The 57,671-nt window shown below is 44.8% G+C and carries 52 protein-coding genes and 1 pseudogene (2 of these 53 only partly in view); 15 read left to right on the top strand and 38 right to left on the bottom strand.

All coding sequences use genetic code 11. From position 1 onward, the window contains the following. A protein-coding gene (locus R7M72_RS06550) for an ABC transporter ATP-binding protein (protein WP_053303860.1) crosses the window boundary here: on the top strand, window positions 1-1,032 show its 3' portion. Its footprint begins 708 nt before the window's first position; 1,032 of the gene's 1,740 nt are visible here — the last part of the coding sequence; its start codon lies off the left edge, out of view; the stop codon is at window positions 1,030-1,032. After that, the gene (locus R7M72_RS06545) at window positions 1,029-1,868 is read left to right on the top strand and encodes an energy-coupling factor transporter transmembrane component T family protein (RefSeq protein ID WP_005383942.1); all 840 of its coding nucleotides are present in this window, start codon (window positions 1,029-1,031) and stop codon (window positions 1,866-1,868) included. The genes R7M72_RS06550 and R7M72_RS06545 overlap by 4 nt, the downstream gene beginning before the upstream one ends. A gap of 122 nt (window positions 1,869-1,990) precedes the next feature. Here the strand turns inward: R7M72_RS06545 and R7M72_RS06540 are convergent, their stop codons facing one another. The 4 genes from R7M72_RS06540 to napG form a co-directional block, all read right to left on the bottom strand. After that, entirely contained in the window at window positions 1,991-2,272 is a 282-nt protein-coding gene (locus tag R7M72_RS06540) for a YrhK family protein (RefSeq protein WP_025768568.1), read from the bottom strand. A gap of 206 nt (window positions 2,273-2,478) precedes the next feature. Further along, on the bottom strand, window positions 2,479-3,660 hold the full coding sequence (locus R7M72_RS06535; RefSeq protein ID WP_005375129.1) for an MFS transporter: 1,182 nt from the start codon (window positions 3,658-3,660) through the stop codon (window positions 2,479-2,481). 199 nt (window positions 3,661-3,859) lie between these two features. Then, on the bottom strand, window positions 3,860-4,714 hold the full coding sequence (gene napH, locus R7M72_RS06530; protein ID WP_047104522.1) for a quinol dehydrogenase ferredoxin subunit NapH: 855 nt from the start codon (window positions 4,712-4,714) through the stop codon (window positions 3,860-3,862). Next, complete coding sequence (gene napG / locus R7M72_RS06525) at window positions 4,714-5,484, bottom strand: ferredoxin-type protein NapG (RefSeq protein WP_042521643.1); 771 nt, start codon at window positions 5,482-5,484, stop codon at window positions 4,714-4,716. The genes napH and napG overlap by 1 nt, the downstream gene beginning before the upstream one ends. A 396-nt stretch (window positions 5,485-5,880) precedes the next feature. Here napG and R7M72_RS06520 point away from each other — a divergent pair, with 396 nt between their 5' ends. After that, window positions 5,881-6,381 (top strand): GNAT family N-acetyltransferase, encoded by a 501-nt coding sequence (locus tag R7M72_RS06520; RefSeq protein WP_017820512.1) that lies wholly within the window; start codon window positions 5,881-5,883, stop codon window positions 6,379-6,381. A gap of 46 nt (window positions 6,382-6,427) precedes the next feature. Here R7M72_RS06520 and R7M72_RS06515 read toward each other — a convergent pair whose 3' ends face one another. Both R7M72_RS06515 and R7M72_RS06510 read right to left on the bottom strand, forming a co-directional pair. After that, window positions 6,428-7,405 (bottom strand): ecdysteroid 22-kinase family protein, encoded by a 978-nt coding sequence (locus R7M72_RS06515; protein ID WP_258475744.1) that lies wholly within the window; start codon window positions 7,403-7,405, stop codon window positions 6,428-6,430. Next, a complete protein-coding gene (locus tag R7M72_RS06510) occupies window positions 7,402-7,677 on the bottom strand; it encodes a GNAT family N-acetyltransferase (protein WP_104980147.1) in 276 nt (91 codons plus the stop codon). Before R7M72_RS06510 ends, R7M72_RS06515 begins: the two co-directional genes overlap by 4 nt. A 127-nt stretch (window positions 7,678-7,804) precedes the next feature. Here R7M72_RS06510 and R7M72_RS06505 point away from each other — a divergent pair, with 127 nt between their 5' ends. Next, complete coding sequence (locus R7M72_RS06505) at window positions 7,805-8,551, top strand: flagellar brake protein (RefSeq protein ID WP_042521645.1); 747 nt, start codon at window positions 7,805-7,807, stop codon at window positions 8,549-8,551. 124 nt (window positions 8,552-8,675) lie between these two features. On the opposite strand, the gene R7M72_RS06500 is transcribed toward R7M72_RS06505, so the two are convergent. The 3 genes from R7M72_RS06500 to R7M72_RS06490 all read right to left on the bottom strand — a co-directional run bounded on the left by R7M72_RS06500 (window position 8,676) and on the right by R7M72_RS06490 (window position 14,337). After that, a complete protein-coding gene (locus tag R7M72_RS06500) occupies window positions 8,676-9,656 on the bottom strand; it encodes a porin (RefSeq protein ID WP_025768571.1) in 981 nt (326 codons plus the stop codon). Between the two features lie 398 nt (window positions 9,657-10,054). Continuing rightward, the gene (locus R7M72_RS06495; RefSeq protein WP_005375120.1) at window positions 10,055-11,683 is read right to left on the bottom strand and encodes a methyl-accepting chemotaxis protein; all 1,629 of its coding nucleotides are present in this window, start codon (window positions 11,681-11,683) and stop codon (window positions 10,055-10,057) included. A 293-nt stretch (window positions 11,684-11,976) separates the two neighbouring features. Then, on the bottom strand, window positions 11,977-14,337 hold the full coding sequence (locus R7M72_RS06490; protein ID WP_005375118.1) for a Lon protease family protein: 2,361 nt from the start codon (window positions 14,335-14,337) through the stop codon (window positions 11,977-11,979). Between the two features lie 187 nt (window positions 14,338-14,524). On the opposite strand from R7M72_RS06490, the gene R7M72_RS06485 reads away from it, so the two are divergent. Together R7M72_RS06485 and R7M72_RS06480 are read left to right on the top strand one after the other, a co-directional pair. Continuing rightward, on the top strand, window positions 14,525-15,022 hold the full coding sequence (locus R7M72_RS06485; RefSeq protein WP_017635485.1) for a hypothetical protein: 498 nt from the start codon (window positions 14,525-14,527) through the stop codon (window positions 15,020-15,022). Window positions 15,023-15,107: 85 nt separating this feature from the next. Then, window positions 15,108-16,739 carry an ABC transporter ATP-binding protein gene (locus R7M72_RS06480; RefSeq protein ID WP_318056110.1) on the top strand — a complete coding sequence of 544 codons (1,632 nt, stop codon included), beginning with the start codon at window positions 15,108-15,110 and terminating at the stop codon, window positions 16,737-16,739. A gap of 242 nt (window positions 16,740-16,981) precedes the next feature. On the opposite strand, the gene R7M72_RS06475 is transcribed toward R7M72_RS06480, so the two are convergent. After that, window positions 16,982-19,015, bottom strand: a complete 2,034-nt coding sequence (locus R7M72_RS06475) for a prolyl oligopeptidase family serine peptidase (protein WP_315957272.1) — start codon at window positions 19,013-19,015, stop codon at window positions 16,982-16,984. Between the two features lie 120 nt (window positions 19,016-19,135). Next, window positions 19,136-20,035 carry a LysR family transcriptional regulator gene (locus R7M72_RS06470; protein WP_005375112.1) on the bottom strand — a complete coding sequence of 300 codons (900 nt, stop codon included), beginning with the start codon at window positions 20,033-20,035 and terminating at the stop codon, window positions 19,136-19,138. A gap of 162 nt (window positions 20,036-20,197) precedes the next feature. On the opposite strand from R7M72_RS06470, the gene R7M72_RS06465 reads away from it, so the two are divergent. Continuing rightward, window positions 20,198-21,889, top strand: coding sequence for an L-lactate permease (locus R7M72_RS06465; protein ID WP_005375111.1), 1,692 nt, complete (start codon window positions 20,198-20,200; stop codon window positions 21,887-21,889). 315 nt (window positions 21,890-22,204) lie between these two features. Continuing rightward, window positions 22,205-23,344: an FMN-dependent L-lactate dehydrogenase LldD gene (gene lldD, locus R7M72_RS06460; protein ID WP_005383962.1), complete on the top strand. Its 1,140-nt coding sequence runs from the start codon at window positions 22,205-22,207 to the stop codon at window positions 23,342-23,344. Window positions 23,345-23,434: 90 nt separating this feature from the next. Here lldD and R7M72_RS06455 read toward each other — a convergent pair. Beyond that, window positions 23,435-23,782 (bottom strand): annotated as a pseudogene (locus R7M72_RS06455) (helix-turn-helix domain-containing protein). A 301-nt stretch (window positions 23,783-24,083) separates the two neighbouring features. Here R7M72_RS06455 and R7M72_RS06450 point away from each other — a divergent pair. Continuing rightward, window positions 24,084-25,187 carry a mechanosensitive ion channel family protein gene (locus R7M72_RS06450; protein ID WP_005375107.1) on the top strand — a complete coding sequence of 368 codons (1,104 nt, stop codon included), beginning with the start codon at window positions 24,084-24,086 and terminating at the stop codon, window positions 25,185-25,187. A gap of 72 nt (window positions 25,188-25,259) precedes the next feature. On the opposite strand, the gene R7M72_RS06445 is transcribed toward R7M72_RS06450, so the two are convergent. The 11 genes from R7M72_RS06445 to R7M72_RS06395 all read right to left on the bottom strand — a co-directional run bounded on the left by R7M72_RS06445 (window position 25,260) and on the right by R7M72_RS06395 (window position 38,973). Then, the gene (locus R7M72_RS06445; protein ID WP_017635489.1) at window positions 25,260-25,979 is read right to left on the bottom strand and encodes a carbonic anhydrase; all 720 of its coding nucleotides are present in this window, start codon (window positions 25,977-25,979) and stop codon (window positions 25,260-25,262) included. A 141-nt stretch (window positions 25,980-26,120) separates the two neighbouring features. Beyond that, entirely contained in the window at window positions 26,121-27,089 is a 969-nt protein-coding gene (locus tag R7M72_RS06440; RefSeq protein WP_017635490.1) for a spore coat U domain-containing protein, read from the bottom strand. Beyond that, complete coding sequence (locus R7M72_RS06435; protein WP_017635491.1) at window positions 27,086-29,494, bottom strand: fimbria/pilus outer membrane usher protein; 2,409 nt, start codon at window positions 29,492-29,494, stop codon at window positions 27,086-27,088. The genes R7M72_RS06440 and R7M72_RS06435 overlap by 4 nt, the downstream gene beginning before the upstream one ends. Window positions 29,495-29,511: 17 nt before the next feature. Beyond that, window positions 29,512-30,267, bottom strand: a complete 756-nt coding sequence (locus tag R7M72_RS06430; protein ID WP_318056108.1) for a molecular chaperone — start codon at window positions 30,265-30,267, stop codon at window positions 29,512-29,514. Between the two features lie 20 nt (window positions 30,268-30,287). After that, window positions 30,288-30,785: a spore coat U domain-containing protein gene (locus tag R7M72_RS06425; protein WP_017635493.1), complete on the bottom strand. Its 498-nt coding sequence runs from the start codon at window positions 30,783-30,785 to the stop codon at window positions 30,288-30,290. A 39-nt stretch (window positions 30,786-30,824) separates the two neighbouring features. Continuing rightward, window positions 30,825-31,370: a spore coat U domain-containing protein gene (locus tag R7M72_RS06420; protein ID WP_021035866.1), complete on the bottom strand. Its 546-nt coding sequence runs from the start codon at window positions 31,368-31,370 to the stop codon at window positions 30,825-30,827. A gap of 389 nt (window positions 31,371-31,759) precedes the next feature. Then, entirely contained in the window at window positions 31,760-32,791 is a 1,032-nt protein-coding gene (gene tdh, locus R7M72_RS06415; protein WP_005383983.1) for an L-threonine 3-dehydrogenase, read from the bottom strand. Between the two features lie 44 nt (window positions 32,792-32,835). After that, entirely contained in the window at window positions 32,836-34,029 is a 1,194-nt protein-coding gene (locus R7M72_RS06410; RefSeq protein ID WP_005375095.1) for a glycine C-acetyltransferase, read from the bottom strand. Between the two features lie 212 nt (window positions 34,030-34,241). After that, window positions 34,242-36,572, bottom strand: coding sequence for a putative bifunctional diguanylate cyclase/phosphodiesterase (locus tag R7M72_RS06405; protein WP_258649500.1), 2,331 nt, complete (start codon window positions 36,570-36,572; stop codon window positions 34,242-34,244). Continuing rightward, on the bottom strand, window positions 36,569-37,501 hold the full coding sequence (locus R7M72_RS06400) for a transporter substrate-binding domain-containing protein (protein WP_042521667.1): 933 nt from the start codon (window positions 37,499-37,501) through the stop codon (window positions 36,569-36,571). The genes R7M72_RS06405 and R7M72_RS06400 overlap by 4 nt, the downstream gene beginning before the upstream one ends. A gap of 62 nt (window positions 37,502-37,563) precedes the next feature. Continuing rightward, window positions 37,564-38,973 (bottom strand): aminotransferase class V-fold PLP-dependent enzyme, encoded by a 1,410-nt coding sequence (locus tag R7M72_RS06395; RefSeq protein WP_258649501.1) that lies wholly within the window; start codon window positions 38,971-38,973, stop codon window positions 37,564-37,566. Window positions 38,974-39,514: 541 nt separating this feature from the next. Here R7M72_RS06395 and R7M72_RS06390 point away from each other — a divergent pair. Next, window positions 39,515-40,030, top strand: a complete 516-nt coding sequence (locus R7M72_RS06390; RefSeq protein ID WP_206970609.1) for a superoxide dismutase family protein — start codon at window positions 39,515-39,517, stop codon at window positions 40,028-40,030. 27 nt (window positions 40,031-40,057) lie between these two features. Here the strand turns inward: R7M72_RS06390 and R7M72_RS06385 are convergent, their stop codons facing one another. The 4 genes from R7M72_RS06385 to R7M72_RS06370 form a co-directional block, all read right to left on the bottom strand. Beyond that, entirely contained in the window at window positions 40,058-41,431 is a 1,374-nt protein-coding gene (locus R7M72_RS06385) for a sensor histidine kinase (RefSeq protein ID WP_193837772.1), read from the bottom strand. Between the two features lie 116 nt (window positions 41,432-41,547). Continuing rightward, window positions 41,548-42,279: a response regulator transcription factor gene (locus R7M72_RS06380; protein WP_017635499.1), complete on the bottom strand. Its 732-nt coding sequence runs from the start codon at window positions 42,277-42,279 to the stop codon at window positions 41,548-41,550. 146 nt (window positions 42,280-42,425) lie between these two features. Then, window positions 42,426-43,121, bottom strand: a complete 696-nt coding sequence (locus tag R7M72_RS06375; protein WP_005443001.1) for a spondin domain-containing protein — start codon at window positions 43,119-43,121, stop codon at window positions 42,426-42,428. Between the two features lie 9 nt (window positions 43,122-43,130). Next, on the bottom strand, window positions 43,131-43,814 hold the full coding sequence (locus tag R7M72_RS06370) for a spondin domain-containing protein (protein WP_005384002.1): 684 nt from the start codon (window positions 43,812-43,814) through the stop codon (window positions 43,131-43,133). 288 nt (window positions 43,815-44,102) lie between these two features. Between R7M72_RS06370 and R7M72_RS06365 the strand changes: the two genes are divergently transcribed. From R7M72_RS06365 to R7M72_RS06355, 3 genes are all read left to right on the top strand, one after another. Further along, window positions 44,103-44,576 (top strand): hypothetical protein, encoded by a 474-nt coding sequence (locus R7M72_RS06365; RefSeq protein WP_258649509.1) that lies wholly within the window; start codon window positions 44,103-44,105, stop codon window positions 44,574-44,576. Between the two features lie 77 nt (window positions 44,577-44,653). Continuing rightward, window positions 44,654-45,583, top strand: coding sequence for a LysR family transcriptional regulator (locus R7M72_RS06360; protein WP_122069565.1), 930 nt, complete (start codon window positions 44,654-44,656; stop codon window positions 45,581-45,583). A gap of 11 nt (window positions 45,584-45,594) precedes the next feature. Then, window positions 45,595-45,978 carry a VOC family protein gene (locus R7M72_RS06355; RefSeq protein ID WP_053303870.1) on the top strand — a complete coding sequence of 128 codons (384 nt, stop codon included), beginning with the start codon at window positions 45,595-45,597 and terminating at the stop codon, window positions 45,976-45,978. Between the two features lie 51 nt (window positions 45,979-46,029). On the opposite strand, the gene R7M72_RS06350 is transcribed toward R7M72_RS06355, so the two are convergent. The 6 genes from R7M72_RS06350 to R7M72_RS06325 all read right to left on the bottom strand — a co-directional run bounded on the left by R7M72_RS06350 (window position 46,030) and on the right by R7M72_RS06325 (window position 51,315). Beyond that, entirely contained in the window at window positions 46,030-47,469 is a 1,440-nt protein-coding gene (locus tag R7M72_RS06350) for a PepSY domain-containing protein (RefSeq protein WP_315957284.1), read from the bottom strand. Window positions 47,470-47,884: 415 nt separating this feature from the next. Continuing rightward, a complete protein-coding gene (locus R7M72_RS06345) occupies window positions 47,885-48,244 on the bottom strand; it encodes a hypothetical protein (protein ID WP_262634433.1) in 360 nt (119 codons plus the stop codon). A 219-nt stretch (window positions 48,245-48,463) separates the two neighbouring features. Next, window positions 48,464-48,853: a cytochrome b562 gene (locus R7M72_RS06340; protein ID WP_021035869.1), complete on the bottom strand. Its 390-nt coding sequence runs from the start codon at window positions 48,851-48,853 to the stop codon at window positions 48,464-48,466. Between the two features lie 156 nt (window positions 48,854-49,009). Further along, entirely contained in the window at window positions 49,010-49,762 is a 753-nt protein-coding gene (locus R7M72_RS06335) for a phosphatase (RefSeq protein WP_033906857.1), read from the bottom strand. Between the two features lie 83 nt (window positions 49,763-49,845). Continuing rightward, window positions 49,846-50,292 (bottom strand): SRPBCC family protein, encoded by a 447-nt coding sequence (locus R7M72_RS06330; protein WP_005375065.1) that lies wholly within the window; start codon window positions 50,290-50,292, stop codon window positions 49,846-49,848. A gap of 99 nt (window positions 50,293-50,391) precedes the next feature. Next, complete coding sequence (locus R7M72_RS06325; RefSeq protein WP_025768592.1) at window positions 50,392-51,315, bottom strand: DMT family transporter; 924 nt, start codon at window positions 51,313-51,315, stop codon at window positions 50,392-50,394. A gap of 128 nt (window positions 51,316-51,443) precedes the next feature. Between R7M72_RS06325 and R7M72_RS06320 the strand changes: the two genes are divergently transcribed. Next, a complete protein-coding gene (locus R7M72_RS06320) occupies window positions 51,444-52,337 on the top strand; it encodes a LysR substrate-binding domain-containing protein (protein ID WP_053307935.1) in 894 nt (297 codons plus the stop codon). 73 nt (window positions 52,338-52,410) lie between these two features. Next, window positions 52,411-53,469: a serine protease gene (locus R7M72_RS06315; protein WP_315957291.1), complete on the top strand. Its 1,059-nt coding sequence runs from the start codon at window positions 52,411-52,413 to the stop codon at window positions 53,467-53,469. Window positions 53,470-53,485: 16 nt separating this feature from the next. Here R7M72_RS06315 and fliJ read toward each other — a convergent pair whose 3' ends face one another. The 5 genes in view from fliJ to fliF are tightly spaced (at most 24 nt apart) and all read right to left on the bottom strand, a layout consistent with a single transcriptional unit that may run on beyond the window. After that, complete coding sequence (gene fliJ / locus R7M72_RS06310; protein ID WP_005384016.1) at window positions 53,486-53,926, bottom strand: flagellar export protein FliJ; 441 nt, start codon at window positions 53,924-53,926, stop codon at window positions 53,486-53,488. Between the two features lie 24 nt (window positions 53,927-53,950). Next, window positions 53,951-55,297, bottom strand: a complete 1,347-nt coding sequence (gene fliI / locus R7M72_RS06305; protein WP_005375057.1) for a flagellar protein export ATPase FliI — start codon at window positions 55,295-55,297, stop codon at window positions 53,951-53,953. Continuing rightward, on the bottom strand, window positions 55,290-56,045 hold the full coding sequence (gene fliH / locus R7M72_RS06300; RefSeq protein ID WP_005375050.1) for a flagellar assembly protein FliH: 756 nt from the start codon (window positions 56,043-56,045) through the stop codon (window positions 55,290-55,292). The genes fliI and fliH overlap by 8 nt, the downstream gene beginning before the upstream one ends. Before the next feature lie 4 nt (window positions 56,046-56,049). Further along, window positions 56,050-57,063, bottom strand: coding sequence for a flagellar motor switch protein FliG (locus R7M72_RS06295; protein WP_005375048.1), 1,014 nt, complete (start codon window positions 57,061-57,063; stop codon window positions 56,050-56,052). Then, window positions 57,032-57,671: the end of a flagellar basal-body MS-ring/collar protein FliF gene (gene fliF / locus R7M72_RS06290; RefSeq protein ID WP_005384024.1), read on the bottom strand. The gene runs 1,112 nt beyond the window's last position; the window shows 640 of its 1,752 coding nt (coding positions 1,113-1,752); its start codon lies off the right edge, out of view; its stop codon occupies window positions 57,032-57,034. Before fliF ends, R7M72_RS06295 begins: the two co-directional genes overlap by 32 nt.

Genomic DNA, 57,671 nt, shown 5'->3' with positions numbered 1-57,671 from the left:
CTAGAAGATTACGGCATCCGCGAACCGCTTTATATTTCGGCTCTGAAAGAAGCAGGCTGCGCGATTGAGGGCGATGCAAAACCTTCTAGCTTAACTACCTTACCGTTGGAGCAATATAAACCAGCAGTACAAGCATGGTTTGATGGTTCAACAGCACAACCACCTAAAACGCCAGCCGAGACTTTGCTTGAAGTCCGTGGCCTCACCTATTCTTACGACGGTGAGAAAAATGCGCTAGAAGACGTGAGTTTTGACATCAAGCGTGGCGAGTTTGTCTCTGTACTTGGCAAAAATGGCTCGGGTAAATCGACCATCACCAAACTGATTATGGGCGTTATTGAAGCGGATAGCGGCTCAATGGGCATGAATGGTCAAGATCTAAACGAACTGACCATCTTCGAGCGCAGCCAGAAAGTGGGCGTGGTGATGCAAAACCCGAACCACATGATTTCCCATCACATGATTTTCGACGAAGTGGCCTTCGGCCTCCGTAATCGTGGCGTTGAAGAGAAACAAATCGAAGCTAAAGTACTTGAAGTCCTAGAGCTGTGCGGTTTGAGCAAATACCGTCACTGGCCAATCGAAGCATTGAGTTATGGCCAGAAAAAGCGCGTAACCATTGCGTCAATTTTGGTCTTGGAACCAGAGCTTCTGATCCTTGATGAACCGACGGCAGGTCAGGACTATCGAAACTACACGTCTATGCTGAGTTTCATCGAAAAGCTCAATCGCGAGTTGGGCGTAACCGTAATGATCATCTCTCATGACATGCATTTAGTGCTGGAATACACTACGCGCTCTATCGTGATTGCAGACAGTAAATTAGTCGCGGATGCACCAATGACGCAGGTATTCAGCAGTCCAGAGCTACTAAACCAAGCAAACCTCACTACCACAAGTTTGTTTGAGTTGGCTACGAAAGTTGGTATCGAGGACACCAATGGCTTTATGCAGCACTTTATCAATGTAGAAAAAGCGCACCGCCAACAAAAAAGCGACGACGTAAACCAACCAGAGAAAGCTGTGGCATGAAAGACAACAAAATGAAGTTTGGTATCAACTACATCGATACCCAATCACCACTTCATAAGTTGAATGGCATTACTAAGTTCTTGCTTTTCATTGCTTGGGTAACGGTGGTATTGACCACATTTGACTTGCGAATCATCGCGCTGTTGATCGTGCTTGGTTTAGGCTTATTGAAAATGACCAAAGTGCCCTTTCATGTCTACAAACCGCTGTTATTCGGTACAGGCACGGTATTACTGATCAATGCCCTGTTTATGTTCGCGTTAGCGCCGCAACAAGGTACTGAGTTCATGGGCTCATCAACGGTTTTACTCTCGTTACCCGGCAATTACTCGCTCACTCAAGAGACGTTGTTTTACCTAGTAACAGTGACGTTGAAATACTTCAGCATGTTTCCAATCGCGTTGGTGTTTGTATTTACCACTCACCCGACGGAGTTTTCAGCCAGCTTGAACCGCTTGGGTGTACCTTACAAAATCGCCTATGCCGTAAGCTTAACGCTGCGCTACTTGCCGGAAGTGAAAAAGGACTTTGTTAACATCATGCACGCGCAACAAGCACGCGGAGTAGAACTGAGCAAGAAGGCTCCGTTGTTCAATCGTATGAAGAACGTCGCGAAGATTCTTGGACCTCTGATTTTCTCTAGTTTAGACAGAGCCGATCAAATCTCAAACGCGATGACGCTACGTGGTTTTGGCCGCCACTCCTCTCGCACTTGGTACAGCTTAAAACCACTGACCAAAGCCGATATGATCTGCATGGCTGGGATTGCGGTGATAGTGATTGCTGCGATCAGCAAGCGTGTGATGGACACACAACTGTTCTGGTATCCGTTTTAAATTCTGAAGCTTCAAACTGAACATAACGTGGTTAGTGTTGTGACCACGTTATCTTCCGTCTTTCCCCTCGATAACTCGCCTGTTGGCTTCTTGCTTGCAAGTATTCAAAAGAAGCGGTAATTTCAGCGGCTCGCTGATGTGCCAGAAAGTTGCTTATTCAAACGACCAACATGAACTAAACTCATCAGTTTTATCAGGGGCTTAATGATCAACTGCGCACTGCCTACAATGAAAAGCCAAGTACCACTTTCAATCAACGAATCATTCAAAAAGAAAAAGCTACCAATTAAAAACCAAATAGCAATGAGTAGGTCGTTTGCAGCACCTAACGCCTCATAGCGGCGCTGAATAACGATGTGACGACTTCCTAGATCTAAATCCAACTCTCTGCCATGTATCTGCACTGTATAGCTCCCCTCTTATTGTTTCGCGTCAGTTATGCCCAAGTTATTTCGAAATACTTAGTTCTAAACCCTAACGGACGTGGCATGCATTGACAACCATTGGAGGGATTATCTATTTGCAATAAAAAGAAAAGGGCGCATAAGCACCCTTTTTAGCGAGTCTAATTACAGGTATTCGCTTTAATGATTAGATAGTGAGTACCAACTTAACTCCACTTCAACAAGCGAGTTTCGTTGCCTTCTTCCGGCTTCGCTGGAATATTGAGTGACAACAGCAAGCTCACTGCTGCCATACCAGCGCCGATGTAAAATACGCTAGCAGGTGAAACCAGCCAAATCACACCAAACGTAACAGGTATTACAACCGCCGCAATATGGTTAATCGTAAACGCAACGCCCGCGGTCGACGCCATATCTGCTGGGTCGGCAATTTTCTGGAAGTAGGTTTTAATCGCAAGCGCTAACGCGAAAAATAGATGATCGACAACATACAATGCTGCCGCCCACTCAGCCGTTTGCACCAAACCGTACCCGACAAACACGAAGATCAAACCGACGTATTCAAACATCAACGCTTTGCGCTCACCTACAACGCCGATAAAACGGCCTATTCGCTTCGCAAACAAGAAGTTAAAGACATAGTTAATCAGGAACAGCAACGTAATATCTGCGGCGGAGTAACCAAACTTTTCTACCATCAAGAAACCAGCGAACACCGTAAAAATTTGACGGCGTGCTCCACTCATAAACGTAAGCGCATAGTATAACCAGTAACGTTTACGCAGGATGAGCTTCTTGTTCTGAGGCACTTTTGTCTTAAATTGTGGGAAGGCAAATGCCATCACCAAAATGAGCACAAAACCTAAACCACCAGCCATTAAATAGACCGTTTTAAAATCAAGTTTGAGCTGTTCGAGCGAAACCCAAATGGCGCCGTAGGTAAACAGAGAAGCCAAAGCTCCAACAGAAATAAACTTACCCAGCATTTCTGGCGCTTCTTCTTTAGATAGCCATTGTAAAGACAAAGACTGCTTGAGTGTTTCAAAGTAATGGAAGCCGGTGGACATTAACAAGGTTGTAAAAAGTAGACCGTACAAAGTGGGAAAATAACCTGTTAATGCCGTACCAAGCGTAAGCATCGCCAAAGATACGAGCATAAAGCGTTGCTCTCGGATAAACAGCAATACAAACACGGCGGTAAAGGCCAAAAAACCCGGAATTTCGCGCACACTTTGCAATAGGCCTATGTCGGCACCATCAAAGTTTGCTTTCTCTATAACAAAGTTGTTCAACAACGCCATCCAGGTAGAAAAAGCAATGGGCACGATAATGGAAATTAACAGGAGGAAATTTTGCGGCGTTCTCCAGCCGTGCGATGAGGTAGTCATGATGTTTCCTTTAAATATGAAGGCATCATCATAGCTTTAAATGTAACAAATTCGCAATATCATTATTATTTTCAACCCAGAGCAAGCTGATATGGCTGAGGAATATTGTTATGAAGATAAACATCGCACTCAATTCCTTGGCTAAGCGCGATGTTCAAGTATCAAGAGAACTAAAGCATGAGTAAATGTGCTCAGTGGCTTAATCAATGACTTTTACTGATAGGCGATTTTTAAATTCAAACACATGTTCTGGACACACATCCAAACAACGGCCACAGCTAATGCAGTTTTGATCCATAACTCGACGATCTCCCTCTTTCAAAGGCTGCCGAAGCACTTCTGGTTCTGGGCAAACGTAAAAGCAATCCATGCATTTGGTGCAATCTTCGCGCCGAACAGCAGTAACGCGCAACAGGCTTTTTCGGCCTATCACGCCATAGGTAGCCCCCAGTGGACATAAGTGCCCACACCACCCATGCTCAACCAAGAGTAAATCCAACACAAACACTAGGGCGATTAGCACCCAACCTGCGCCCATACCAAACACCAACCCGCGATGCAGTGCCGCAACTGGATCTAACCATGTCCAAAGAATCGCGCCAGATAGCGCACTGCCCAACATCAAAACAGGGATCAGCCAATAACGAATCATGGGAGACCAACGATAGCTCGCTTTAATGTTGAACTTTCGACGCAACCACGCCGCCAAGTCTGTCACGATGTTCAACGGGCACACCCAAGCACAAAATGCGCGCGGCGCCAAAATCGCGTAAAACACCACGACAATCACTACGCCTAACAACGCATTAAACTCCGGAACATGCCCTGTCGCCAAAGCTTGAAGCACGATTAACGGGTCACTTAACGGCACGGTATCGAGCAACATACTTGATGACAGATTACCAGTTAGAATTCCCAGCGTCGGCCCAGCCATAAATAGCGCAATGATGGTGAACTGACATAGCCGACGTAAAATCAAAAACCGATGCGCGCGCCACCAACCAAGCTTTTCAAGCGCTTCTTTGCCAGCATTTTGAGCTAAATTCTTTGCCATTACTTACCTCCTTTTAGCGATTCAAGCGCACCTTCCGGCACAGGCGTCTCACTAGGGAGGATATTTTCGAGTGGTTTGTCGAGCTCTTTCCAACCAAAATTGTAGTGGCTGCCCACTTTGCCTTTCGCCAAATCCGTCGGGACGACTTTAATAGCAGCGACATCCAACACGCACGCTTGTTCACACTTACCACATCCGGTACACACTTCGGAATTCACTGTAGGGATAAGTTTGGCGTGATAGCCAGTTCGATCGTTGTGAACCATCTCTAACGTGATGGCTTCATCAATCAGCGGACAAACGCGATAACAAACGTCGCATCGTAACCCTTGCCAGTTAAGGCAAGTTTCATGGTCAATAAGAACCGCTGTACCCATTCGAGCATCATCAATATCGGTTAGTTTCGGATCCAGCGCCCCACTCGGACAAGCGACAACACAAGGAGTGTCTTCGCACATTTCGCAGGGAATATCGCGTGCAGTAAAGTAAGGTGAGCCAGTCGCGACGGGTGAAAGTAATGTCGCAAGTTTCAAGGTATCGTAAGGACATGCCTGAACACACAAGCCACATCGAATACAAGCTGATTCGAAATCGCCTTCCGGCAGTGCACCAGGCGGACGAATAGGCACACCTTTGGTTTCTCGAGCTTGGCTTTGTAGCGATTGTAAGCCCAATACACACGCAGCTGCGCCAACACCAGCCGCAGTTCGAGCTGTATCACGCAAAAATCGGCGCCGACTTTGCGATATTTTAGACTGAGAGGATTTCATGCTATTTCCTCAACAAAACTCCCTTATCAAGTTAAGCATAAATAGCCCTAAACGTGTCGTTTCCCTATACCTCATAGGAGGTAACCCCATCCTCTATTGATTCAAGTCAACTGACGCACAGTGCCGTCGTCACAGTTTGACTAAATGCGTTTATTTACTGCGACATGAAATTCACCACGATACTCTGCAGTACGCGCCATTCTCAGTACAATAATTCAACACCTTTGCAATCTACTCGCTCAATTCGATGATAAATCACTACTAAAAATTCAAAAAATGACATCATAACAAGCTAATTTAAAAGGCATTTATCCATTAAACATAAAAAAAACACTATCCAAATAAGAAAACTGTGGTTAGATTAAAAATTAAAACTAAAAAGCGAAGGAGAGAGGCATGGAAATTATCGTACGTCCAACGACCGTCGAAGACGCAGCGGCACTCGTAGAAATCTATTCACAACCAAAAGCACAACGTGAAACCCTGCAACTCCCAAAGCCTTCGCTCGCGATGTGGGTGGAAAGATTGTCAAACATACCTGATGGTGTTTATAGCTATGTCGCTGAAATTGATGGTAAAGTCGTCGGAAATATTGGCTTTCACCACTCTCTACGTCCAAGAACGATGCACACGGCATCGTTTGGCATCGGAGTACATGATAGTTTCCATGGACTCGGTATTGGTAGCAAATTGATAGAAACAGTCACTGAACTAGCAGATAACTGGTTAAATGTGAGAAGAATTCAGATAGAGGTCAATGCCGATAACGACGCCGCCATTGGGCTTTATAAAAAGCATGGATTTCAAATTGAAGGTGAAGCGATTGACGGTTCCTTCCGTGATGGTGAATTCATCAATACCTATTACATGGCGCGCATCAGACCAGGCCAAAGATAAAACAAAGCCTCCTACTAATTGGAGGCTTTTCTTTTTAAACTTCGACTCACTTTCGTAAGTAAGCCAACGCTCTGCGAGTCAATGCTTCTGTGTAGGGATTGATCTTCCAGTGGTCGGAACTCCAACCTTTCACAAAGCGCTGAAAGTCTGCCCAAGCCACAGCAAACAAAGGACGCCATTCACGCTCGACTTCATTAGGGTCAAGATTCGGTTGATAGCCCATTAGCGCGTGTTGCAACTGAGCAAAATACGTATCCAAAACCCAAACTTCCATCTCTGCACAACGTTCTGGCTTAACGGCACTACTCATAAACAGTGCCACATCTTTCATGGCACACCCACATCCAACGTATTGAAAGTCAACCGCAGCAACGTTTGATTCTTCTTCATCAAAACAGAAGTTCGCCAATTTGGCATCACCGTGTACTAGTGTTTTAAACTTAGCTTGCGAAAGCGTTTGATCAATCAATTGAGCCGCATTTTGTAGCTCAGTGTCTTGCAATGCTTCAAGCTCGTCGGGTCTGGTTGCTAAGTGCCAGTATGTACCGATATGCCACAACTTATCAGAACGAACATCGATGTATCGCGCATGAAAGTTCGCCAACCAAGTGAGGCAGGCTTGTAGATGCTTTAGCTGTGCATCTGTGATGACTTTTGGAAAGCCCACCTCGGCGAGATCTTCCATCACAATGAGCCATTCATTCTCCGATTGGAACGTTTTTAGACCTTGTGGTACTCGGCAGCGAGTATCCACCCCTCCGGAAAAATACTCATACCAATTTACTTCCACCTGATAAGAGTGCAACTTTCTTTGATGAGAACGGTCCGTATTCCAGCCTCTAGGATGCTCTGAAGGCTTAGGGAGTTTTACATGCTTAATGATCACCGAACGAAGTGAATAAGTAACTCGGACTAACTCCCCATAGCCTCCCCATAGCGATTGTATGACTTCTACAGAGCGGTAATTACCGAGATTGAGTTCCTGGCCAATATTTTGGTAGCATTGGTGGTTGTTACTCATCATGCGAGCAGATGTGACCACGTTTGGTTCTTCTCCATATAGTGAATAACATATGGGCAAACTGGTTTGATTTGATAACCGAGTGACTCAATTTCTGGCAACACCGCTTCCATCATCACTTTTCCGTACCCCTTACCTCGCAGTGCTTCAGGAACAACCGTTGATGTAATGTGCATGACATTACCCTCAAGCTGGTAAATCACCTTGGCTTTATAGCCCTGCTCTAAATCAACCCAGAATGTACTATTCGTGGCTTCATGAGTTACTTTATGCATATCTTGCTCTCTAATTTTTGTTACAGATTGATTGAATCAAACTATATCACTGAATAAAATCGATACCATGCGAGAGTGCTGCTTCGCCTCACGCGATTACCTTCTTACATCAGGTACGACAATTATAATGAGAAATATGAGCCCAATTGCCAGAGACGGCAAACTACCTCTGCAAAGCAAGAAGGCACCAGAACGTCAGGCAAGTACATTAAATAGCACCGATGCAATGGCAATGGTCGAACATGGCAGTGAAGTGAGCTTAAACGTCACCACCCCCGTTGGTACAAAGTTTATTACAACCAGCACATTTGTTGGCTGTCACTCAAATAATACTGCATTGATAGAGGTTCCGAACATCTCCGATGAAGACTTGAAGTTCTATTTTCAGGAAGGCTTTTGGATCAATGTAAAAGCCTACTCTCATCGAGGTGAAGGGGCCGTTATTCCATTTCGGGCCCAATTACAGCATCGACTAGGCGATCCGTACCCAATTTTGGTGCTAGACCTACCCAACACTATGCAGGTCTTTCAGCTTCGCAAAGAAGTGCGTTACGAAGTAAATTTGAGAGCGCGTGTTTGTTTAGAAGCCTATCGAACTGAATGCGAAATAAGAGATTTATCTCGTAGTGGCTGTCGTTTTGTAACATCACCAATGAGCCGACCACTTCAGGTTGGTGACCACGTTTCATTGGATCTAACGATGCCCGGAGAAAGTCGTATGCTAGCGCCGTTGCGAGGTCGTATTTGTAATTTACAAAAATCAACGCACTATGCTCGCTACGGAATGGAGTTTGATGAGGTTGGTAAAAACAACGCTAAAAACCTCCTCAGTCACCTCAAATTTGATGGGACTAAGCTCACACTAAAAAGATAGATTTGATAACCCCTATCGCTTATCAAGAAGCTTTGAAGTGCTAGAAAACAAGAAACCCCTTACTTTTCAGTAAGGGGTTTTTATTTACTAAGAATAAGGCAGTATCTTAGATAAGAGTCATGACTTAGAAGTCGTAACGTAGACCTAGCGCTAGCTCATCTTTTTCAGCCGCGCCTTCGTTATCCATTAGATCGAAGTTGTATGATGCGTAGCCACGGAAGTTAGGCTTGAAGTAGTAAGTTACATCAACAGCTAGGTTTTCTACAGTATCTGCGTCTTCTAGTTCACCTTTGTTGAACGTAGAAGTGAATACAGTTTGACCCATAGTGTAAGCAGCGGCTAGTTCGTAGCCTTTGTAATCAAAAGTCTTACCTGCAACATCCATATCCGCGCCAGTGTAGTTACCAGCGAAGTAGAAGTCACCTACAGAGTATGCAGCTACCAGCATGAACTCATCGCTGTCGTTTTGATCTGCGTAACCAGCACCTAGTTCAAAACCAGTGTTAGCAAACGCGTAAACACCAGATAGAGAGAAGCCATCTTCCTCGTTGTCTGTAAAGCCTTGTGCATCTGTTGTGCGATCAGCAAAACGGTAGCTAGCGCGTACAGCTAGTTGCTCGAATTGGCCTTTGTAAGACAGCATGTTATCTGTACGGTCAGAAACAGGCAGTTTAAGTGCTGCTGTGTTACCGTGGTAAGCCATAATGTCAGTAAAGTCAGTAAGAACCACTAGTGCGCCGTCGTTTTTACCGTAAGTTACTTCACCGTATTTGCCACCCAGACCCGCATAAGCGTAACGAGTTTCAAGACTATCTGTCTCACCAACTTTGTTACCTTTAGAATCAAATACATCATAAGTTTTAGTTACAAACTCACCTTCCCAAAAACCAACGCCGTATAGGTTTTCATTGATTTCCTGTTTGCCTAGGAAGTTAAGACGGATGCGAGTACGGTCTTCTGCCTTACCATCCATCATAGAAAGACGCGCTTCAGCGCGGCCGCCCATCTCAAGAGAAGTGCCATCTTGGTTGTATAGTTCTGAAGCGACAACTTGAGATCCTGATGCCATTAGCGCCACTGCTACAGCTAAAGTTTTTAATTTCATTGTTATTTTCCATATCATTGTTTTATATGTGTTTTCTCACCAGAAAAACAGGACTTTTCTGTACCAACGAGAAAACTGGCGGCATAGTAGCAGCTGTTATTTTTCACGCAACGTGTTGAATAAACAGCGCTTATAGAAGAAAACACCACTTAAAATGACGATATGAATACCTCTCAACCATCAAGTTATCGGTTGAGTTAAAAAAAATGTTCGCGTCAAAAAAAAATTGACGAAAAAAATGTAAAAACAATATCACAAAACGTGATATTGCCCGCAAAAAAAATCTTGTTAACTGACTGTTTTAGATAGACTTATTGATAATAAATCCGATTATTGCAAACAAAAAAATCCCTGAGCATTCACTCAGGGATTTAGAGATTTGATAAGTAGATGATGAATTAAAGCTTAAAGAAACTTAATTGCTCTTTCTGCTTCTCTGCAAGTAATGAAAGCTCAGTACTCGCACTTGCACTCTGGCTGATGCCCGCTACATTTTGGTTTACAAGCTCCGACATGTTAACCACGTTGCGATTGATATCTTGAGTAACTTGAGACTGCTCTTCGGCTGCGGTTGCTACTTGCGTGTTTGAATCGTTGATGTTGGCGACCGACTCGGTAATTCCAACCAACGCTTCATTCGCTTGTTGCGTCAGCTCGTTGTTGCGGCTAAGCATATCAAGGCTGACTTGCATACTGTCATTCGCCAGCCCAGACTGCGCTTGAAGCTCTTCAATGATCGTTTGGATCTCTTGTGTCGAGTCTTGAGTACGCGCTGCTAGCATGCGTACTTCATCAGCTACTACCGCAAAACCACGACCAGACTCACCAGCTCGCGCCGCTTCAATCGCAGCATTCAATGCTAGCAAGTTGGTCTGCTCAGATACGCCGCGAATCACTTCAATAACATCGTTGATCTGTACAGATTGCTCTTTTAGACGCAAAACAACTTGCGCTGCATCGTTCAATGCTTGAGACATTTGCGCACTTGCTTCCGCACTTTCTTGGAAGATAGCCAAACCTGATTGAGCAAGTCCATCAGCTTCACGCGCTGTTGCGTCAGCAGAGGTCGCGTTATCACTCACATTATTCGCAGTACTTGCAAGCTCGTTAACCGCAGATGCAACTTGCTCGATCTCCGCCAACTCTTGTTGAGCGTTCGCTTCCGCTTGCGTCATTACCGCAGCTAATTCGGTCGATGCAGATGCAACTTCCTCACTAATACGGGTTAACTGGTCCACAGTGTTGTATAACTGCTCTGCGGTTTGGTTTACATCTTTGCTCAGCTTAGAGATCTCATTGTCCCCATCGACATCTGCACGTACTGATAGATTACCCATTGCTAACTGACGCATCACTTCTTGCAGCTTTTGGATTGGTGTAACAATCATGCCAGATAGGAACCAAGCGCCTATCAATGAGAAAGCAAATACCGCTAAAACCGTCAACATAGCGTTATTTTGCACACGTTCATTTTGCTGATGACTTCTGATAGTAGATTGTTCAGCTTGCTCGTTTACATGCTTTGATAGCGTGTTAATTTGTTGGACCATTTCTCGGCCAACATTGCGATACTCTTTGACAAATGCACGGTACTCGCTATCCGATTTCAAACCTTGATCGTATTGGTTGAAGAAAGCAACTGAGCGCTCTGAATATCGCACATAGGATTCAATTGCTTGGCGAACTTTAACGGCATCGTCACGGAATAGGTTTCGGGCTTCAATTGCGCTTAAATCGGCATCAACTTGCTTTAAGCCTTCTTTCAATTCGGTTAGAAAATTCTCACGACGAGAAGCATCGTAAATAGCGTAAACCGCGCTTATGCGCAGAGGGTAAATTTGGTCGTCAATACTCGCCAATGTGTCTTTGTGAAAAACCAAAGATTCTTGGTTGGAAGCAATAACATCTTGCTCTGCTTGAAGATTGTTTTTAGTAATCCAAAGAGCAATAAACAAAACAATCGCGGTAAATAATACCGGAACCAAAATTTGCGTTCGTACTGACAAATTTTTCAGTGATAACTGCATGACAGGGCCTCAGTTGTATGCGTGATGTCTATATCCAAACAAACTCGAGCAGTGCCTATAACAACGTTACTTTTCGGCAGTTTGAATATCTATGCTTCCTTGCGACGGGATAAATCCCAGACGAATAAACAAGTGGCGAATATTAGAGGTCGATCACACTTTTGTCTAGTACAAAAACTCTCCATTTTCAATCTGTTATTGACAATATCCCGACAGTAGCGTCGGGATATTGTCGTTATGATAACTTATGATCACTTATGATGAGATACATTCACATTTAGGACGGTTTCAGCCTATTTTCTCAACGAATTGAGCTTAGCTTGAGCAAGGCCAAAAATGGTATCGATTGGATAAGAGCCTTCATCGGTTGGCTCACCAGCAACTTTCCCCGTAAACAATTCGATAGCTTCAGTAACATGGTCAATCGCCCAAATATTAAACTCGCCTTTTTCGACTGCTTTCACGATGTCGGAACGAAGCATTAGATTGTGAACATTAGAGCGCGGAATAATGACTCCCTGCCCGTCATGACGACCTTTAATTACACACACATCATAAAAGCCTTCGATCTTTTCGTTTACGCCACCAATAGGCTGAGCTTGACCAAATTGATTCATCGACCCTGTTATCGCAATGTCTTGTCGGTTTGGTTGCTTTGAAAAAGCAGACACAACCGCACATAACTCAGCCATGCTGGCACTATCACCATCAACACCACCATAAGATTGCTCAAAGGTAATGGTTGTCGTTAATGGCACTCGTGCCGTTTTACCAAATACGGAAGATAAGTAGGCAGACAAAATCATTACGCCCTTAGAGTGAATACTGCCCCCCAAATCCACGCTGCGCTCGATATCGATAACATCCCCATCACCGTAACACGTCGTCGCTGTGATGCGATTCGGTGCACCAAACATGTAGTCACTAGTGCTCAATACCGAAAGTGCGTTCACTTGGCCTACGGCTTCTCCTTCGGTGCGAATCAGCGTTGTGCCGTTAATAAAGGTTTCCATTACGTTATCGCGTAATCGGCTTACTCGCATTTCTTGGTTATTGAGCGCCTCTTCAACATGCCCAATACGGATCATGTTGGAGTTGGCTTGACGAGCAACGTAGTTCGACTCTCGAAGCAAGTTGGCGATATTAGCCGAATGTAGAGATAGCTTGGATTGGTCGCCAGACAAACGTGAGCTGTATTCGATGATCCGAGCAATGGCTTTGCGATCGCAATGCAGCATATTGTTGTCATGCACCACGCTAGAGATAAAGCGCGCGTAATGCAGCTCAGACTCCGGCGTACGTTTCATTTCGTCTTCGAAATCTGCCGTCACGCGGAACAACTCGCTGAACTCTGGATCGTAATGTTGGAGTAATTGGTAAGTTCGGTAATCACCAAATAAGATGATTTTGATATCAAGCGGAATCGGTTCAGGATCGAGTGATACCGCCCCCGTCAATGTGACTTCTTTTTCTAGAGACGTAAAACTCAATTGACGAGCACGCAATGCGCGCTTCAAACCATCCCAAACGTAAGGCTGTTCAAGTACTTTCTGAGCATCCATTAATAGAACGCCGCCATTCGCCTTATGCAAGCTCCCTGCGCGAATCAGCGAGAAGTCGGTAAACACCGTTCCCTTGAAAGTGGCAGTCTCAATCGACCCGAAGAGTGAATGATAGTTGGGGTTTTCTTCAACAACGATAGGAAATTCGCTGCTTTTACGGCTTACCAAGACGTTCACTTTATAACGACGTGGCAATTTTTTATCCAAGGATGCCGTCGCAATTTCGCCTTGCTCGCCACTTTGGTCAAGGAAGATATCTGCGTTTTCAACAATATCTTTTTGCAGCTCAGTTAAGTAGGTTTTGATTTCGGAATATTGCGCGTAATCCACTTTGAGTTTTTTGATGAAGTGAGTAATCACATCAAGTGTCACTTCATCATTGAGCTTTTTGATTTTATCGCTGTATGTCTCTTCCCACTCCGTAAGCTCACGAACCATCGAGCGCAATCTCACTTCGAGTTCATCAATAGCATCGCTGAATTGCTCTTGTTCTTTTTTGCTTAGTACATCAAAAGACTCTTCCGTATGAAGCTCATCACCGTTCATGGCGACAAACTGATAATCCCCCTGCGTAGTCAGTGTTAGGCTGATGCCCTTTTCTTTTGCCTCTCGACTAATACGATCCAGCTCGTTTTGTTGCTTAGCTGCCAATTGATTTTTTAATCGCTCAGCGCGGCTAAAGTACATTTCATTGTCGAATGCTAGGGGTAAAGCATTCAATAATTTGCCCATTAAAGCTTCAATATCAACACGTAGCTTATTTCCGATACCACAAGGCAACTTTAATACCTTTGGTGTACGGGTATCCTCAAAGTTCGCAACGTAACACCAATCAAACAGGGCTGCTGCATCGTGCTGGTGACGATTCAGATAGCGCAAGATCATGGTGCGTTTACCTAGTCCATTCTGACCAATGGCGTAGATGTTATACCCTTTCTCTTTGATGGACATCGCAAACTCGACCGCTTTTTGCGCGCGCTCTTGGCCCACAATTTCATCAATTGGAGGTAACTCCTTGGTCGACTTACATGGCATATTCTCTAGATCTGCTACAGAATATAGCTGCTTAGCTTCCAATCTTAGTATTGCCATATCCACTTCCTTTTTTCTTATTTTCGTTATTTGAGTGTAGAGATTATTTGCTTAATTTTAAGTGATTTACCTTCCACCCTAGATTGATTGGACATTTTATGAACACATAAGTGATATTAACACGCACTTGCAATTGATAATCAATTTCATTTAATATCTAAACAAATCAAATGTTGTGGAGATGGATATGAATATTGAGCAATGCTGGATGCGCTACTTAAAAGCGGAGCAACTGATGGAACAAGGCCATTGGCCAGAAGCTCATCGTTTATATGACGACGTGCTCAACAATCTACCCAACCACATTCATTTAGCGCTAGAAAATGCACAAACTAAACCTTGCCAATTTGTATGTCTCATTACGGGACTTAGAGATGCTAGCGTGACGCAATCAGAGATTCTCAACAAACTCGGCTTACAGCATGATGCGTTCTCAATACTCAATCAAACTTACGCGCTATTTCAATTTTTGCAGCTAGAGAGCCATGAACTGATTGAGCGCGTAGGTCACCTACTTGGTCAACAGAGCGAAGACTTATTAGCTCACATGGCGGCATTTTGCTCTGCCCAACGTAATGCTCAATGGATGATAGAACTCGAGCACGTAACGCGCGCGCATGAGCAGTTCTTACATTTGCAAGCAATGAGTTCGGCAAAAGCTTCGCCTTCTCACCTGTATAATTAATCTAAAGCTCAAGCATTGAGGCCAGCTAGGTTTGTACTGTCCATTGCTTGAGTATCATTTGCTTTATCAACCACAAGGATCTGTGATGTCTTCTAAAACCATTCTTTCGGTGAACAACCTATCAGTCAGCTTTACGACAAACGATGGGATCGTCGATGCAGTAAAGAATGTTAGCTTCGATTTAAAAGCAGGCGAGACGCTGTCCATCGTTGGCGAATCTGGCTCTGGCAAGTCAGTATCAACCAATGCACTGATGAAACTACTGCCAGACAACGCTATTTTGCATGAAAGCTCATCCATCATGTTTGAGGGTAGCTCCATCTTGGATAAAACAGAGCGTGAAATGCAAAGTATTCGCGGTGATCGCATTGGCATGATTTTTCAAGAGCCGATGACCTCACTAAACCCGTACATGCGGGTGGGTATCCAAGTCGCTGAGGCCATCATGTGTCACCGCCCGGTCGATAGACGAACAGCAAAAGCAAAGGTGTTAGAGCTGTTTGAATTGGTTCATATGCCAAACCCAGAAAAAGCGTACAACAAGTACCCACACGAATTTTCTGGTGGTCAATTGCAACGCATCATGATTGCGATGGCACTGATTAACGAGCCCGATATTTTGATCGCCGACGAACCTACAACAGCGTTGGATGTCACGGTTCAAGCAGAAGTGTTGCACCTGATTAAAGAAATTCAGGCTCAGATGGGCATGGCAATCCTATTTATTGCTCATGACTTAGGCGTCGTAAAACACTTTGCAGATCGTGTCATTGTGATGTGTAAAGGAGAAGTCGTCGAGGAAGGCGAAACGCAAACACTCTTCGAGGACCCAAAGCACGAATACACACGTATGCTAATCAACTCGATTCCTAAAGGCAGTAAGGAGCCTATTAGCGAAAGTGCTACACAGCTTTTAAAGGCCGACGATATACGAGTCAAATTCTTGGTAAAGTCGCATTTTATTGCGAGCAAGAATGAGTACTTCGAAGCGGTAAAAGGCATTTCTCTTGAGCTTAAACAAGGAGAGACCCTCGGGATCGTTGGGGAGTCCGGTTCAGGTAAGTCTACACTCGGCCGAGCTTTGATAGGTCTTCTGCCCTCAACTGGCAAAATAGAATATAAAGGCCAAGATATGGCCTTGCTGACAAACAAAGAACGTTTTGAGCTGAAAAAAGACGTTCAGATGGTATTCCAAGACCCTTATGGTTCGCTTTCTCCTCGTATGACTATCGGCGAGATCATCACAGAAGGATTAACTGTCCACCAACCAATGTTGAGTAAAAAAGAACGTATGCAGAAAGCGCGCGACGTGCTCCGTGAGGTCCGCTTAGATCCCGCGTCCATCAACCGTTATCCGCACGAGTTTTCAGGAGGCCAGCGTCAGCGTATCGCTATCGCGCGAGCACTGATCCTTGAACCTTCGTTTATTCTGCTTGATGAGCCAACCTCTGCATTAGACCGCTCGGTGCAACTGACAGTGATTGACCTTCTGAAAGATTTGCAGAAAAAACACAATATTGGCTACTTGTTTATTAGCCACGATCTATCAGTAGTTAAAGCACTCTCTGATCGTGTTCTAGTCATGCAAAAGGGCGAGGTCATGGAACAAGGTACGGCCGAAAAGATTTTCCAAAACCCTAAAAATGACTACACGAAAAAACTGATAGATGCCTCATTTGATCTTGAAAACAGTGAAAATCAGCACAATGCGGCTTAGGTTCATCACAGTTTCATATTCATAAACTAGGATTAAGAAAAGGTGATAAATTCATCTTGTCTTAAGAATGGCGTAGCTGCCTTTCGGTTTGGCCGCCGAGACTGGTTGGTTCAAGAGTCAGACTTAGTCAACCTGGCTCAAATACTGGCAAACAGTATGAATTGAGTTCCCCCAACCATGAAAAATGCCGCGACACTGTCGCGGCATTTTTTTATTCTCAGAAGCTTCGAACAACTAGGGCATTAAATCGACTCAATACCCATATTATGTAACGTAAATGCATACATGTCTGTGGTGAGGTCAATTTGCTTACTCAGCGGCATTCCTGCACCATGACCTGCATTGACATCAATGCGTATTAATACTGGATTAGCGCCTTGCTGTTTGTCTTGCAGCTCCGCAATAAATTTGTACGAATGTGCTGGCACAACTCGGTCGTCGTGATCAGCAGTTGTCACCAAGGTAGCAGGATATTGCACGCCTTCTTTTACATTGTGAACAGGAGAGTAACCAAGCAAGTATTGGAACATCGCTTCACTTTGCTCCGACGTGCCATAGTCATACTTCCAGCCTTCTCCAGAAGTAAACGTGTGATAACGCAGCATATCAAGCACGCCAACCGCAGGCAGCGCGACTTTGAATAGTTCAGGGCGTTGCGTCATACACGCTCCAACTAACAAACCACCATTAGAACCACCGCGAATCGCTAGGCGATCCGAGCTAGTGTAGTCGTTTTCAATCAGGTATTCCGCCGCCGCAATAAAGTCATCAAACACGTTTTGCTTTTGCTGCTGAGTGCCTGCGTTGTGCCAGGCTTTACCGTATTCACCGCCGCCTCGCATGTTGGCGACAGCGTATATACCACCCAACTCTAGCCAGTTGGCTACATTGCCAGAAAACATTGGAGTGAGGCTGATGTTAAAACCGCCGTAACCATACAACATGGTTGGTGCTCTACCATCAAGTGCAATTCCCTTCTTGTATGAAATGATCATCGGAACTTGCGTGCCGTCTTTTGAGGTATAAAACACCTGTTTTGATTCATACTCATTACGATCGAACGGTGCCTTTGATTCCTGAAACAGTGTCGATTCACCAGATTCGACATCAAATGAGAAGATCGTCGGAGGCGTCACGTAGTTAGTGAATGTGTAATAAAGTGTGGTTTCTTCTTTTTTACCCGCCAGACCATAAGCCGTGCCTTCTCCCGGCAATTGTACATCTCGAATCCACTCACCTTGGTAGTTAAACTGCTGCACTTTAGAAAGCACATCTACCATATAAGTCGCAAACAGATAACCGCCACCTTTGCTGATTTCTAACGGCTGTTCTTGTTCAGCAATCACGTCAGCCCATTGTTCTGTCTGAGTGTTGTAGCTGACAACTTTGCCATTCGGCGCGTCTAGGTTGGTGTAAAGCAGCAAGGTTGCGTCTTGGCTATCAATTAAGTAGGTGTCTCCTTGCGTTGTCTCGCGCAGCGTCACAATTGCCTGTAACTCAGACTGTAAATCAATATAAAACAGACGATTACCCGATGTAGATTCTGCGCCAGAGATAATGAGGAAGCGATCATCTGTCGTCGTCGTACCAGACACATAACGATGAACTTGCGTATCCAACTCACCGAAAATCACTTTATCTTCAGATTGAGGTGTACCAAGTTCATGATAATAAAGCTTGTGATGCTCAGTTCGAGCAGACAACTCGCTGCCTTGCGGCTTATCGTAGCTTGAGTAATAGAAGCCTTTGCTGCCCAGCCAAGAAATCGACGTAAACTTCGCATCAACAATCTCAGGCTCTAGCTGTTCTTTGGTTTCCGTATCAATTACAAAGATCTTACGCCAATCACTGCCCCCTTCTGAGATGGAATACGCGACCAAACGGTAGTCTTTAGAGAAGCTGACTTCGCCAAGAGAGGTCGTGCCCTCTTCGGAGAAAGTATTTGGATCAAGGAAAACCTCGGCTTCTCCCTCGCCTTTACGTCGATACAATACACTTTGGTTTTGCAAACCGTCGTTTTTGTAGAAGTAGGTGTAGTCACCACGTACAAATGGCTGGGAATATTTTTCGTAGTTTTGACTGTTCGCCACTAAGTCACGGATTTGTTGGCGGTACGGTATCTGACCAAGGAAATCGAAGGTGACCGAATTTTGACCCGAAACCCATTGTGCGGTTTCTTCACTGCGATCATCTTCTAACCAGCGATAAGGGTCGGCAATGTCGTGACCAAAATAAGTGTCCACGACAGAATCTTTACGTGTTTTTGGGTAATGCATAACGTCCGTGTTACTCCGTTGTTTTTATTAAGTTGTTTATCTTCAATCGTTTTATTGCGGTGATTACCTTAGAGCACCCAATTTTGATTTCAACGACATTGTTTTAAATCTATGAAGAACCTAGAAATAATGAGATATCGTTAAGTACCGGTCACGAATGTGCTCAATAAGCAGCTTCACTTTGTTCGGTGGTTGACGAGTAAACGGATACACCGCGTAGATACCCAACTTTTTACCTACTAGTTCAGGAAAAATATCCACCAGTTGGCCATTGCGAATATCATGATACACCAAGCATCGCGGGACGTAAGCTATACCATGGCCGCCCAGAGCGGCTTTACGTAATGCGGTCGCGTTATCAGTAGAAAAGCAGCCCGATACTTTGACGATGTAATTGCCATCTTCTCCTTTAAACTCCCAATCCGTTGCACCTGTGGTTTGGTAAGCGTATTGCAGACAATTGTGCGTGGTGAGATCAATCGGCTCGATCGGTTTCCCATTTTTAGCGATATATGAAGGGGACGCGCATACCACCCATTGGGAATCGAGAATATGTCGTGCGATCAAACTGGAGTCGGCTAGGTAGCCAGTTCGAATGACTAAATCGTAACCATCAGCCACTAAATCGACAAAGCGGTTATCCAATGACATGTCCACAGTCAGACCCGGATGAAGGTTACAAAACTCGGCAACAGCATCAGCAAGTATCAAATCTCCAGAGATACACGGCACGGACATTTTTATATGACCGCTCACATTCTCTCCAAAGCCTGCAACAGCATCCATAGCCTCCTGAGTGGCCTGCTTCACATTTTTAGCACTGTGGAGTAACACCTTACCTGCCTCAGTCAAGGTTAATTTGCGCGTTGTTCGATATAATAGCTGAGCCCCTATTTCTTCCTCCAACCTCGCCATTCTTTTGCTAACTACCGAATTTGTAAGGTTATTTGCCTCTGCAACCTTGCTAAAGCTGCCAAGTTCGATTACTTGAGAAAATAGAATTAAGTCGTCTGCTCTCATACCATTATGTCACTTTTGGAATTAATTATTTTCATTATTTCCCTATATCAACAAAAAATAAAGGAGTAAATTCACGCCAAATTAACAAAACCATTACAACAAAAAGTCACCTCTACAGCGGATTGACACCGTTCGAGAAGTCAGCGTACGAAGGATGTACAAATGAGTGAAACCCTACTTGCCCTAGTGGCATTTTCGCCAATTGTTGTTGCCGCCATCTTATTGGTTGGTCTCAACTGGCCTGCTAAAAAAGCCATGCCTGTTGCGTTCGGTCTAACCGTCGCTATCGCACTTATGTTTTGGGATATGTCAGCCAATCGCGTACTGGCCTCCGTATTCCAAGGACTCGGCATTACTGTCTCTGTTCTATGGATCGTGTTTGGTGCCATCTTCTTGCTCAACACTTTAAAACACACTGGAGCGATCACCACAATCCGTAATGGATTTACCGATATTTCGGCTGACCGCCGTGTACAAGCCATCATCATTGCTTGGTGCTTTGGCTCGTTCATTGAAGGCGCATCTGGGTTCGGTACCCCGGCAGCAATCGCTGCACCACTACTGGTTGCAATCGGCTTTCCTGCGCTAGCCGCTGTCCTTATGGGCATGATGATTCAGTCAACGCCTGTTTCATTCGGCGCGGTAGGCACGCCTATCATCGTAGGTGTAAACAAAGGTTTAGACACCCATAACATCAGTGAGTCGTTGGCCGCACAAGGTGCAACGTGGGAAATGTACCTGCAAGATATCACAGCGCACGTTGCTGTCATTCACGCAGTCGTAGGTACGATGATCCCAGTATTAATGGCGATGATGTTAACACGTTTCTTCGGCAAGAACAGAAGCTGGAGTGAAGGTCTGGATATTCTACCATTTGCACTATTCGCTGGTGTCTCTTTCACCGTTCCATACGCGTTAACCGGTGTTTTCTTAGGTGCAGAGTTCCCTTCACTTATCGGTGGTTTGGTTGGTCTGTCTATCGTTGTTACCGCAGCGAAAAAAGGCTTCTTAGTACCAAAGACTAAGTGGGATTTCGAAAGCGAAGACAAGTGGCCTGCAGAGTGGTTAGGCTCGCTAAAAGTCGATCTAAACGACAATCCGGGCAAGCCAATGAGCATCGTAAAAGCTTGGGTTCCATATGTAATGCTGGCAGTTATTCTCGTCGCAAGCCGCGTAAGCCCTGAGCTGAAAGGCTTTGTACAAAGCGTAAGTTTGTCGTTCAGCAACATTCTTGGTGAGACTGGCGTTAGCGCTGCGATTCAGCCGTTATACCTTCCTGGAGGCATTCTGGTGTTTGTCGCACTACTTGCTGCAATGTTACAAAGCGGCAGTGTAAAGCCATTGCGTGAAGCGTTTGGCGAGTCAAGCAAAACACTGATTGGGGCGGGTTTTGTCTTGGTATTTACCATTCCGATGGTTCGTATCTTTATCAACTCAGGCATCAACGGTGCTGACCTAGCAAGTATGCCCGTCACAACCGCAAACTTCGCCTCTGACCTTGTTGGTTCTGCGTTCCCAGCGCTGAGTGCCACCGTTGGTGCACTGGGTGCGTTCATCGCTGGCTCAAACACGGTATCAAATATGATGTTCAGCCAGTTCCAATTCGAAGTGGCACAAACGTTGTCTATTTCGAGTGTGATTGTTGTATCACTCCAGGCCGTCGGTGCTGCTGCAGGTAACATGATTGCGATTCACAACGTTGTTGCCGCATCAGCCACGGTAGGTTTGCTTGGTCGAGAAGGCGCAACATTGCGTAAAACGATTATCCCTACGTTCTACTACATTGTAATGACAGGCATTATTGGATTGGTGCTGATTTATGGCTTCCAAATGACAGATGTCTTAATGAAGTAACGCGAAATGCAGGGTTTACAGCCCTGCCTAATTTGACACAGCTGTCTGCACTACTACCCCGACATGTTGATTTAGCTTGCTACATCAATTCCCCCGACAGCTGTGTCACCCTTTCCAGTTTGCATAACTGATTGAGTGATTTAATAAAATTTTTCAACCAATTATGTAAATGGGTTACCAACATCACCGATTCAAACGTAAGTGAACCATAGGTAACTATACTCATTTTGATGTCTTCACTGCTTTGCGATGAAGGCTCAACGAAAGAGCAAATTGCTCCACAACTTTGCTTAGAATAACCGCTAGGACACCATTATGATTATCTCAGCTTCTACTGACTACCGCGCTGCCGCGAAAGCCAAGCTTCCCCCGTTTCTATTCCATTATATTGATGGCGGCTCTTACGACGAACGCACGCTGAAGCGTAATACTGACGATTTAGGTGATGTCGCTCTTCGCCAACGCGTCCTACGCGATATGACAGATTTGAGCCTCGAAACCGAGATCTTCGGTGAGAAACTGGCAATGCCAATCGCGCTAGCTCCTGTTGGTCTAACTGGTATGTACGCGCGCCGAGGCGAAGTGCAAGCAGCAAAAGCAGCCGAGAAAAAAGGCATCCCGTTTACTATGTCGACTGTTTCGGTTTGTCCGATTGAAGAAGTCGCACCTGCAATTGAACGTCCAATGTGGTTCCAGCTTTACGTACTTAAAGACCGTGGCTTTATGAAGAACGTACTTGAGCGTGCAAAAGCAGCAGGCGTAACAACGCTGGTGTTTACCGTTGATATGCCAGTTCCTGGCGCACGTTACCGTGACATGCATTCAGGTATGAGTGGCCCTAACGCGGCCATGCGTCGTGTATTCCAGGCGATGCGCCACCCAAGCTGGGCGCTGGATGTGGGTCTACTTGGTAAACCGCACGACTTAGGTAACATCTCAACTTATCGTGGCGAACCAACAAAGCTAGAAGATTACATCGGCTGGTTAGGCGCAAACTTCGACCCTTCTATCTCCTGGAAAGATCTTGAGTGGATTCGTGATTTTTGGGATGGTCCAATGGTTATCAAAGGCATTCTAGATGAAGAAGACGCGAAAGATGCGGTACGTTTCGGCGCGGACGGCATTGTGGTATCTAACCATGGTGGCCGTCAGTTAGATGGCGTACTTTCAAGCGCTAAAGCACTACCAAGCATTGCGGATGCGGTAAAAGGTGATCTTAAGATCTTCGTAGACTCTGGTATTCGTACTGGTCTTGATGTCGTTCGTATGCTCGCACTTGGTGCAGACTGTACGCTTCTTGGCCGTTCATTTGTGTACGCATTGGCAGCACAAGGCGGAGCAGGCGTTGAAAATCTACTGGATCTGTACGATAAAGAAATGCGTGTAGCAATGACGCTGACTGGCGCTAAGTCTATCGCGGATCTTTCACGCGATTCGCTAGTGAAAATCCCATAATCTTTGCAATCGAGCAAAACAGAAACGAAAAAACGAGCCAACAGTGGCTCGTTTTTTATTGCTCTTCAACCCGATAATTTGACGAGCAAGCTAGCTAACTTGGTGAACGTACTCGATCACGACTTGGTTTCCGTCGATAAACACGTTACTGATATCGCCATCCACCGTCACACGATTTTATAAATAAACGGTACCAGATGCAGATAGGTCACGCTCCGTCAAAGACGGAATCACCTGACCAGGACGTACATGTAGCTGCTCGCATAGCTGTTTTACAAAACCTAGCGTCAGTGGAGAATTACCACGTAACAAGCCAGAAAACTCGTGTAGACTCAAACCAAGGCGCTTCGCCATTTCCATTTGAGTGATGTGCATTTTGGCTTTTTGTGACATCCAGATGTCGTAGAGCGCGTTTCGATCCAGCTCTGTAAATTCCATATCTGCCTCCGCTAATTCAAGAGCCAATACACTCTCACACTTACTTAAGATAAATGTTAGCGATAAGTCAGAGAAGTTATAATTGATCGTCCAAATATCAACCCTCAATCATTGGTAGCGTACCTCTGAACATGCATGAGGCGGTCGCTCAACAGAACATTGAGGTGACTCTCTTGTCATCGGAAGGAAAAGTCCATCTCGGACGGTTTAGACATAAGTAAATGATTTAAAGGAAATCACTGGGGTGAAGGAGTAATATCTGCTACCTTTCCTTCCATGGTTCACTAGAAATAAGTTACATATGCCACAGTGGTTTACCGAATTACAAAGCTACATTGAAACGTCTCATCAAAATTGGAGTGGGAGCGTCCTTTTCATTACGCTCGCTAGCTTTATAGCTTGGATAGCTTGGCGGCTGATTCGCTCTCGCCTCGCTGCGCTCGTAGAGAAAACGCCCTTCCACTGGGATGATATGTTGCTTGATGCGCTAAAAGCGCCAGTCAGTACACTAATTTGGTGTTGGCCAGCAACCGTCTCTATCGGCATCATATTGGAGAGCGAGCTCAACGATAAAATAAACTGGTTAAGTACGCTGAAACTGATTTTAATCATCAGCATCTTCGTATGGACCGTTATGCGGCTCATTACCAATGTTGAAGAGCATGTTCTCGAACAAAAGAACCGAGATGAAACAACAGTACAAGCGATAGCTAAGGTCGCGCGCCTGTTCTTTATTACCGTCGGAATTCTAACCGTAATGCAGGCATTTGGTCTGTCACTATCGGGCCTCCTTACCTTCGGTGGTGTTGGTGGTTTGATCGTCGGTTTAGCGGCGAAGGATTTGCTGTCTAACTTTTTTGGAGGTCTTATGATCTACTTCGATCGTCCATTTAAAGTTGGCGATTGGATCCGTTCTCCAGACCGACAAATAGAGGGGACAGTAGAACGCATTGGCTGGCGCATGACCATTATCCGAACTTTCGATAAGCGTCCACTGTATGTACCAAACTCAGTGTTTAGCAGCATTGTCGTAGAAAACCCATCTCGCATGCTGAACCGACGTATCTACGAAAAAATTGGACTTCGTTACGACGATGCAGAAAAAATGCCGCAAATTATCACCGCGGTAAAAGAAATGCTGAAAAATCACAAAGACATTGATGCACGCCAAACACTTATCGTTAATTTCGATACATTCGGTCCATCATCATTGCACTTCTTTATCTATACCTTTACTAAAACCGTGAATTGGGTGAGATACCATGAGGTTAAGCAGGACATACTGCTTAAGGTAATCAACATCATTAAAGAACACGATGCAGATATCGCGTTCCCTACTCAGACGCTTAAGCTTGATCCTATACAAATGGTAAAAGCGGAAGAGCAAGAAGATCACGGCTTCTAGTTTTCACCAATACCCAAATAATCAAGCCCGCTATGTTTAAGCGGGCTTTTTATTTTTCTTCGCATGAAGTGGTTATTGTTGCGTTAACACCATACGTGCATTCAGCGGTTGGATTGGGCGATTGTTTTTCCCCATTACTTCCGAAAAAGATTTTATCTGCTCAGGAGAAATAGTTTGTGCTTCTTTCATCACCAACCAACGCACACCTTCAGAGCATGGTGGTGTCGTTAGTGAGCCGTTAAAGCGGTAGTAGTCTTTATCACTTGGGATAAGGGCATCCGCATCAAATGGAACCTTGATGGTAACATCTTGATCTTTAGTTGGAATGTTAGCTAGCATCTTAGCTAAATCTGGGTTCGTGTCACCCAGTTTAAAGAACACCGCGACAACAGCTAGATGACCTACTTTGTCGGCATGCACAAAGTGTACTTCTAGTGGGTATTCTTTACCATCCACATGGTTTTCAGATGGCGTATGGAAGTGGAACTGTTTCAACGTAAACTCTTTACCATCAATGGTGAGTGTGTTTTTACCTTCTAAACCAGTCTGTAAAGTGTGACCATTGTTCAGCAGTGAAATTGCCTTTCCTTCGTAGTCGAAATTCAATTTTTCTAGCTTCGCTTCGGTCGCCGATTCAATGTTGATTGGGCTCTGGTTTTGACCTTTCGCGCACTCAGATGCAAACTCACCCCAATGAGCTGGCCCATGGTTTCCCTCGTAGCCCCAGCTTGCTGCATAAGCTGTTCCTGTAAATACCAGTGCCAAACCTAATGTTGTTAGTGACTTCTTCATCATTTTCCTTATTTCTGAAAGTTAAATTCCGTGAGAATAAAGCCATACTAATCTCACAAAATTAAGCAGTGACAGAGTGAAAACTATGATTACAAAAGATTTTTGGAATAGAAGCCTCTAATGATGTAATTGACATGATGCTCAAAATTGAACGTCAACGATTATTGAGTCGGTGTAAGTACCTGCAGGAGGGGTCGTTTGGCTGGTTAGTATCTGCGCGCGATAATTATAATTCTGTGGAGTGATACCATCAGGAATGGAGCCGCCAGTATCGACGTCACTGTGTTCACGACGTTCAGAACTGGTTCCTCCCCAGCGCTCCATCGTTGATGACTTATAGATTTCATACTCCAAATAGTGACCACTAGAAATCATTCGCCGCTGACCGCCGGACGCATTTAGGCCATCATTCAAGCCAATGGAGAAGGAACTATTCTTGGTACAAGTTAACGATATAACCTGACTGACTGGTTCAAAACCGGCCACTAATGGGGACGAACCAAAATCAATATCTGGCGCTGTGATCATACAATCAGGGGTCACTTCCAACTCAACCGTAATCACGCTTTGAGCGCTGCCATTGGCGCGGCCAATGCATACCCCTAGAACCCCGATCCCCTTACAGTAATCCCAAATCCAGGATACGGTGATTTGGTCTTTATAAGTCCCAGCGGAAAGATTACTACCCACTCCCGTCCGAGCATAGAGCGGAAACTCGGCTTGAGTGCCAAACAACCCGAGTAAATCGATTAACCCGATTTCAAAAAAATTGTAAGTTTGGCCGAATACATACTCTTGTGAAAGACCTGGATCGCCAAAAATCTGATAGCTGAGCTCCGAACTCGGATCATCCTCATTTAATAGCAAACCATTATTTATGCTGTTAAACGTTGCTGATACGTAGTCGCCACTTAACAAAGACACAAGTGTAGAAAAGTCACACGTAATCCCCGCATGAGGCTGAGCTGAGCTTTGCTGCTGAGAGCTTGAAACAGTAAACGAAGAAACATTGCCAAACAAGATTAAAGGTGTTGCCGCCGTGAGCTGACAAGCCATTGTCGAGCACGAGAAAAAGAGAAGTAGGCTAGCAAGCCAGCGGCGCAAAATCATAGTGCGGCCTCTTCTTCGGCTTTGATACAAACCTGCTCAGGCAATGTTTGTATTTTTTGACTCTCACGCTGATACAACCCCTCAATAAACACTTTACATGGCGGCTGTCCTTGAGGATAAAACTGAATGTAGCGGCCTGGGTCAACGCCTTCAAAGTAGGTAAAACCATCCCAACCAATTTGGCTTGTTAAGCCCGTTTCTGAGCGGCCATATGTACCAATCGGAAGGAACAAATGATTTTCGTCTACCACCGTCATGCTCAGTGCAACTTGTAGCTCTATTGGGAACTCTAACAGGTAGCCGTAGCCCGAATGTATCGAAGCAAACTGCTCTGTTGCAGAAAACGCAGCATTGGCAGGTAAATTAAGTGGATCGATTTCATATTTGGCGGTGTAATACGCCGTAGCCCAAGGAACAAGTAAGTAACCTTCATCGTCTGTCACTCCGACAATTTGATTTTCATATTTAACCGGAATACCTTCAAAACCACTGGTGCTCACCACTGCGAAGCTGTCATACACTTCATTCGCCGGGAATATTTCTCCATCCAACGTAGAGACCGAACCTGCCATTTCCGCAAAATAATCATAGTCGCCACTGGTGCCATTTAACCCCGCTCTGAACTGCGCCCATGACGCACGGTAGGTCAAATCGGCCTGTTTACGGTTTTCTGGGTGTTCGTTAATATCATGCGCTAAATTGACGCCCCACCCACCTCGTATTGGCGCAAGGCGGCTGTAACCCACTCGCCCTCTAACATCGCCATCATCCTCTCTTTTCAGCGTTAACCCCGAACTTCCCCCCAAAGAACTGAAAGGTAGAGAGAATTGCGCCAGCGTAACACTCTGACCACCAATACTATGGTTGTAAGAAAGGGACATATTGATATTAAAAGGCAGAGCGTAGCTATAAGTAAGATTTAGGGTACGTGAATCTGAGTCGGATTGTTGAATATCAAAGTACCCACCAGAAAGTGAGCCCCAATCTCCCAAACGCACTCCCATATTGATTTGTGATAGATGGCGCGACGCGAGTGAAGCGTCCTTGCCTTCATCGAGCATTTCGTAATTTGGTAAATGAGATAAGGTATAAAAGTCGGCTTGTTCTACTTGAGTTCGAGCAGCGAAGCTAAACAACCGAGACTGATAACTATAACCTAGCGCATATGAGGTAGATTGATCCTGAAAATTACTCACACGAAACGAGGCATCCACCGTACCCAAGTTGAAAGCATTGGTGACAAAGCCCAACCCCGCAACGATCAGGTCATCTTTTGCTTCAGCTTGAGCTTCTAATGTTAACCAATCAGTCATGCCATGACGCAGAGCGGTAACCACGCCACCGTCTCCATAGTCGTTAGATGCATTACCGAAGTTTTCTCTGATCGCACCAATACTCGCACTGTAAGATGTAAATCCGGTCTTGAGTAGATCGGAAGAGAGAAAAAATGGGCTGGTCATGACCGTTTGCTTACCTTGAGCATCCGTTGCAATTACCGTTGCTTCCCCAGCACCAGAGAGCATTGGAATATCGTTAATAATGAAAGGACCGGGCCCAACATTCATTGAGTCAGTTTTAAAGCCATTGATAAACAAATCTAACGTAGTGGGCGCAGTGACCTCACCGTAAAATGCAGGTAACGGCGTCGTCACGACATCCGGACGCATAGAGAAATCATGTGACAACTGAATACCCGCCAGTCTTACTGGTTGGCTCCAAGATAAAGGGCGAACAATATAGTCCCCTACCTCTATACGAATTCGCTTCTCTTGATTGACGTACTCGTAACTCGTATCAAAACGAGTGTACTGGCTGCTTTGCTGGGACTGAACATCGCGATGAAAGTTAGATTTAAATATCCCGGTAGTAGAAAAAACGCCAAACTCAGAAAAGGCTCTGACTTCATGATTTATAGAAACCTCCTTTTGTCGGCTTTCGTTCTCGTACACACCAAATACGTTGTAGTTAAGCAGGCCACCACGCCCAAACTGAGCCGGGGAAAATCGCCCCATATCCTGCGCTGATAAGCTCTGCATCGGTAACCAATTAGGCGGTACGTCAATTGCAAGTTGCAATGACGATTGCAAGTAACGCACGTTAACACCTGGGATAGACGTAACCTCAAGTCTCTCTTCGGTTCCAGGCAACGACGTGGCGGTAACCCCAACTGAAATGAGGTCCTCCCGGAGCAAAAAGAACTGATCGCCAACTCGCTCAACTTTCGCAACAAGCCCTGTTGCTCTTTGATTGATCACCAACTCCAGATTGAGGCTAATATTCTCAAACTTTTCTAATGAGAAATTTTCAGGACTCGGTAGCTCAGAGAAGTGGTTTGCTGAATTTGCACAAAGACCAATACTGCTCCAGGTTACGCTAAGTAATACCAACCAAAAGAAAGCATTCATTGTTTTAAATCTATTCATTATTGCTTCAATGGTATTTGGTAACGTTTACCTCCAATATTCGCGCTCAAACTCAAGGGTCTGACATTACTATGGGGAATAGACCAAACCTTATACTGTTCAGGAAGAATATAGCGAGCTAGTCCATCGGAAATAACGACAGGATCTTTATTTGGTAGATTCAACTGTAAATTCACTAAGCGAACATGGTGTTTTCCTGAATTTTTAATGTGAACAAAACGCTGATTATTTTTCTTAATAAACTGTGCCTGTAAATCACCCCATAATTCACTGTCACGGTTTGGTTTTTGAGTATCAGTCAGCCCTTTCCCGTAAATAAACAAAGGTATCGAGTAACGCATTCGGACTTTTACAGCGAGTTCATTTTCCGTCAATTCTGTTTGAGGGTTTTGAGTTGGCGGTAATTCATCTATGATCACTCGGTATGCATACTCCTTACCCGCAGAGGCCTCATCTTGGTTGATGATGCGGATTAACTGCTTTTCACCTGGTTCAATTTTGACAAACGGAGGAGTTGCAATTAACTGGCTTTGACTTGAATAGCTATCTTCTCCTTCGTTTTGTTCCCACTTAAAAATTCTCACTTGCAAATAAGAATCAGCACTGCCTTTATTCACCATCCAAAGTGACGTTGCATTACTCTCCTCTGATATTTTGGGGTAAATCGGCCAAATTAATAATGAGTTAGCATTGGCATTTGAGAAAAAAACAAAAAGGAAGGTTATTAATAATAGTTTTTTGAGTATGAATTCCATTTCACCCCTCCAAAGTTCACTTACCACTCTAATGTCAGCGTAAGCGTATCCATATAAATTCCAGCCATTTCATTCCCATTTATTGTCGCCTTTGCCCAGATAGGAAACTGAATATTATCTGGGTCTTGGTCGGTATCGACGGAGTATTGCGTGTCAATATCAAGCACCTGCGTATAATTTAGATCTTGAAACAAAAAGTAATCTACCGTTGTCGCTTCTTCACTGTGCTTTAGCTTACGTACACCGTCCAATGCATTCATCCCGCCATTTACGGAAACATTCATCGTAATACCCGGAGTACAACTTAATGTGAGTGATGAACTGTAAGTGATGCTGCCTTGTACTTCCGTCGCGTAAACTGAAGAATGCTCACCAAAATCTAACGTGCCTATTTGCCCGGCTTGGGTTGCGCTTTCTTCTTGTACTGCGCCGTTAATCAAACAACCTGTATCTACGGTGGCAGACACCTGAAAAGTTTGTGTCGCATCAGCCAGCACAGTTAAAGAACACAAACTCATCGCGACAAGTGAAAAGCCCCTAACAACCAGCGTCACGTTTTACCAGCTTAGCGTCACACTGATGGTATCGGAGTATGTGCCGGCAATGCTGCTCGTACCGTAAGCTTTCGCAAAAAGCTCAATAGTTTGCGATGTTGCACTAGTAAATTCAGACAGAGCTACCGTCCCGCCTTGTATAATTTGTGTGCTTCGGTCTGAATCGGTAAACAACGTATAATCAATAAATTGCGCGCCATTTGACATCGCGTAGGTACCAACGGTCGCACTTGCATCATACAATCCGGTGCCCAATGTAAACGTCGGTGTCACACCGTTACTACAAAGCACTTCAATACCCGTCGCACTACCACCATTTACCACACCATCTTGTTCACTGAAGATTGCAGGCACGTCTCCAAAGGCAAGTGAGCCAAAGCCAACGCCAGAAGCTGCATCTACCGCATTATTTCCATTAATCACACAACCTTGTACAAGGTTAATTGAAACATCAATCGTACCGCTCACTGACGCTCCATTCGCTTGCCAACTAAATGAGGTTAAGAGCAGAGGCATCATCAGATAAAATCTTTTCATATAAAGCTCCATTTTTACATTCCACTGTATATCGGTAACCTTTTTATTAGTTATAGCTCAATTATGACAAACCAAATGCATATAAAATGTAAAACAATAAAAAGAAGCAGGATAAGGATAAAGACGAACAGAAAATAAAAACATTAAACTTAAAAATGACGATTTTTAAGCATGTAATGCTAAAAAATAACCACTAAAAACAAATGGTTATTATCTTATTCCAAATACAGAATCGACAATGAGTTAGAAGGTAGGGTGAAGTTGAGTGGAAAAAATCTAAAAAAAGTAGCAGAACGATACGAGAAGTTTAGAAAAGATTGGCGACCATTTCTTCCCGAAACAAAAATCTTCATGAAACAAAAATGCGCCCCAAAAAGGAGCGCATTTCTTACTTGAATAAGTTATTCCCAATCAAGAATAACTTTGCCTGACATACCGCTGCGCATTACATCGAAGCCTTCTTGGAAGTCATCAATCTTGTAGTGGTGCGTGATGATTGGCGATAGATCCAGACCAGATTGGATCAGTGAAGCCATCTTGTACCAAGTTTCGAACATTTCGCGACCGTAGATACCTTTGATCACCAAGCCTTTGAAGATAACTTGGTTCCAGTCGATACCCATGTCTGACGGTGGAATACCTAGTAGTGCAATGCGACCACCGTGGTTCATTGTGGTTAGCATTGAGTTGAATGCTGCTGGGTTACCAGACATTTCTAGACCAACGTCGAAGCCTTCTGTCATGCCTAGCTCAGCCATTACGTCTTCTAGCTTCTCTTCAGCCACGTTTACTGCGCGTGTTACACCCATCTTACGAGCAAGTTCTAGACGGTATTCGTTCACGTCTGTGATCACTACGTGGCGAGCACCAACGTGTTTAGCAACCGCTGCTGCCATGATACCGATTGGGCCAGCACCTGTGATAAGCACGTCTTCACCTACTAGGTCGAAAGAAAGTGCTGTGTGTACTGCGTTACCAAACGGGTCAAAGATAGACGCTAGATCGTCAGAGATGCCTTCAGGGATCTTGAACGCGTTGAACGCTGGGATAACTAGGTATTCTGCGAATGCACCTTCGCGGTTAACGCCCACACCAATCGTGTTACGGCATAGGTGAGTACGGCCGCCACGACAGTTACGACAATGACCACACGTGATGTGACCTTCGCCAGATACGCGGTCACCGATTTCAAAGCCACGAACTTCCTGACCAATCGCAACCACTTCACCCACGTATTCGTGACCAACAACCATAGGCACTGGAATTGTCTTTTGTGACCATTCGTCCCAGTTGTAGATGTGTACGTCTGTACCACAGATAGCGGTTTTCTTAATTTTGATCAGAATGTCGTTATGGCCAACTTCAGGTTTATCAACCTCAGTCATCCAGATGCCTTCTTCAGGCTTTAGCTTTGATAATGCTTTAATTTTCATAATGTAACCTTAATTAAAGGCCCTATTGTCTAAGGCCTAGAATCTTAAATAAGACCCATGTCCTTACCAACTTGGATGAACGCGTCGATTGCACGGTCTAGTTGCTCGCGAGAGTGCGCCGCAGACATTTGAGTACGGATACGTGCTTGACCTTTTGGTACTACAGGGAATGAGAAGCCGATTACGTAGATGCCTTTCTCCAGCGCACGCTCTGCAAATTCTGCTGCTACTTTTGCGTCGCCAAGCATGATTGGGATGATTGCGTGGTCAGCACCACCCATTGTGAAACCAGCGTCCTCCATACGAGTACGGAAGTGTGCTGCGTTTTCCCATAGACGATCACGTAGGTCACCGCTCTCTTCTAGTAGATCTAGAACGCGGATAGAAGCGCTTACGATTGCTGGTGCAACAGAGTTAGAGAATAGGTATGGACGAGAACGCTGACGTAGCCAGTCAATCACTTCCGCTTTACCAGACGTGTAACCGCCTGAAGCGCCACCCATTGCTTTGCCTAGCGTACCAGTGATGATGTCGATACGGTCAACCACGTTGTGGTGCTCGTGCGTACCTGCACCAGTTTTACCCATGAAGCCAACAGCGTGAGAGTCATCAACCATAGTCAACGCGCCGTACTTCTCTGCTAGGTCACAGATAGCCGGAAGGTTTGCTACTACGCCGTCCATTGAGAACACACCGTCCGTTACGATAAGAATGTGGCGAGCACCTGCTTCTTTCGCAGCGATCAGTTGTTGCTCTAACTCTTCCATGTTGTTGTTTGAGTAGCGGAAACGCATCGCTTTACATAGACGAACACCATCGATGATTGACGCGTGGTTTAAAGCGTCAGAGATGATTGCGTCTTCTTTGCCTAGAATAGTTTCAAATAGGCCCGCGTTTGCGTCGAAACATGATGTGTAAAGAATCGTATCTTCTTTACCTAGGAACTTAGAAAGCTTCTGCTCAAGCTCTTTGTGGATGTCTTGCGTACCACAGATAAAACGTACTGAAGCCATACCAAAGCCGTGCTCGTCCATGCCTGCTTTACCCGCTTCGATAAGTGCCGGGTGGTTAGCAAGACCAAGGTAGTTGTTCGCACAGAAGTTTAGTACTTCTTCACCAGTAGAGATTTTAACAGCCGCTTGCTGTTGAGACGTAATGACACGCTCTGATTTGTAAAGGCCTTCCGCCTTTACTTCTTCGATTTGCTGCTGAATCTGTTGGTAGAATGCAGAAGACATTTGAAATTCCTTCCTAGTTATTTTGGCGAGTATTTACTCGTTTAGAATTAGGCTTAGCCTTTATGTGACGGGCGTCACGGGCTATCACTCATCAATTAATTGTAGTGTAATTCAAGGAAGGAGGAAGGATTATACCTTAAGGTGGAAAAGCATTAATGAATCCTAGGCACAAATTCAATTAATGCTTTTCTATGAGGTTGTTATAAAAGGAATTATAGCCAGGTAGGCTTAGCCAAAAGTGCTTCAAAGTCCTTAGCAGGTAATGGTCGGCTATAGTGGAAACCTTGTCCGAACTCACAGTTTAGGTTTTTCAGGTAATCCACATGACGCTGTTCTTCGATGCCTTCTGCGACGATCTTAAGATCCAGCGCTTTCGCCATTGCTATGATTACGTTCACAAGCTCGCGGTCTGAGTCGTTCTCGAACATATTTTGCATAAAGCTACGATCAATCTTTAAGCGGTCGAACGGAAACTTCTGCAAGTAACTCAGCGCAGAATAACCAGTACCAAAATCATCAATAGTAAGTTTGGTGCCTAACGCTCGTAAGTTATTAAGCATGTCTAATAGCTCAGAATCGTGATTGAAGAGGAGACTTTCTGTCACTTCAATATCGAACTTATCTGACGGAAGACCAGACTCCTCAAGGCTGTGTTTAATAAACGTAAGTAAGCGCTCGCAGTACCTAAATTGAACACTAGAAAAGTTGACAGAAACAAACAACGGAGTCAGACTTTGCCATTGTGCCGCTTGTCGACACGCTTGTTGAATAGCAAACTCACCAATTTGATGAATTAAACCATTTTTCTCTGCAATAGAGATAAACTCTTCAGGGTTTACGAATCCGTACTTGTCATCATTCCAACGCATTAGCGCTTCTGCCCCTACGAGTTTACCACTACTCAGCTCAATAATTGGCTGATAATACAGCTCTAACAACTGATTGGAGATCGCACTTCTCAGACGATTTTCCAGATCTAAGTAGCGTTGCAAGTCTTGGTTCATATTATGGTTATAAAAACAAAAGCCATCACGCCCATCTTGTTTCGCCCGATACATTGCCATATCTGCACATGCAAGAAGCTGCTCAGCGTTGTCTCCGTCATCCGGGAACACAGACATTCCGACGCTGCTACTCAAGAAGAATTCATGGTTGTTCCAAACAAACGGATCGTTAAACGCCGAAAGCACACTTGAAGCAACTCGCTTTGCAGTATCATTATCAGGCAAATCAGGGATGACGAGTAAAAACTCATCCCCACCAATTCTCGCCAATAAGTCTGTTTTTCTCGCGACTTGATACAGTCGCTGAGCACTGAGTTTAAGGATTTCATCCCCAACAAAGTGTCCCATTGAATCGTTAATCTGCTTGAAGTGGTCTAAGTCGATGAACATCACCAAAACTTTAGACCCACTACGCGATGCCCTAATTAACTCCAAAGCCAATCGCTCGGAACCATAACTACGATTAGGCAAATTAGTTAATATGTCATATTTAGCTTGGAAGGCGAGTTCTTTTTCAGACGCTTTTCGACGTTCAATTTCGTTCGTTAATTTTTTATTCTGTTGAGAAAGAATATCTTTACGCTTTTTTTCTTCCTCAAGCTTAATTTTCAATTCAATCCTATTATTGTTCGTGATGAATGCATAACATAAAGCAATGACGATCATAACGGCCAGAATACTCAAACCAATAATAAAGAGCCGTGATGTAAATATATCTCGTTCACTCAAAGGCTCGAACCACGCCATCAATTTGAAGTGATGTTTATCCACAGGCACTTCAAAGTAAATTTTTCCGTCTACAGCCTCAGAAACGAAATAATTCTCATCCTTATTGTGAGAAGGTGTTTTATTTATGGTATCCCATACAACCATTTCCACGTCTTTTATTTTTAGCACCATTCGGCTATAACTACCTTCGTGTTCTTGGTTAGTAAGTTGGTCAATAACAATATTCTTATTAAGATCGGCAATTAAAAAGGCAACAGGCTTTCCGGAGAACTTAACTTGCTTAATGACTTGAATGCGAACGTCATCATTGTATCGCGTCGCGCAAACCTCTTCGGGATGCCCGTGTTGAGTCATTAAGGTTTGTATGTCCATTTTGTGCTCGGCAAGGTTTTCAGATCCAGTGGTGACAATGGTGACTCCATCACTGCCTACCAGCGTGAGCTTTTTATAGATTTGGCTGCTATTAATTAGCTTACTGTCTATCTTCTCATCGAAGCGACGCTTTAAATTAATTAAACTGGCACCTAACCCATACTCCATTGACATTCCAGAAGCTAAATTACCAAAGAATGTTTGTATTGTTTTATCTGTAGCTAGATTATCAACATCTTCACTCGCTATGGTAAATAAATTATCGAGTGTGCTTGCATAACTTTTAACTTTTAAATCTAGTTCTCTGTATTGAGATTCTTTTAATTTATTTTGACCTACGCTAGTCACAGTAATAAGCATAGCTAGGTAAATTGAAACTAATATTGCGCTTATTGTAATAAATCTTTTACTGGAAAATTTTTTAACGGCCTTATTCATCGGACTTTCTTTTTATCTTCTATAAAGTAATCGTTATAAAAGTAGTAAATAGATGGATAGTATTTTTTTACTAATTTTTCGTATGAACCGTCTTTTTTTATCGAGTTTAAATAACGATCAAATGCTTTGCGTAATTCAGGGGAATTTTTACGGAATGCAACAGCCATTTTTTGATTTTCAGATATAGGGCCAATGACTTTTATTTCGCCCGGCCATTTTTCGAGGGCAATTAGCGTATCCGCAACATCTAATAATGTGCTTTCCGCATCATTTTTCATTATCGCTGGAACCATCTCATTAAGGAGACGCGCCCCATCAGGTAATATAACTTTTGCACCTGTGTCATATAAGTCATAAAGGTTAGGATCCAAGCAAGAATGTTCTAAAGCTAACACTTCGCGACCATCGATCAGCTGCTTGACGTTTTTAACATCTTCATTGACCGACCCACTTGGTTTAATCGGGCTCAGACTAGAGTCGGATCTGGAAACCAACCATACACCTGAAGGAAAATAATCTTGTGAAAAATCGACAACCTCAGAGCGCCAATCAAGAATAGTAACGCCATTTGCGATCAAGTCGCCTTCAATTGGAACACTTTCTCCGACAACAGCCTGCTTGTTGTGATATTGCACATTTTGCCCTGTCAACTTACCAACCACGTCGCTCCACTGTGCTGGAACATACTGGTACTGAACACCTAACGACTTGGCAAAACCTTTTATTATCTCTACATCCAAGCCAGTCAAAGTTTCCACTTCACCTTGTTCAATATAGGAGACAAAGTTAGCGTACGGGACACCAATGTGACGCAGTACACCGCGTTCACGGATTTGTTGTAAATCGTCTGACCAAGCGGCAGATGACGCAACAGAGGTAACCATGAGCGCCACCGTCGCTAAAGTTCTTTTGAATGTTATGACTGACATAATAATATCCTTACCTTTCACAAAGCGCCCAATAATGGGCGCTTGAGTGATAAACAACGATGTTAGAACGACGAGTAATACAAATTCGTCATCGCCACTACGAGCCCTTCCACATCTTGTTCGTCATGGAACAAATGCGTAGAGATACGCAGCGCGTAAGTATCAAAGTCATCATCCTTATGCAGCTTAAAGCTAGTCGTACGGATGATGTAACCATACTCTTCACGTAAACGATCTCGGAATTCCGTCAGTATCTCTTCATTAGTTACATCGGAGAACGGGTTAACCGTCGTTAAGCCACTGGTTAAGCCTTCCACGTTTGGTGAATACATTTTGGCTTGTGGTAAGTACTCTTGAAGCAAGGTTTTACATAAACTACCAAGGCTTACAACTCGCTCTTCGATACGGTCTCGACCAATCTCATCCCACATTTTGCAACTATCAACTAGTGCTTGTTTCGCAGGATAGTTATCGTTACCAATGTATTGCATTTGCAGCTGTTTACCTAGGTAATCAGCATGAGAAAGTGAGGAGTTGATCAACCATAACGGGTTCTCTCGGTCACTCCAATACTCATTCAAACGGTTACCGTTATCACGAACATACAGAATACCTGTCGCGCCCGGACCACACTGCCACTTATGACCAGATCCTGCATAGAAATCACAATCCATATCGTGGAAATCAAGGTCAAACATACCGACCGTATGCGCGCCATCAACAAGAGTAGGTACACCATACTCTTTTGCTAAAGCACAAATGGCTTTTGCTGGTAGCGCGGTTCCTGTTTTGTATGTGATATGAGAGAAAACAATTAGGCGAACGTTTTGATTCGCATCAAGCGCGTCTCGGAACGCTTGAATGTAATCTTGCTCAGAAACGTTTTCGGTACCAGTAAATACTGGTAGTTGAATTTCTACCACATCCACACCAAAACGATGTTTCGCTACGTTCATAGGTGATGTTGCAGCAATATGTTCATGGTGTGTCGTTAGAATCACATCACCTGGTTCAAAGTGTAAGCCATTAATGATCGAGCATAAGCCATCAGTAGTGTTGCGGCTGAGAATGATCTCTTCTGGGTTAGCACCAAAACCTGGTGCGACGTCTTTAACCATCTCTGAAACATAAGGCCAAGAGCCAAATTTGCCTTTCATATCCCAAGGATATTTAGCCACCAGCTTGTTGTTATGCTCGTAATCTTCAAGAACATGTTTTGGCATTGAACCTGTTGTACCAATGTTCATGTAAGTGGTTCGTTTGTCCAAAACGAACTGTCTTCGCACTTTACGCCAGAAGCGCTTATCGTGTTTTCTACCTAGCCCGCGGCTGATCCAATCAATTTTCTGTTCTCGTGCTTGAGCTACGCCTGAGAAAGCGGAAGCACTCACACCAGCAACAACAGCTCCTGTTGCGCCTTTCAGAAAATTACGGCGGCTGCTATTAGTCTGAATAGATTCCTTGTCTTTCATCTTTTTCAATCCTTGTCGGAAATTAGCCATATTATTAATTTTAAGTGCGTAACTATCTGTTACTAAAACATTATTACCCATTACAATCAGAGTTTAATTTTTTCCTCTGCCATTAAGTGACTTTAGTTCCAATTTTTTATCTTATTTGATGATATAAGCAACAGTTTGACCACAAATCTATAAACAACAATGTTCACATTAATATATTCGTTAATTTGATTATTCTTTATTGCGGACAATTCCACCAAATTCTTTATAAAACAATTATGAGCTTTGTTATAAAGTCATTAAAAATTTAACTTTGCGTTAATTTAAAAATATTCAGGCTATTTTAAGATTGGCGTCTATTCTTTTTATATCTTAACGATCTCAACATGTTAAGACTAAATAAAAGAAAGCTGATTTCGGATCGAGATATCAGTTTAAGACCATAAAGTGATACACATCACTCTATGACATAAACTCACCGCTCAACATACATAAGTAAAACAGGTTTTCACTAATATGTGCTTGAGCGTACACCCTAAAAGAAGGAGGTCCCATGTTAAAAGGATTGCTATGCATTTCAGTTGCATCCGCTCTTGTCGCCGCCCCTAACGTGCTAGCAAAAACGGTAGAAATGACTGCTCTCAACACCAATGAGAGTGCGGGTACCATTGAGATTTCACAAAGTGATTATGGCGTTGTTTTTACGCCTCAATTATCAGGTTTGTCAGCAGGTGTGCACGGTTTCCATGTTCACACTAATCCATCTTGCGAAAGCATAGAAAAGGATGACAAAACCGTATTAGGCGGCGCAGCAGGTGGCCATTATGATCCTAACAACACAGGGAAGCATGGCTATCCTTGGACCGATGACAATCATTTAGGCGACTTGCCTCCACTCTATGTGGACATGGACGGCAATGCCAATCAGCCCGTTGTCGCGCCTCGCCTAAAATTATCGGATTTAAAAGGTCGAGCGTTAATGATCCATGCAGGTGGTGACAATCACTCCGATCACCCAAGTAAGCTAGGTGGTGGCGGCGCTCGCGTCGTATGTGGTGTTATTGAATAAACATTAACTTATGTCTCACACTTCTCTTTAGATTGCGAGAAGTGTGAACTTCTGTTGATATTGAGAGGATGTTGCATTGGTCTCAAGGTAGCTGTGGTGAAGCATTAAGATCGATTGAACAATCTTCGTCCCGATCCCCAAAGAACCGCCCTCCGCTTCTTCCTCGATGTGATTGACGAAGGTAAAGTGGATACGCGACTTATCCTCACTCAAATGCGCTTGGCAATGCACTTCCGAGCCGATTGGGCTGTGGCGCAATGCATTTTCAAGCAGGTTCAATACCAACCTCTCCAATAGCCCCTTGTCACCCACAGTTTGGATTTCGCTATCGATATCCACTTTCAACACCACTTCTTTACGAGAAAACTGGCTCTGCATCGTTTCAGCACATTCTGCCATCAACACGCCAAGATCTACGGGGCGGTACTCGTAATTTGGCATTGGAGCTTCTTTGCGCGCAGCGTCTAACAAAGAATGTAATTGAGTTGAGAGCTTCTCACAATTTCGGAAAGCGACATCAATCAAAGGATCAGATTCCGGATGTTGCAAACGCCACGTTTCCAAATAGCCAAGCACACTCGATAACGGCGTTTTTAAATCATGACTAAGCTGCAACAAGCTTTGACGACGATGAGACGATTGATACTCCAACTGTAAAAACTGTTGCTGAATGTGCTTCGCCATCATCTGATAAGAGTGCGCAATCGGCACGAGCTCCGGCACTTGGTGAGTAAAATCAGGTTGCAGGCGGAAATCATGTTCAGCTTGCTGTTGAAGTTGCTTGGTCACACGCTCAATCGGGTTCAACAGGCTACGTTTCACCAGCACATAAGCCCCAAGAGCAAAGCCCAAAATGGACACTAAAACCAATCCTGCCAGCGCGATATAAGGAGTATCGACTTGAGCATTGGCAATGGCGTCATGTCGAGTACTGCCAATCACCACGTAGAGATAACCGACCGTCGAGCCTAATTCCTCTATCGCCGCGACAGAAAAGACTTTGTGCTCACCACGATTACGTGGGTCTTCACCCAAAATAGGAAAAGGCTGGTCATTTAAGAATTGCTTAATGGGATTGAGATCCACCTTACCCATGATCTCCGCCCCTTCTGGTGCTGCATGGGTGGTGATATTGCCTTGGCTATCGAGGAAGTAGATTTCAAAATCAGGGCCGATCAGCATGAGCGTGTGAAAGATCGACTTGAGTGCTTTAGGGTTGTAATCCGTCCCGATCATCAGCGGGTTATCATCACGCATGTGGCTAGCTAGCTCTTTATGCAGGCTTTGTTTAGTGCGTAACTCGATGGTTTCTTTTTGCCAATTGTAAGTCAGTGCAATCACCACCGCCGCGAGGCAGAACCACAAGCTAGTAAATACTACCAAGCGAGATTTGAAGCTCATCCTATCGCCTCCTTAAACAGCGGTGTTTTTGAAACACCCGTGATGATTAAAAAATGACGGTGAAAACAACTGCCGACTTACTGTCTTGGCTTGATGTTTTGACTTACTTTCTTGCATTAGTGTCTTGGCTGAAACTTATATCCAACACCCCACACGGTTTGAATGAAGTGATGATCAGAATCAGATAAAGACAACTTGCTGCGTAAACGGTTAATGGTGCTACACACAGTGTGGTGATAACCAGAATGACTGGTGTTCCAAACGTGATCGAGCAGTTCATCTTTACTGTAGACTCTGCCCGGACGAGTCGCGAGAAACTGCAGCAAAGTAAACTCTGTCGCGGTAAGAGTGACATCCTTGTCGTTTAGGGATACTTGGTGCAACTCCGGAATGATTCTCAGCGGACCAAAATCCATCGCATCATCGAGGACTTCATTTGCTACTTTGACTTCTGCGGTTTGGCTGACTCGGCGTAGCACGTTTCGCACTCGTGCTTGGAATTCTAATACGCTAAATGGCTTGGTGATGTAGTCATCAACGCCCGCTTCTAAGCCGTCTACCTTGTCCATTTCACCGTCTCTGGCTGTCAGCATGAGCACTGGGCTCCAATCTTGTTGCTGACGCAAATAATGGCAAATGTCTAGACCATCACCATCTGGTAAACCTCGGTCAAGGATCAATAAATCAAAGGGTTGTTGCTGGTATTGCGTTTTAGCATCGGCAACATTTGTGGCTCGCGATACTTGGTGTCCTTGAAACTTGAGATGCATCTGAACCAGTTCTGCCAAATCATCGTCATCTTCCACCAACAAGATGTTCGCGACTAAATTGATTGCCTGTTGTTCCATGGTCCTTTCCTTGCCTTCGAGTATCCTCACTTTGCACATGACCGGAACAAATTAGAAATTCTTTCAAAAAAGGTTCCGATGACGCCATGAGGGATAAAGCGCTCGGCTACAAGCGCTTTGGAAAGGAGACGTCATCGGAGCCTGTGTTACTCGACTCGAGTGATGGTGACTTTCGCACCTGGGTTCAAGAAACGATGGTTCGCAGAAAGTGCTGAGTTTGCTAATCCATCATCTTGACTAACTACCCCCGCATGGAATGCAACAACGTCACTGCTGTCATTACGAGCGGCATTGAAGCCCTCACCGCCACCTGCTGGGCCCGGGATGGTTGCGGCAAGTTCATCGTTTAGCTCTGTACCGGAATCCCAAACGTTCATGCTCATTTCATAGCTTTCACCTACTGCGAGCGATTTGAGGGATAGCCCCGTTTCGCCAACAAAAGCATCATTGGTATTTACAAACATAGACGCCACAGACAAGTAACCGTAACGACTAGGGTCAACCGTGATGGTGACTTCGTCCGATGCACCCGGCAACACCAATCCATTACCCGAAATGCCTTGGTAAACACTGTCATTGCTGTTCATCAACTCAATCAGCTCTGCGTTACTACCGCCTTCGGCAAGATGCTCAAGTTCAACAGATGCCGCTTGGCCAATTTCAAACAGTTGGTAGTCACCATTGTGAGTGAGTACCGCGAGCGGAGACATAGGTTGATTCGCAGTCAAGTTCGCCACGTTGACGGTGTAGCGGTACGATTTCACTACGTCATTATCATCATCGCTTGGACAACCGGCGAGCAAGCCGACTGAAGCTGCTACTAGTAAGATTCTGTATTTCATACATCCCCCTTACTTCACAACGATTGTGATGGTTGCAACTGGGTTTAACCAACGATGGCTGCTGCTGTCTAGGTCACTGATGCCGCCAGTTGGGTCGCTATCACCAAGGTTACCCGGATGCACGTGAACTTTGTCGTTAGTTACCGTTGCTTCAACGCCTGTGCCGCCAGTACCAAAGGTAATGAAAGGTGGGTTTGGCATGCTAGACGCAAGTTCATCGTTCGCTTCTGTACCGGCATCGTAACTTCTTAGCGTTGCTCGGTATGTACCCGCTTCCGTTGGAATCTTCCAGCTATCCAGACCGACAAAACCATCATTGGTTGGCAGCAACATCGCGCTCAGAGAAAGATAACCGTGGTCGCCACTGTCCAAGGTGAAGGTGGTTGCCACACCCGGATTCAAAATACCACCAGCAGGGTTCTCAACCACCGCACCACCAGCGTTACCAATCACACTAGCAAGACCAGAGATATCACCGCCTTCTGCCATTGCTTCTAGTTCTGGCGTTGCTGCTTGACCCGTTCTGAACATTTGAAGATCAGAGCCATGTGCGGCAACAATAAGAGGCGTAAAGTAGATGCCTTTGGTTGCGTTTGTCACGGTGATTTCCAATTCCGCCGCATTCACTGATGCAGAGCCTAGTGCCATAGCGACTGAAGTCATGACGAGTCCGAGTTGGGTGCGTTTTTTCATTGTGATTCCATCCTTTAATGAGGGTTGAACTACCCAAGCCCATGTGTACGGCTTTACTTCTTTGTTCGTGACTTGAGTAGGTTAAGCATTACGTTTCGAACGTTTTGCGTTCTTGCCTCTAAGAATGACGAGCAAATCTATCAGCAACTTCATCGAATTCTCATAAAATTCTCACAAGTTCTGCTCGAATTCTGTCAACAGCACTTTTTTACTCTTAATCAGCTATTTACACTTCGTGCTCTCCCCTCCTACAATGCAGTATTCCCTGTTTAAATCACGATTCTCACCATGATTCATAACGTTCTGTCTGCCTACTATGGCGAAATCTACGGCATCGCTTTTTTCAACCACTACTTGAGCCATTACGCCCAAAGTGAACAACAAACACTGTGGCAAACCTTGATTGAAGTGGAAGAACTCACCGCAGAAAAGCTCAAACCTGTACTGCTTACAAATGGCATGGATATAGAAAGTCGATACCAAGAGATGCTGGATAAAGGCTTGGCAGATGCAACCAAGTGGATTGGTTTACCATGGCAAGAGTTGGTGGCGACTCTTCTGAAGTGGGTAGAACCTTATGAGGTCAAATATCGAGAGTGGCATGAAGAAGTGAACGCTTCACAACAGTATTCAATCGCTGAGCGAGAAGCTATCGAGTTAATTGCAGGCCATGAAACGGCCATTTATCACTGTTGGCAGCAATACCATACTGGTGAATCTGGCTTGCCTGCACTCAATGCATTTTTGGCAAAATATCGTTAAAGCGAGACGGTGACACTTGAACCTCGTGAAACCGTACCAGACAATATCGTTATTCCGCTGCGCAGAACTGAACAATTATGGTTAATCCAAAACTCATTGCCCTACTTCCTGATCTTGCTTCGTTTATCTTGGTGGTAAACGAAGGCAGTTTTACCGCTGCTGCTAAACAACTCGGCGTAACGCCATCGGCTTTAAGTAAGTTGATCACGCGATTAGAGCAAGCCCTCTCGGTGAAACTGTTTGAGCGCACGACTCGTAAGTTGATCATTACTCAAGCTGGGCAAAAGGTTTACGACCAAAGCATCGCAATGGTGAATGCCGCGCAGCAAGCCGTTGAGTTATCTGCAGAAGATCATGCTGAGCCAACAGGCGCACTCACAGTGGCAGCCCCAGAAGCTTTTCTTAATTCGGTGCTTCAACCGTTTGTGTTGCCATTCCTAGAACGTTATCCAAATATACAGCTTAAGCTGCGTGCAGCAGATGGTGAGATCGATCTGTTCCGCCAAGGAATTGATGTCGCATTCAAGCTCACCGACAAACCCGATGAGAATCTGGTACTCAAAGAGATCAGCAAGACCAATCTCGTTTTATGTGCCTCTCCAGATTACCTCACCAAACACGGTATGCCTGAGCATCCCACTGAACTTGAGCAGCACGACTGCATTTACCTTGCCGAGAACGACAAAGACAACATCTGGTCATTCTTTAAAGAAGAAGCGTTCCACTCCATTGCCGTGAGTGGACGCTACGCCGTCAACCATTCTCAAATGCGCTTGAACGGGGTTAAGTCTGGCTTGGGAATTGGGATCTTCCATGACTTCGTGATCAAAGACGCATTAGAGCAAGGGGAAGTGGTGGAAGTATTGCCGGATTGGATGATCAAGAGTAACTACCATGGCGCTATCGCGATGCAGTATGCACAAACCAAATACATGCCTGCTCGTCTACGCGTGTTTATCGACTTCGTTAAGGAGCATTTAGTCTCCGAGGAAACTAACCATGCTTGAAGAGGCTAACCATGTTTAATGCTATTCATCACGTCGCGATCATTTGCAGCGATTACCCAAAGTCAAAACGCTTTTACACTGAAGTGTTGGGATTAAAAGTCATTGCTGAAAACTATCGTGAAGCCAGAGACTCATACAAGCTTGACCTCGCTTTACCTGACGGCAGCCAAGTGGAACTGTTTAGCTTTCCGGGCGCACCAGAGAGACCGAGCTTTCCTGAAGCACAAGGGTTAAGGCATCTCGCATTTTTGGTTGATGATGTTGAACAAGTGAAAGCCTACCTAGAATCGAATGACGTTGAAGTTGAGCCAATTCGTATTGACGAATTCACAGGTAAAGCCTTTACCTTCTTCCAAGATCCAGATGGCTTACCGCTGGAAATTTATCAGAAATAAAAAGAGCCAGAACTTCGCTGGCTCTTCTACTATTCCACTCTTTGTCTGTTACTAATTCAACGCCGTTTTCAGCTTCTCGACGCGGTTAAACAACAACCAATCCAGAGCTAGAACCGTAACAATAGCCAAACCGCCCATCGGGAACGCCAGACACAATACTACCAACGTTACTAAACCAAGCTTCCAAATACCGCCTTGCTGAAACTTAGGTGGCGCGCCCAATGCAGCACTGCGACTTGGTCTACGAATCCACCACATCACCACACCTGTGATTGAGATTAAGATGAACGCCAAACAGAATACCACGTTGAGCACTTTGTTAAGCACACTGACATCACCTTGATGCAATGACACACCTGCCGCCATTAACTTGGCAAACAAACTGTAATCTTGCCACGTGACGTCCACCAACAAGCGACCGGAATATTGGTCAAAGTGGCTGGTGCGATCTTGTCTTGGGTCGGAAATATCGCCGCCCATAGAGTTAGCTGCAACGGTGTAAACGCCCGCCTCAGAGCGTGGCAAAAACAGCTTATAGCCAGTGAAGCCCAACATTTCAGCCTTGAGGATGATATCATCAATGGAGAACGCATCATGGTTGCCTGCGTATGCCATCTCTTCTTTCATATTGGCATGATCATGAGCGGGCTTATCTTTCGATTCTGGCACAGCAGCAAGCTCTAAGTTCCATGGCATCTCTTCTGAAGCACCATGGTTAAGATCTTTGTGTGTCAGTGAGGATTCCGGTTTCTCACCCCATGTGTAATAGGTTGGGAAGGTATTCCAAGCTTGTACCATTTTCGCACCCCAGATCTCTGCCCACGACAATCCTGAAATCAAAAAGAACAACAGCACAATCGACAGCACACCACCTAAATTCGCATGCAGGTCACGAATCAAAATTCGAGGGCCATTGTTAAAGCGGATTTTCAAAAAGCCGGCGCGGCTGGCGTTGTCTCTAGGTAACCAAAGGTACAAACCAGACACCAACAGCAAAATCCCCAAACTTGCGGCGATTTCAATTAAGCGGTCACCTAGGTCGCCGATGAGCAAGGTGCCGTGAATGCTGTTCATCAGTTCATAGATGCTATCACCACGATTAATGGTGCCTTGTACGTCTCCTGTGTAAGGATTTACTGCAACAATCAGAGAGCTGCCTTCTTGGTTTTGAATCGAGAATCGGTTGGCAATATCGGCCGTTTTAGCAGGTACAAATTGAGTGACATTAAAATCGGGATACGCCTGCTTTACGGTTTCTAACTGTGCAGAGACAGGAACCATTTGTTCTTGTGGTGAAACTTGTAATATCGCTTCGTATCGAGCCAGTTCGATTTCATCATCAAACAACATCACCAACCCCGTGAGGGAAAGCATGAGCATAAATGGAATGACGAACAAACCTGCGTAGAAGTGCCATCGCCACGTCATAAAGTAGATGGATTTTGCGCGTGAGGCTTCCTTGAGTTGAGGCTTTGCCGAGTTTCTCAACATGTGTATTTTCCTTTTTTCATTGTTGAACACCCAAATTCAGCCAAACGCGTCCTGCACATACGTATTCGTATGCGGCGCTATTTGACTTAGATTCGGGAGTACTACTGCTCGAAGTGGCAGTGTTGCTGACTATATACCCAAGTGACTTCAAGATGCTGGATTCAGAGCGTTGTCATTGATTCGAGTGCAAAGAAAACAACGCTGTGTAATAGACAACTCTTTCCAAGTTGTTTGAAGCAGCAATCGGAGCAATGACACGCTCCCGAAGGGCGAGTTGCCTTGGCTTGTATACTTTGTTGTCGATATCTTGATTTAGACCCACTAGACCTTTAAATCGCCGCCGCGTCTACAAACCAAGTCATTCTCGCTGAACCAAGCATCTCGAGGCTACTTGGGTATCGTGTAATTGTTTTTGTTATGAGAAAAAGGAAACTGGCGGCGCTCGAGGAACTGGTGTTTCAAATCGCACACTTAGAGCCAAATAAGCGTAGCTGTCAGAAGTCACCAAGCTCTGTCTTGAAAGTATCGGTGTCGTTGGAAGTGTATCGTGATGAAAAGTCGAGAAGTGGCTAAACGGACAAGGCTTGCCTTTGTGGCTGACCGAATTGTCGCCCTCTTCTATTTGGACCAACTCAAATCCGTTAAGCGTACATAGCGTCGCCCACACGCCCATGCTGTTACCATGAGCATTGATAACAGGCATCAGCGTCACTAGCACCCAACTGAGAGCACTAGCAAATAACATCGAGCGGTAAAAAGGAATTAATCTACGCATAACGGTGACTTAACAAATTTCACACAGCGTAACCAATTTTGAGTGATAGCTCAAAAAACAGGATCAATAAGTGGTTGCTACCTCACAGGTTTTCTTGAATGCATCGATTGACAGGCGCAAAAAAGCCCGCCGAAATGGCAGGCTGATAATGTGTTCATTCATTACTTAGAGATAACGCGTAACCCACTGCCACGAGCAAATGCTCCGCTCAGTAGATAATTAGCCGAACAACTTGCTCCAAATGCTTGGATTGCGCTTGTCGTGGTACTCTTCACGAAGACTATCGATTTCACGCAGTTGAGCTTTTGCTTCTTGTAGCTTGCCCGCATCAAGATCCGCTTCAATCTTATCTAGTGTTACCGTCAGCTTGTTAAAGCCTTCTAAGTAAGTATCAAACTTCTCTGGTGGGTAATTACCACGCTTAGATTGTTCAACAATCGCTTGCAAGCTATCAATCGCAGATTTCATGGTTTCAACATCAGACGCTTCCGCCGCCTGTTTGAATTCCATCTTCATCTGTTTCATGTTTTGTTTTAAATCAACCGCTTCTGCCATTGCGTATGTTGAGCCAAACGCAATCGCACACCCTAGGACTAAAGGACGTAACATTTTTCACTTCTCCATTTATAGTGCCGAATTCTGTGTCGGCTTTATTCACCCAAATAACCTACGCCATAAAAGGCGAAAAACTAGCTTAGTTGAGTATTTCCGGGTCGCAGTGTAAAGCAATCTGGCGTCGGGTGCATACCTTAAATGTAATCAAGTTTATGCGTTGAGAATGCTGTCATATTCTGCAATTGGTTTACGGCCTCTCAAAGCTAAGAAAGACAAAAACTGCTGAGCGGTGTGAGTAATCACTTTCTTGCTATCAATACCCACTTTGTCCATTAACTCTCCAACCAACTCCAGATTACCAACATCGTGACAGAAGTGCGCGTCACTGCCCGTGGTGAAGAAAACACCGAGATCTTTCCCGATTTGTGCAATCTCGTGGCAACGGTCTACGCTGCCTACTCGGCTGTTGCCTTTCAGCGTGGTGTTATTAATTTCAATCGCGACATTGTGCTCTTTCGCGCACGCTAAAACGGTCTGAAAATCAAAGTCGAAATTTGGATTACCAAGATGACCGAGCGCATCAATACGACCACTCTGAATGACATTAACAAGTGCTTCCGTGTGAGTTTGCTTGTTTGCAGGACGAAAAACGGGTTCATGAAAACTCGCGATCACCCAATCTAAGTTGCGGTCCACACTCAGTGGAATATCAATGTCGCCTTCGGTATTCATAATGTTAGATTCAACGCCACGAATAATCGCAACGCCTTCAAGAAAGCGAGGCAGAATTTTCTGGTTCGAGAAGAACCAGTAATGAGGCGCACCCGGCATTGATTCTGCGTGATCGGTCGTGCAGAACATATCCAGCCCGTTCTCTTTTGCCAACTTTGCATTTTCAATCAAGGTACTGTACGCGTGACCACTTGCGTACGTATGTGTATGGGTATCAACTTTAAATTCCATCATCCACTCTCTTAGGTGCGCTATCTTGCGTGCTATTGTATACCTTCAGGCAACGCATCGTCAGCCCAAGATAAGCAAGAACCCTAAGCTTGCTCTTCACTAATGGCTTTTATCAAGGGTAAAGCTTTTTCCCATCCGTGATTAAACATGGAAACAAAGTCGTTGTGAGTATGAATGGTAACATTGAGTAGTAAACGATCGTTGTTGGTATCGATCTGGTAGATCTCTCGCGATCCGATCCACCTAGATGCTAGGTCAGCATCGAGTTGTTGACGATTATCCGGATTAAAAATGGCAACATGATGAAATTCAAGTTTTTGAAGCGGTAGCACCGTATCTATGATCGCCCTTGTCCCGCCCATATCTGGATCAAAAAAAGTGATGCCACCTCCTTCTTCCCAAGCTCCTTCAAATTGAGACTGCGGTGAAAAGGCTTGTGCCCAACGTTTATACAACTCAACATCGGTTAGCACTTCCCACACTCGTTGCGGTGTCGCCGAAATTTCGACGTAATAATTTAGCGTAAGCATGATTTCTCTCCCTGAACCTTTCTTGACGCTAGCCCATACTCAGGAAAAATCAAACCACACGACCAATTTATCTACCTGCCCCCTTCATTTTCCGACAGACTAAGAAGTTCTCGCTTGTAAACCGCCACTGCGATGCGCCGTAAAACGAACCCAACATGTGTTCAGTATGATTGCGAGCACTATTAAACTCATCCCAACAATTTGACTTTGACTCATTCGGTCTTCAAAAAACAGGCTCTGCCAAACCGCAGTGAACAATAAGTTAGTAAAAATGAGTGGCGCAAGTTGAGAGCCACTGCTTGCCAGTTTATATGCTTTGGAGCGAAAAACTTGGGTGTTAATGATCATCAGAGACATCATACCGATCCACAGCGTATTTGAAGAAATCTCAGGCGCCATAACACTCATATTAAGTAACACGTCGAAGTCGTTAAACAAAGTTAGCGGCAACAGAAATACGGCAGCAAAACCAAACGCCCAAAAGTTGATTTCTAGCGGCGACATATTTGTTTTACTCACTTTATATAACGTAAGCTGAGAACCAGAATTGAAGAGTCCACCAGCCAAGCCGAGCAATAAATCCGCTCGCCATGTAATCTCACTTCCACCGCCCGCCAACATAACCACACCAGTGAACGCCATTGCTAAAGCCGCCAATGTTGAAACACGAATGCGCCCCCTCATGAACAGCTTTTCAACCAAGGGAATAAATAATGGGCCAGTAGCAAACAAAACGACCCCCTCAACGAGCGTTAACGTTTGTAATGACGCGATAAAGCAAAGTTGTGACAAACCGATACAAAGAGCACGCAATAAAATAGGCTTTAGCGTGCCCGCTTTAGGAAAGGTAAGGTTTTTCACACGAAGTAAGATAAGCAAGATAAGCGCAGGCACCAAAAAACGTAAGAAGCTAAATAGTGTGACGGAAAGTTCGCCTGACAACTGCTTTGCTAACAATCCAGTAACAGATAAGCTTAACGTAGACATTAACATGAAAAGGATAGATTTATTTACAGCATTCATTCAATACTCCTTAATATATGGAGCATTTTAAAAGACATCACTTATAGTAAATAGCGAGTAATATTAACCATTGATGTAAGAAAAACTTACAGTTTAACTTATCTATCACCAGCTACGGTTTTTAAATTATGCGGAAACTAGTCCCCTTAAAGTCCATCTACGCATTTGTTGCAGTAGCTGAGTCTGGCAGCATGACAGAAGCAGCACAGATATTAAGTGTGAGCCACTCAGCCGTAAGTCAGGCGATTAAATCGCTGGAGAGTCAAGTCAACAAGCCTTTGTTTGATCGCATAGGCAGACAAGTTCAACTCAATGCGGACGGTAAAAAGTATTACCGAAAGGTGGCACCCGCTTTAGAGCAAATTGTCGATGCAACGGAAGCACTCATCCAAGATCAGAACTTGCAACGTGTTACGCTCAATATGGTGAATTCATTGGCTCTTCACTGGTGGATTCCTCGAATGTCAGATTTACAAGGGTTTGCTCCTCAATTAGACGTTCGTTTATCAAACCTGTCTGGCAGATTCAATTTAGAACAAGAAGGTATCGACGCGGCCTTGGTGCATGGAAATCCCGAAGAATGGCAGGATTACTACTGCGAAAAGCTCAGTGAAGATGAACTGGTTTTGGTGTGCAGTCCTGAATTGATAGCGAAGACAAAGGACTCAAACATCACTCAACTCTTAAAGCAATATCCCATCATTGAAGTTACTAACGAGCGAAGAAAAAATGACTGGAACGTGTGGCAGGACGCGACGGGTATCCAGCGACCTAAAAATAAAAAACCAATCACTTTTAACATGTCGATACAAGCCGTCCAGGCCACAACTCGTCGTTTGGGGTTATTGGTCACTCATCGCTTGTTTGTGAAGGATGACATCAAATATGGTCAGCTAATCGAGCTGGGTGAACCCGTCATTAATCCTCATCAACAGCTTTACTTTGTATGCCCGCCACACAAGCTAAAGCTTGAATCGTTTCATCTGTTGCGATCTTGGCTACAACAATCATTCAACTATTAGAAACTTTTGTTAAGCACATTCACTGAAAAACTAGTATAAAGTTAGAAGAGCACTTTTCATCCAAGGATGGTTTATGAAGCAGTATCAAATATGGCTAAGCGCACTCTGTTTTGCAGTATCTTTGAGTGCGACCGCAGAAGCAGAAAATGATAACCGCCTTTCAGAACAAGGGATCTCCACGGCAATTATTGGGGGTCAGCAGGCTACCCAAAACCAACTTCCTTTTTTTGCACGTCTTATTCTACATAAAACTGGCGCTAATCAGTTTGCCAATATTTGTGGGGGAACCATTGTAAACGACCGCTTCATTTTAACTGCGGCTCACTGCGTAGAACCAAGCGTTTTTACTGACGGCTGGACAATCAACGACCTACGAGTGTTAGTCAAAAACCCTACGATGAATGACGTGTTTGTTGAAGAATTCAAAGATGTTCGCTCTATCACGATTCATCCTGATTATGTGCCTAGCGATTTATGGATTAATGACATCGCTGTCCTTGAATTGACTCGCCCTATTACCGATAACGTTCAATCCATCACTTTACCGCAAGACTTTGGAGACTACAGCAGCAAGACGGTTTATCAGATATTCGGTTTAGGTCAGACCTCGACTAGTGATGAAAACGGGCCAAACTATTTGCGCTGGGCAGAAGTGAACCCCCTTACCGACACCCAATGCGCTTCGCTGGTAACAGGGTTTAATGCTCAGGAAAGTTTGTGTGCGAATGGATTTCCTGAGCGAAGCTACACTGGTATCTGCCGCGGTGACTCAGGCGGTCCCCTCACTTATCAAGACAATAATGGCATGTATCAGCAAATCGGTATTGTGAGCTATGGTTCTTCTGTTTGTGAATCTGCTGCGATTCCGAGTGTGTTTACTGAGGTTCTAAATTATACAACGTGGATTGAAGCCCAAACCAGTTCGGGAGTGAAAACTCGTTATAACGCCCTCTTAGCAAGTACAGAAGATTATCATAGTGAAGGCGATTCCGGCTTTGAACCAGAAGATACTAACACGTCGGGCTTTGACGATAACGGCAGAGGCGGCGGCGGTGCTCTCGGATCAGGGTTGATCATGCTTGGAGGCTGGTTTGGTTGGCTAAGACACCGCAGAAATGATTCGCGCTCCTAGTTGCGTCAACAAGACATCATAATATCTTGCGCTTAACGCGAGAGTTAATGATGTCTTCAATCATCTTTTGCTCTTTTTTCGCTTTTTCATAGTTCTGCTTAGTACGCCAACGCTCAAGCACTTTTTCTAACCCTTGAACGCGTGCGTGCTTGTGTTCTAGTGTTTTCTGTACAGATGCACATTCCGCTTGCATAACGGCTTGCTCTTGCTCGTGGTGACGAAGCATTCTTTGTAGCATTTGGTCAACACGATTAAAGTTCATCAAAGCCGCGCTCGTCAGCGTCGGGCCGGTTCGGGTTGATTGTCCAGCGTGGCCTTTCAACGCCGATAACTGTTCCAATTGCATTGAAAGATGGGAGTGACGCTGACGCATGGCATCAAGTTGTTGACCCACACGATCACGCTGTTTTTCTTCCATTTGCTGTAACTTGCCTACGGCTTTTAACTTGGATTTCATTTCAGCCTTGTCACTCCCATTTGATTAAGCACTTTGAAAAAGCTGCGCGAGCTCGGTCAAACTGGTTGGGTAATCTACAGACTCATTGGCAGCTTGTTGTAGATATGCACGCAAGTTTGGATACATAGCAACAGATTGATCTAACTCAGGATCTTGTCCTGGTTGATACCCCCCTAATGGCAGTAACTCTTTAACCTGAAGGTAGTTGGAGTACATTTGACGGAAGTTATTCGCAATCGTGCTGTGTGCGTCCTGCGTACAAGTATTCATACAACGGCTAATAGACGCGTTGATATCTATCGCGGGATAATGCCCTTGCTCAGCCAGTTGACGCGATAAAACGACATGCCCATCTAAGATGGCGCGCGCGGAATCCACGACAGGATCTTGTTGGTCGTCTCCTTCTGCCAATACGGTGTAAATTGCCGTTAAGCTACCATGTTGATTTTCACTGTTACCCGCTCGCTCTAGGAGTTGAGGTAACACGCTGAAGACTGAGGGCGGATAACCACGAGAAGCTGGAGGCTCTCCGAGCGAAAGAGCGATTTCGCGCTGTGCCATGGCGTATCGGGTTAGAGAGTCCATCAGAAGTAGAACGTCTTTGCCTTGGTCTCGGAAATACTCTGAAACGCGATGACAAAGTAGTGTCGCTCTTAACCTCATTAGCGGGGATTCATCAGCAGGAGCCGCGATAATGATCGCTTTCTTGCGCGCTTCTGGGGTTAAGTTTCTCTCGATGAACTCACGTACTTCTCTGCCTCGCTCACCAATAAGCCCGACCACAATTACATCGGCCTCCGTGTTTTTGGTGATCATCCCCATTAACACACTTTTACCGACGCCACTGCCAGCCATCAAACCAATACGTTGGCCTTTGCCTACCGTCAATAGTCCATTAATCGCTCGCACGCCTACGTTGAGTGGTGTATCAACTGGGCGTCGCTTCAGTGGGTTAATCGGTTTTGGTTCAAGTGAAACTCGATCTCCCCCCTTAAGCGGTGCCCCGTCATCTAACGGCTCACCTAAACCATTCAGTACGCGTCCTAACCACTGAGAGCTTAGCTGCACGGTACTGTCACCATCAAGAGGGATGACTTTTGCACCTGCAAACAGACCGCCTAAACGGCGGATAGGCATGAGGTAAGCAATAGTGTGTTCAAAGCCCACAACTTGCGCTTCGATCATATCGCCTTCCGCGGTTTCTACGAGACAACGCTGCTCAAGCTTAAACCGACACCCTACGGCTTGTAACATTAAGCCGTTTACTTTTATCAATCGCCCTGTTACGCGAGCAACAGGGATTGAATCGAGCGAAGCCAAGGCTTCGCTCAAACGCTCACTTAATAGTTCATGGCTTAGGGTATTACTCATGCTCAGACTCTACCTGTGGAATACTGACTTCATCCAAAAGGTGTTGCTTTACATTGTCCATACAGGCTTCCAAACGAGAGTCGCAGCTCGCATCCGCTTCTGCGTCATCAGTCACTAACTGACAGCCACCAATAGGAAGCTCCGTATTAGGGACCAGTTTCCAAGATTGCGGCAAATCAGCATTGATGTGAGTAATGCGCTCTAAATCTTGCGGATTTAAATGCACAGTTACTGTTTCCGCTTTACCAGGCATGGCAGACAATGTCTCGTCCACCAAAGCTAGGATCTGCTGAGGCATTAGAGTGAGCTCAGCACGAATCACTTGCTGAGCAACCTTTTGTACCAGTTCACAAATCATATGGCGTTGTTGCTGTTCTTTTTCATCTTGCCAACGAGAAAGGGCGTGAAAAAGTTCATTGACAGGCTTCGCCGCCTCCAAAAAGCCTTGCTTTCCAGACTGCTCACCGGAAACAAAGCCTTTTTGGAAACCTTCTTTTTGGCCTTCCAACAGACCTTGTTGCTTGCCCTGTTCGATACCTTGGCGTAAGCCTTCCTCATGCCCTTGTTGCAAACCTTGTTGAAAGCCTTCTTCAAGTTGCTGTTGGATGTCTATTTGAGGTTCTTGCCAGCCTTGGTTATCTAGCCCGAATTCGTCTTCGATAGTCTTAGGTTGCGCTAAAGGCGGAAAACGGTGTAAACGATACCCGCTCGGAGGCAATCGCATAGTACTTGATTTTGTCTCTAGCATGACCTTACTCCACCGTTGGCTCTTCATAGAGAAGCAGCTGAACTTCACCAGACTCATCCAGCTCACGTACCATTTGCATGATGTCTTGACGTGCTTTTTGAACTCGACTTAACGCAACAGCGCCGCGTGCGTCCATGTCATCTTCTAGCGCTTTCACCATACGTTGCGGCATTGAACGCTTAATAGCTTGTTGTAAGGTAATATCGGAACCTTTTAGCGCGACTGCCCACAACTCTAGCGGGATCTGCTGCACCAACATGTCCATAGTTTCTTCGCGTTGTCGGCCAAGAACCATAAAGTCGAACATGTTTTCTTCGATTGCATTAACAACATCTTCATCATGCAACTTCAGCATTTCCATCAATGAACCACGGTCACCTTCAAAGCGGTTAATGATATCTGCTGCTTGCTTAACACCTGATAACGGCGTGCTTTGACTTGCGGATACTTTTTCGATGCAACGCTCAACGAGTTCATGCAAATCAACAGCAACTTGATGATCGATATCTTGCAATTGAGCAATACGGAACAAGATTTCGTCATGGTAATCTTGTGGCAAGTGCTTCAATACCGCTGAAGAGCTGTCTGCTGGCAAATACGCTAGAAAAATTGCTTGCATTTGTGGGTGCTCGTTCACAATGAAACGAGCGAGAGTTTCTGCTTCCACCCACTGTAAGCGCTGCATATTGTTGCGAATTTCATCGCCATATAAGGTATTTAATAACCCTTTTGCCAAATCGTTACCCAACGCTTTGCGCAATGTATTAGATAGGTATTCCTTAGAGGCTCCTCGAATACCGCTGTGCTCACGGAAATCTTCAAAGAAAGTTTGAATAACACCACGAGCAGAATCGCTCTTAATGCCATTTAACTTCGCCATTGCACGAGTCACACGCTGGGTTTCATCACGGCTAAAGTGTTGCAAAACCTTCGCTGCGGCATCCTCGCCCATGCCTAATAGCACGAGCGCGGTTTGTTCAACATAACTAAGCGTCTGCTTTGATAGAACTGTGTTCATTGATGTTTACCCATTGTTTCAGTATTTCGGCTACGCGCTCTGGCTCTTCATTAGCAATAAGCTGTAGGTGTTTCAATTGAATTTCTAATGGCGAACCTGCTGGTGGTAGCATGTCGCTGTTTACATCTAAACCTGAAGAGGCTGAGATGCCTTTTTCAGATAGGCGGCGATCAAGTACTTCTTCATGCTCGCGCTCTTCACGCGTTTGCAAGTTTTCGTAGTCAGGTTCTTCCTGAGGCTCAGCAAAATTTAGCTCAGGCACAGGTTTATCAACGCCAGTTAGGTGCATGATTAATGGACGCAGTACGAAGAAGATCATCGCCAAGCCTAACAAGCCACCAATAACGTAGCGTATTGGCTGCTGTACTGTAGGGTCTTGCCACCACGGCAGTGCAGGAGGAGCATCAATTTCAATTGGGGTGAAGTTGAAACTCATTAAACTTAAGCTGTCACCACGTGTGGCAGAGATACCAACAGCATCCATGATCATGTTTGAGATTTGCTCTTTATCGGCTTCACTCCACGCCACACCATCTGGCGAAGCTTTGGAGTTCAACAGAACCGATACACTAAGCTTTTCTATTTGGCCTTGTTGGTATTGAGTACGA

The organism is Vibrio sp. YT-18 (assembly GCF_033337345.1).
GTDB lineage: Bacteria > Pseudomonadota > Gammaproteobacteria > Enterobacterales > Vibrionaceae > Vibrio > Vibrio alginolyticus.
The sequence above is the reverse complement of the archived record's forward strand: the minus strand, read 5'-3'. Positions and strand labels throughout refer to the sequence as shown.

What these genes read in the sequence shown, in the direction of transcription:
- R7M72_RS06485 (WP_017635485.1), top strand. Translation starts at nt 14,525, where the DNA reads ATGAATATTGAGCAATGCTGGATGCGCTACTTAAAAGCGGAGCAACTG.
- fliJ (WP_005384016.1), bottom strand. Translation starts at nt 53,926, where the DNA reads ATGAAATCCAAGTTAAAAGCCGTAGGCAAGTTACAGCAAATGGAAGAA.
- R7M72_RS06395 (WP_258649501.1), bottom strand. Translation starts at nt 38,973, where the DNA reads ATGAAAGACAAGGAATCTATTCAGACTAATAGCAGCCGCCGTAATTTT.
- R7M72_RS06345 (WP_262634433.1), bottom strand. Translation starts at nt 48,244, where the DNA reads ATGCGTAGATTAATTCCTTTTTACCGCTCGATGTTATTTGCTAGTGCT.
- R7M72_RS06340 (WP_021035869.1), bottom strand. Translation starts at nt 48,853, where the DNA reads ATGTTACGTCCTTTAGTCCTAGGGTGTGCGATTGCGTTTGGCTCAACA.
- R7M72_RS06480 (WP_318056110.1), top strand. Translation starts at nt 15,108, where the DNA reads ATGTCTTCTAAAACCATTCTTTCGGTGAACAACCTATCAGTCAGCTTT.
- R7M72_RS06380 (WP_017635499.1), bottom strand. Translation starts at nt 42,279, where the DNA reads ATGGAACAACAGGCAATCAATTTAGTCGCGAACATCTTGTTGGTGGAA.
- R7M72_RS06375 (WP_005443001.1), bottom strand. Translation starts at nt 43,121, where the DNA reads ATGAAATACAGAATCTTACTAGTAGCAGCTTCAGTCGGCTTGCTCGCC.
- napH (WP_047104522.1), bottom strand. Translation starts at nt 4,714, where the DNA reads ATGGCAAAGAATTTAGCTCAAAATGCTGGCAAAGAAGCGCTTGAAAAG.
- R7M72_RS06535 (WP_005375129.1), bottom strand. Translation starts at nt 3,660, where the DNA reads ATGACTACCTCATCGCACGGCTGGAGAACGCCGCAAAATTTCCTCCTG.
- R7M72_RS06470 (WP_005375112.1), bottom strand. Translation starts at nt 20,035, where the DNA reads ATGAGAGCAGACGACTTAATTCTATTTTCTCAAGTAATCGAACTTGGC.
- R7M72_RS06365 (WP_258649509.1), top strand. Translation starts at nt 44,103, where the DNA reads ATGATTCATAACGTTCTGTCTGCCTACTATGGCGAAATCTACGGCATC.
- R7M72_RS06355 (WP_053303870.1), top strand. Translation starts at nt 45,595, where the DNA reads ATGTTTAATGCTATTCATCACGTCGCGATCATTTGCAGCGATTACCCA.
- napG (WP_042521643.1), bottom strand. Translation starts at nt 5,484, where the DNA reads ATGAAATCCTCTCAGTCTAAAATATCGCAAAGTCGGCGCCGATTTTTG.
- R7M72_RS06465 (WP_005375111.1), top strand. Translation starts at nt 20,198, where the DNA reads ATGAGTGAAACCCTACTTGCCCTAGTGGCATTTTCGCCAATTGTTGTT.
- R7M72_RS06450 (WP_005375107.1), top strand. Translation starts at nt 24,084, where the DNA reads ATGCCACAGTGGTTTACCGAATTACAAAGCTACATTGAAACGTCTCAT.
- R7M72_RS06360 (WP_122069565.1), top strand. Translation starts at nt 44,654, where the DNA reads ATGGTTAATCCAAAACTCATTGCCCTACTTCCTGATCTTGCTTCGTTT.
- R7M72_RS06495 (WP_005375120.1), bottom strand. Translation starts at nt 11,683, where the DNA reads ATGCAGTTATCACTGAAAAATTTGTCAGTACGAACGCAAATTTTGGTT.
- lldD (WP_005383962.1), top strand. Translation starts at nt 22,205, where the DNA reads ATGATTATCTCAGCTTCTACTGACTACCGCGCTGCCGCGAAAGCCAAG.
- R7M72_RS06545 (WP_005383942.1), top strand. Translation starts at nt 1,029, where the DNA reads ATGAAAGACAACAAAATGAAGTTTGGTATCAACTACATCGATACCCAA.
- R7M72_RS06320 (WP_053307935.1), top strand. Translation starts at nt 51,444, where the DNA reads ATGCGGAAACTAGTCCCCTTAAAGTCCATCTACGCATTTGTTGCAGTA.
- R7M72_RS06505 (WP_042521645.1), top strand. Translation starts at nt 7,805, where the DNA reads ATGAGAAATATGAGCCCAATTGCCAGAGACGGCAAACTACCTCTGCAA.
- R7M72_RS06350 (WP_315957284.1), bottom strand. Translation starts at nt 47,469, where the DNA reads ATGTTGAGAAACTCGGCAAAGCCTCAACTCAAGGAAGCCTCACGCGCA.
- R7M72_RS06390 (WP_206970609.1), top strand. Translation starts at nt 39,515, where the DNA reads ATGTTAAAAGGATTGCTATGCATTTCAGTTGCATCCGCTCTTGTCGCC.
- R7M72_RS06490 (WP_005375118.1), bottom strand. Translation starts at nt 14,337, where the DNA reads ATGGCAATACTAAGATTGGAAGCTAAGCAGCTATATTCTGTAGCAGAT.
- R7M72_RS06420 (WP_021035866.1), bottom strand. Translation starts at nt 31,370, where the DNA reads ATGGAGCTTTATATGAAAAGATTTTATCTGATGATGCCTCTGCTCTTA.
- R7M72_RS06400 (WP_042521667.1), bottom strand. Translation starts at nt 37,501, where the DNA reads ATGTCAGTCATAACATTCAAAAGAACTTTAGCGACGGTGGCGCTCATG.
- R7M72_RS06510 (WP_104980147.1), bottom strand. Translation starts at nt 7,677, where the DNA reads ATGCATAAAGTAACTCATGAAGCCACGAATAGTACATTCTGGGTTGAT.
- R7M72_RS06430 (WP_318056108.1), bottom strand. Translation starts at nt 30,267, where the DNA reads ATGGAATTCATACTCAAAAAACTATTATTAATAACCTTCCTTTTTGTT.
- R7M72_RS06515 (WP_258475744.1), bottom strand. Translation starts at nt 7,405, where the DNA reads ATGATGAGTAACAACCACCAATGCTACCAAAATATTGGCCAGGAACTC.
- R7M72_RS06370 (WP_005384002.1), bottom strand. Translation starts at nt 43,814, where the DNA reads ATGAAAAAACGCACCCAACTCGGACTCGTCATGACTTCAGTCGCTATG.
- R7M72_RS06410 (WP_005375095.1), bottom strand. Translation starts at nt 34,029, where the DNA reads ATGTCTTCTGCATTCTACCAACAGATTCAGCAGCAAATCGAAGAAGTA.
- tdh (WP_005383983.1), bottom strand. Translation starts at nt 32,791, where the DNA reads ATGAAAATTAAAGCATTATCAAAGCTAAAGCCTGAAGAAGGCATCTGG.
- R7M72_RS06440 (WP_017635490.1), bottom strand. Translation starts at nt 27,089, where the DNA reads ATGATTTTGCGCCGCTGGCTTGCTAGCCTACTTCTCTTTTTCTCGTGC.
- R7M72_RS06435 (WP_017635491.1), bottom strand. Translation starts at nt 29,494, where the DNA reads ATGAATGCTTTCTTTTGGTTGGTATTACTTAGCGTAACCTGGAGCAGT.
- R7M72_RS06520 (WP_017820512.1), top strand. Translation starts at nt 5,881, where the DNA reads ATGGAAATTATCGTACGTCCAACGACCGTCGAAGACGCAGCGGCACTC.
- R7M72_RS06500 (WP_025768571.1), bottom strand. Translation starts at nt 9,656, where the DNA reads ATGAAATTAAAAACTTTAGCTGTAGCAGTGGCGCTAATGGCATCAGGA.
- R7M72_RS06330 (WP_005375065.1), bottom strand. Translation starts at nt 50,292, where the DNA reads ATGCTTACGCTAAATTATTACGTCGAAATTTCGGCGACACCGCAACGA.
- R7M72_RS06295 (WP_005375048.1), bottom strand. Translation starts at nt 57,063, where the DNA reads ATGAACACAGTTCTATCAAAGCAGACGCTTAGTTATGTTGAACAAACC.
- fliH (WP_005375050.1), bottom strand. Translation starts at nt 56,045, where the DNA reads ATGCTAGAGACAAAATCAAGTACTATGCGATTGCCTCCGAGCGGGTAT.
- R7M72_RS06445 (WP_017635489.1), bottom strand. Translation starts at nt 25,979, where the DNA reads ATGAAGAAGTCACTAACAACATTAGGTTTGGCACTGGTATTTACAGGA.
- R7M72_RS06405 (WP_258649500.1), bottom strand. Translation starts at nt 36,572, where the DNA reads ATGAATAAGGCCGTTAAAAAATTTTCCAGTAAAAGATTTATTACAATA.
- R7M72_RS06425 (WP_017635493.1), bottom strand. Translation starts at nt 30,785, where the DNA reads ATGAGTTTGTGTTCTTTAACTGTGCTGGCTGATGCGACACAAACTTTT.
- R7M72_RS06325 (WP_025768592.1), bottom strand. Translation starts at nt 51,315, where the DNA reads ATGAATGCTGTAAATAAATCTATCCTTTTCATGTTAATGTCTACGTTA.
- R7M72_RS06475 (WP_315957272.1), bottom strand. Translation starts at nt 19,015, where the DNA reads ATGCATTACCCAAAAACACGTAAAGATTCTGTCGTGGACACTTATTTT.
- fliI (WP_005375057.1), bottom strand. Translation starts at nt 55,297, where the DNA reads ATGAGTAATACCCTAAGCCATGAACTATTAAGTGAGCGTTTGAGCGAA.
- R7M72_RS06385 (WP_193837772.1), bottom strand. Translation starts at nt 41,431, where the DNA reads ATGAGCTTCAAATCTCGCTTGGTAGTATTTACTAGCTTGTGGTTCTGC.
- R7M72_RS06315 (WP_315957291.1), top strand. Translation starts at nt 52,411, where the DNA reads ATGAAGCAGTATCAAATATGGCTAAGCGCACTCTGTTTTGCAGTATCT.
- R7M72_RS06335 (WP_033906857.1), bottom strand. Translation starts at nt 49,762, where the DNA reads ATGGAATTTAAAGTTGATACCCATACACATACGTACGCAAGTGGTCAC.